The sequence below is a fragment of the Ornithinibacillus salinisoli genome, from assembly GCF_042684965.1.
GTDB classification, from domain to species: domain Bacteria; phylum Bacillota; class Bacilli; order Bacillales; family Amphibacillaceae; genus Ornithinibacillus; species Ornithinibacillus salinisoli.
In genome coordinates, this window is the sequence record NZ_JBHUMI010000014.1 from 1 (window position 1) to 57,671 (window position 57,671).

The window sequence follows — 57,671 nt, forward strand, 5'->3', positions numbered from 1 at the left end:
ACACCGAGTTGAAATAATACATTTAAACGGTGACAGTTATCGAATGAAGCATCGAAAGAACATCTTCGGGCAGGAAAGTGTAACAAATTAATCAGCAAAAACTGTAACATTTTACTTGACGGTCACATCATCATTATAATCAATATATTCAACGCAAAAAAATACGCTTGAGGGAAAACTTTTCCTAAGCCTATTTGGTTCATATCTAATTTTTTATTGTTGAAACTATAGCCCTGATAGTTGAATTCTTAATCCTTTTTAATTTTCTTCTTATAATCTAAATGAAGCCAAAAAATTAAAAAGAGTAAAAGAATAGTAAAAGAAAATGGTATCAACCATAAATTTTCTCCATTAAGATACAGCCCCAATAACATAATTACGACCGCAGATATTGGTGCCATTACATTATAGGCTTTAGCATTATAAAACCACCCGTAAGGAAAAAAGTGAGCTCCTGTTATAATCGCAAAAAATATGATAGCATCATTTGGACTTTTTATAATTCCCCAAAAAAGTATAGGAAAATAGATAATCTGAGCCAAATTTAAGTATAAACCTAGATTTCCTAATAGATTATTTTCAAGTTTCCAATCAGCCTTTACTAAAGTAGAAATTCCAACGGATAATGGGAACATTAAACCTGTTGAAACTAACATATAGATGTTTTTCTGTTGCAATTCTATTGCCTGTAAAAATACTATTGTAATCATCGACCAAATTACAATAGCTGATAATAAAAAGCCAACCCCATTTTTCCCTCTTATTGATAGGTCATCTCTAACTTTGTTTAACTCCAAAACTTTTCACCCTTCCTTTTATTTAACAATCCTGCCCTTTCGTTTAAATGTATCTTTCACAGTCAACTATTATATTACCATAAAATTCAACCGATTTAGAATATTAAATGGGATTATAACCAGTTAAAAAGACTCCGTCAATATTGTGACAAAGCTAAAGTTAATTTAGGGTTTATTTTACTTATTTTTACCTTTCAATACTTTCCTTAAACTATACGTTATTACTTCTGCTAATTAAGATTTTGTACTCCTAAACAGAACCGTTTAACCTTTTATTTATATGTTTTATTAATTATACTCTTCCCCCCTGTTGCACAAATCAGCATTTGATAGTAAGATAAAAACACATAACTTAATTAAATTAATTAATAAACTTAAATAGCTGCTATTTTATTCCCGGAGGTTATTATGAACACGATACAACGTTTAACTTCAGAATTTCAGAATTGCTTTACCACGACCAAAAACCCCTACCATTTCTTCGCTCCTGGGCGAATTAACTTAATTGGTGAACATACGGATTACAATGGCGGGCATGTATTTCCAGCATCTATATCATTCGGAACGTATGCACTTGCACATACTCGCAACGATAGTAAATTACGTTTTTATTCTCTGAACTTTCCTGAAATTGGTGTAATTGAATGTGACTTAGCAGATCTATCCTACAACAAAGATCATGATTGGGCGAATTACCCTAAAGGAATGATCCGCTATCTACAACAATCTGGTCATACTATTGATAAGGGAATGAATCTATTATTTTACGGTAATACCCCTAACGGAGCCGGCCTCTCTTCTTCTGCTTCAATTGAAATGGTGACTGGAGTTCTTCTAGAAGAATTATTCCAATTACAAATAGATCGCGTACAAATGGTAACACTCGGTCAAAAAGTAGAAAATGAATATATCGGTGTAAACAGTGGTATCATGGATCAATTTTCAATTGGTATGGGGAAAGCGGATCATGCTATTCTATTAAACTGTGAAACGTTGGACTACTACTACGCACCTATGGATTTGCAAGATAATGTTATTATGATTATAAATACCAACAAACGGCGTACACTTGCGGGTTCCAAATATAACGAACGGAGAGCACAATGTGAACAAGCGCTAATAGAACTACAAACGAAACTGGACATTGAAAGTCTCGGCCAACTTACAAGAGAGGTTTTTGATCGTCATCACCACCTCATTCAAGATGAGATCAGAAGAAAACGAGCCAAACACGCTGTCTATGAAAACGCCCGTACATTAGAGGCCTATCAAATGTTAAAGCAAGGTGATCTAAACGCATTTGGTAAGCTCATGAACGAATCCCATGAATCTCTTCGAAAAGATTATGAAGTCACTGGTCCTGAATTGGATACCGTCGTGAAAGCTGCTTGGGAGCAAGATGGTGTACTCGGTGCTAGAATGACTGGTGCTGGTTTTGGTGGCTGTGCAATTGCAATTGTAAACAAAAATAGCGTGGAGGAATTCCAGGAAAATATACATCGCATATATCGTGAGACAGTTGGTTACGATGCAACCTTTTATATGGCTACCATCGGGGATGGGGCAAAAAAACTTAACAAGGAAGTGTTATAAATGAGTGTACTAGTTTTAGGTGGAGCTGGGTACATCGGTTCCCACGCTGTATATCAACTTATTGATCAAGGAAAACAAGTCGTTGTTGTTGATAACTTAGAAAATGGGCACAAAAAAGCCATACACCCAGATGCAACCTTTTATCAGGGAGACATTCGTAATATTGACTTTCTCCGTACTGTATTTCAACAAGAAGAAATCAACGGTGTGATTCATTTTGCTGCGAACTCCCTTGTTGGAGAATCAATGGAGTTGCCATTAAAATACTTTGATAACAATGTTTATGGAACCCAAATCTTGCTACAGGTAATGATGGAATTTAATGTAAAACACATCGTTTTCTCTTCAACAGCAGCAACGTATGGGGAACCAGATACAGTGCCTATTACAGAGAATATGGCTACCATGCCTACAAACACGTATGGCGAAACCAAACTCACTATGGAAAAAATGATGAAGTGGACAGAACAAGCACATGGCATTAAATTTGTATCTTTACGTTATTTCAATGTTGCTGGTGCACGAGAATCTGGAGAGATTGGCGAAGATCACCGTCCTGAAACTCATTTAATTCCTATAATCCTTCAAGCAGCACTTGGCCAACGTTCCCATATTACTATCTTTGGTGAAGATTATGCCACACCAGATGGAACGTGTATTCGTGATTACATTCATGTCGAGGATCTTATAAATGCCCACCTATTAGCACTTGACTATTTGCAAACAGGTGGTCAAAGCAATATTTTCAACCTAGGTAGTAGCCAAGGATTTTCGGTAAAAGAAATGATTAAAACAGCTTGTGAAGTGACAGGAAATGAAATTCCAGTACAAATCGGGGAACGTCGTGCTGGGGATCCTAGTATATTAATAGCCAGTTCAGAAAAAGCCAAGAAAATTCTTGGCTGGAATCCAACAAGAACCTCCATCACGAAAATCATCCAGGATGCATGGAATTGGTATGCCTCCCATCCGAACGGTTATGGAAAGGAGTAATCAGTAATGATGGTTTTTCAAGATATTGCAGGACTTATCGGAAAAGCACTAGAAGTAAAACTAATAGAAGATACGGATCAACTTTATGTACGAAATCAGGTTATTAATCTATTGAATATAGAAACATACCCTGAGCATATCGAAAAAATTACCGATGATTCCATCCCAAATCTAGTAGAAAAAATAATTACTTATGCAATAGATCAAGGGGTTATCGAAGATGTGTTTGACGAGAAAGAAATTCTCTCGGCAAAGATTATGAACTGTTTTGTCGCAAGACCATCTGTTGTGAATCAAACATTCTACGAAAAATATAAACAATCGCCGCAGGCTGCAACAGACTATTTTTATGAATTAAGTAAAAACAGTAATTATATACAAATGAAGCGGATATCAAAAAATATACATTTTAAATCGCAAACTGATTATGGAGAGCTGGATATCACGATTAATCTTTCCAAGCCCGAAAAAGATCCCGAACAAATAAAGCGGGAACGAGAAATGAAACCGCAAGAAGTGAACTACCCCAAATGTGTATTATGTGTAGAAAATGAAGGATATACTGGAAGAACTGCTTACCCTGCAAGAGCAAACCATCGCATCATAAAAGTACCGATACAAGACGAGAACTGGCATTTACAATACTCACCATATGTATATTACAATGAACATAGTATTTTGCTTTCGGAAGAACACCGAAACATGAAAATTAATAAGAAAGCTTTTCAACGATTACTCATGTTTACAGAGAAATTCCCACATTATTTTATAGGATCAAATGCAGATTTACCCATCGTGGGAGGATCTATTTTAAGCCACGATCATTACCAGGCAGGACGTTATGAATTTGCGATGACGAATGCAGAGAGTATTTATACATTTAAACTCGACTCATTCCCAAATGTTTATGGTACAATTTTAAAATGGCCATTATCCGTTATTCGTCTTACTGGCAAAAATATCGAAGAAATCGTTAAGGCTGGCGATCATATTCTCCAAACTTGGAAGATATATAGCGATGAAGCAGCACAAATTTTAGCTTTTTCAGAGGATACTCCTCATAATACGATTACACCAATTGCACGAAATCGAAACGGGAATTTCGAACTAGACCTTGTATTACGAAATAATCGTACGACCGATGAACATCCAATGGGAGTCTTCCACCCACATGCAGATGTACACCATATTAAAAAAGAAAACATTGGCTTAATTGAAGTGATGGGATTAGCAGTACTTCCTGCTAGATTAGAACAAGAACTGCATTCCATCAATAAATTTTTACAAGGTAAAACGGATAACATTGCCGAGTATCATAAAGATTGGGCACAGGCAATACATGAAGAATATGGAACCGTTTCAAATGAAAAAGAAGCACAAAACATAATTGAAACAGAAGTAGCGAAGAAATTTGCTCAAGTACTTGAAGATGCTGGAGTATTTAAGCAAAATGAAGATGGGATAATGGCATTTAAACGATTTATTCGTGAATTAAACGCATAAGTGGAGTGATTATATGTACATCGAGACCGAAAAAACGTCCAATAACTGGAAGCAATATACACTATCAAATGATAGTGGGATGCAGGTTAGTGTCCTAGACTATGGTGGAATTATTACAAAAGTAATTGTTCCAAATAAACATGGAGAAATGGAAAATGTAGTTCTTGGCTATAAAAATATACAAGACTATGAAAACGACCCGAATTTTTTTGGCGCGATCATTGGTAGGGTTGCGGGAAGGATTCAAAGTTCCTCCTTTCAACTTGATCAGCAAACTTTTAACGTAGATCGCAACGAAGGAAAAAATCATTTGCATGGTGGTATGAAAGGATTCCATCAAGTGATTTGGAACGTTGAACCTTTCCAAGCAGCTGATATGGTCGGTTTAAAACTCCACCACGTTAGTCCAAATGGCGAAGGTGGTTATCCTGGAGAATTACATGTAAACGTAACGTATAAGTTAACCAATCAAAATCAATTCATTATCGAATACGATGCAATTAGTGACAAAAAAACTGCATTAGCACTAACAAATCATTCCTATTTTAATTTAACTGGTAATTTAAAGGATACTATCCATCATCATACGGTAACCATTGATAGTGATCAGTTTATAGAATTAAATGAAGAATTAATGCCAACAGGAAAAAAAATAGATGTAGCTGATACCCCATTCGAGTTTCAGAACGGTAGAATGCTTAAGGACGGCTTAAATGAAGAGTTTGCCCATAACCAAATTGTAGGCGGCGGTTACGATCATTATTTTATTTTTAATCAGAGAAATAAAGAAGCTGTTCGTGTACAAGAGGAAATGAGTGGACGTACAATGCATATTTCAACGAATCAACCTGGCATGGTTATGTATACGTCAAATGCATTAGAAAAAGGTTTAAAATTAATTGAAGGTGAATCTAGAAGGTATTTAGGTGTCTGCTTTGAAACACAAGGATCACCAGCTTCTTTACATCATGACGGTTTTCCAAGTATTGTGTTGCAAGCTAATCAAGTTTATAAGAAACAAACAATTTTCACATTTGATATAGATTAGAAATAAAGAGGCAGTCCTATAGGATTGCCTCTTCTCCATTATTCAAACAACTCAACCAGTAACAAAGCGACTGCACCAAGTAATGTCGCATCATCGCTAAGCTTGGTTACAACGATCCTTGTTCGCTTAGCTTCATCGGTTAAACCTCGCTTTTCAATTGTTTCCTTAATCGATGGTAAAATGAATTTTTCCGCTTTAGATACTCCTCCACCTAACACAATTATTTGGGGGTTAATGATATGAATTAAATTCGTTAAGCCAATACCAATAACGGTACCGACTTCCCTTAATACTTGAGCATATTTTTCTTTTCCTTCATTAGCTAGTTGAAAAACCTCTTCTCCAGAATCTAGCTTTGCTAGCTTAGCAATTGCCGATCCGGTGGCAAATGTTTGCAGACATCCTCGATTTCCACATGCACAAACCTCACCATTCATATCAATCGTCATATGCCCAATTTCCCCAGCAATATCTTGTGCACCATGATATAATTTTCCTTCTATAACAACACCTGCACCAACACCACTACCTAAATTAATTGCCAGCATACTTTCGAGTAGTCCATGGTCGCCAAACCAAGACTCACCTAATGCCATGGCACGCGCATCGTTTTCTACTTTAACTACCATTTGGAATTCCTTTTCTAGCGTCTCTTTAATCGGTATGTTCTGTAACTTTAAATTTGGCGCTATCACCGATGTACCTGTTTCTATATCTACCACACCATGCATGGCAACACCGATGCCAAGTACATTACTTTTGTCGTCTACTGATTTCAAGATGCTACGAACGCTCATTGTAAGAACTTTAAGAAATTCTTCATTCCTAGTAATTTCTTGTAAAGGAGATGAAACTCGTTCATATATCTTTCCAGATAAATCAGCAAGAATGCAAACTACTGAACTCGGTCCAGCATCTACCCCAATAACATAGAAGCCATTATGATTAAGCAGAAGCATCGTTGGTTTCCGACCACCTTTTGATTCTCCTAACTCACTTTCCATAACGATTCCTTCATCGATTAACTCCTTCACAATACTACTTACTGTCGGTGGCGTTAATTTTGTTTCTTTGGCAATTTGCGCTCTTGATATCGGTTCACCTGTTCGAATTTTATTTAAAATAATTGATTTATTTACTGATTTCATCAGCTGGAATGTACCACGTTTCATAGTTAGTCCTCCATATTAATCATAGTTGCATTATATCATAGTTAATTAAATTAATTTAATAATTGACATTAAAAAAGAAGCTAACCAAACTAATGATTAACTTCTTTTCCTAATAAATAATTATTTATTTTTATTCAACACATCAAACGCTACTGCACCTAATAATACAAGACCTTTAATCGCTTGCTGCCAATCAATACCTATCCCCATTAAAGACATACCATTATTTAAAACACCCATTACAAGCGCTCCAATGACAGCACCAAATATTGTTCCGACACCACCGGTAAAGGAAGCACCACCGATAACTGCTGCAGCAATGGCATCTAACTCAAACAGGTTCCCTGCTTGAGGAGTAGCTGCATTTAAACGTCCTGCAAAAATGAGACCAGATAACGCAGCAAGAGTACCCATATTAACAAATACCCAAAACTTCATTTTTTTCGTTTTAACACCAGATAATTGAGCAGCATTTATGTTTCCACCTAAAGCGTAAATATGGCGCCCAATAACCGTTTTGTTCATAACGAACGTATATCCCAAAATTAATGCGAGTAATACTAATAATACATAAGGAATACCTTCATATTGAGCAAGCACAAATGTAAATACATTAATTACGACGATAAATATAAATAATTTTAAAACAAATAATGGAAAGGATGTAGTTTTAAAATTATATGTTAAATCTGTCTTTCTTACTTTTAATTCATATAGCACATAAATTAACGATAATAAAACACCTATGATTATCGTTAACAAATGAATTTCTGCTCCAAATACATCTGGCATAAAGGAGGAGCTTAATGCTCTAAATCCATCTGGAAAAGGGGCAAGTGTACGACCATCTAACACAACTAATGTTAATCCTCGGAAAATAAGCATTCCTGCTAAAGTTACAATAAACGAGGGGATATTGACATAAGCAACCCAAAATCCTTGCCATGCACCAATAATTGCCCCAAGTAGTAGACATAGTAATATGCCAACAATTACAGGTAAGTCTAACGTAACTAGTAACACTCCCGAGACAGCTCCAACAAATGCTGCAACAGAACCTACGGAAAGGTCAATTTCTCCAGTTATAATTATGAGCATCATTCCTATTGCTAATACAATAATATAACTGTTTTGCATAATAATATTTGTAACATTTAATGGTGTTAATAATATTCCATTTGTTAAAATTTGGAACAATATAACAATACCAACTAACGCAAATACCATTCCAAATTTTCTCATATTTTTCGTGATTAAACTTTTAATACCATCCACAGCTTACGACCTCCAACTCTGTGTCATATATGTCATTAATGTTTCTTGATCTGCATCTTTTCTATCAATGTTACCAGTGATTTTCCCTTCACATAATGTATAAATACGATCACACATACCTAGTAATTCAGGCAATTCTGAGGAAATCATAATAATACTTTTTCCTTGTTCGGCAAGCTCGTTAATCAGTTTATATATTTCAAACTTTGCCCCTACATCAATTCCCCTAGTTGGTTCATCCAAGATTAATACATCAGGATCTGTAAACATCCATTTTCCTAATACTACTTTTTGTTGGTTTCCACCACTGAGGTTAACCGTCCTTTGTTGAATAGTAGGCGCTTTAATATTAATTTTTGATTTCAATGTTTCCGCTTCTACAACTTCCTTGCTCGTATCTAAAATATTGTTATTCGATATTTTATTTAAATTAGCCAATGTAAGATTGTTTTTCACACTATCCATTAAAATTAATCCATATTCTTTTCGGTTTTCAGAAACATAGGCCAAACCATGTTTTACAGCATCGGTTACTTCGTTAAAGGTAATCTCATTTCCATCTTTAAATAGTTGTCCAGAAATTTTTTTACCGTATGATTTTCCAAATACACTCATTGCTAATTCCGTTCGACCGGCACCCATCAGTCCAGCAATACCAATAATTTCACCCTGTTTAACATGTAAATTCACATCATGTAAAATTTGCTTATCGGTATCCAGTGGATGATAAGCTGACCAATTCTTAATCTCAAAGACAATATTTTCTTTAATATTATAGGTTCGATCAGGAAATAAGTTAGAAAGATCCCGACCAACCATATCCTTAATAATTATGTTTTCTGTTATCTGATTTTCCTCTACACCATAAGTTTGAATAGTTTGACCATCTCGTAACACAGTGATCGTATCAGATACTTTTAAAAGTTCTTTTAACTTATGGGAAATCATAATAGAGGTCATACCCTGTTTCTTAAAGTCTAGTAAAAGATTAAGTAGGTTTTCACTATCCTCTTCATTTAATGCTGCAGTTGGTTCATCCAAGATTAGTAGTTTAACTCGTTTTGATAGCGCCTTTGCTATTTCTACTAGCTGCTGTTGTCCAACACCAATATTCTTAATTTTTTCTTGAGGATCAAGTTTCAGTCCTACTTTATCTAATAGTTTCCTTGTTTCAACGATGGTTTCATTCCAGTTAATGATTCCATTTCTTGCTTGCTCATTTCCGAGGAATATATTTTCAGCAATAGACAATTCCGGGATAAGAGCAAGCTCTTGGTGGATAATTACGATCCCTAGTTCTTCACTTTCATTGATATTTTTAAATTGACATTCTTTATCTTGGAAAAAAATACTTCCATCATATGTACCGTATGGGTGAACGCCACTTAATACTTTCATTAATGTGGACTTTCCTGCCCCATTCTCACCAATAAGGGCATGTATTTCACCCGTCTTCACTTTAAAATTCACATCGTCTAACGCTTTTACCCCTGGAAATGTTTTCGTTATACCTTTCATTTCCAATATCGTTTCAGTCATTACCATCACACCTTTGAATTGGAAATAAGTAAGATGATTTAGCAATGTATCATAACACCGCTAAATCATCTACTAGTCTGTTAAAGTTAATTTATTCTAATTCATCTTCAGTAAAATATTCTGTTTCGATCAATGCTTCTTTATAATTCTCTATATCTACTGAAATTGGCTCTAATAGATATGAAGGAACAACTTTATTCCCATTGTCGTATGTTTCTGTGTCATTAATTTCAGGCTCCTCATCGTTTAACACAGAATCTGCCATATCAACTGCTTTTTTCGCTAATTCTCTTGTATCTTTGAAGATTGTTTGCGTTTGTTCTCCAGCAATAATAGATTTCACAGAAGCTAATTCAGCATCCTGACCTGTAACGATCGGCATTGGATTATCAGCTGATCCATACCCTACTGCCTTTAAGGATGAAATAACCCCACGACTTATACCATCAAACGGAGATAATACTACGTCAACACGTTCACTTGAATAATGTGCACTTAATAGGTTATCCATACGTTCTTGAGCCTTAGCTCCATCCCAACGCAACGTTGCTCCTTGTTCAAAGTCAGTTTGACCACTTTGAACAACTAATTGTCCATTATCAATATATGGTTGTAATACAGAAATAGCTCCATCCCAGAAGAAATAGGCATTATTATCATCTGGAGAACCAGCAAATAATTCAATATTGAATGGACCTTCTCCATCAGCTAGACCTAATTTTTCTTCAATATATTGTGCTTGTAATACACCAACCTGGAAATTATCAAAGGTTGCATAATAACTTACATGGTCACTGTTCATGATTAAGCGATCATATGCAATAACTGGAATGTCTTGGCTTTCCGCCTGTTCCAATACATCAGTCAGTGCTTCCCCATCAATTGAAGCGATTACAAGAATATCTACACCTTTTGTAATCATATTTTCGATTTGTGATAATTGGTTTTCCACAACATCTTCGGCATATTGTAAATCTACGTCATAACCTAGTTCTTCGAATTCTGCCTTCATATTATCTCCGTCATAAACCCATCTTTCAGAAGATTTCGTAGGCATAGCAATCCCAACTGTTTTTGAATCGCCATCCCCACTCGAACTATTGCTACAACCAACCATCGCAATAGCCAAGATCAAAATTCCTAGGATCCAACTAATTTTCTTCATTATTTTTCCCCCTATTCATTATTAGTTGAGTTATTGATACGAGGTAAATTTAGATAACGCTTTCAGATAGCGCTTTCATAATGCTGTAAAAAAATATGTATCTACTACGTAAAAATAACCACTAATAAATTGTTCGTACAATATTAAAATATCACCCTTATCTTGTACGTACATTTATTATAAAATATTAAATTATCCTTTGCAATAGAAATTTCAAAATTTTTAAGATAAAACTTTTTCTCATTAGTTTGTAACTGTTTATATAGATTGCGCATTAACTTAATATGAAAAACGTGGTGAAATTTGAGATTAAAAAGAACCACCTTAGTAAGATGGTCCTATGTTGTAACCCGAGAAGATAGTAACTCTCTAGTAGATGCACGAATAACGATTTCTGGTGCATAAACAACTGTCTTAACTTGTTGATCACCATTCGTCATTCTTTTGTTTTTTCCTTTAATTAAATCAATAATCGTATGAGCAGCTTTTTCGCCAAGCTTACTTTTGGGATGTTTAATGGATGTTAGTTTTACTTCGGAAACTTCCGCAAAAAATGAATCATCATATCCAACCAAGGATAGATCCTCTGGTACACGCAAATTCTTTGCACGTAATATATCTAGAAACTTCATAGCCAGTTCATCGTTATAGCAAACAATACCTGTGATGCCGTGGTGTTGATTCTCTAGTAATTTCGCTAATTCGTCCGTAGGCTTTGAGTTAATATCTTCCGTTGTATACGTAATAATGTTCTTTGGATTGATTGCAATGTTGTTTTTACGATGTGCTTTTAAGAATCCCTTCATTCTTTTAGTCCCTTGGGCATCATCTGTCTTAAAGCATCCAGCAATGTTTTGATGTCCTAAATGAATTAAATGTTCCGCTTGCAAATACCCACCTTTTTCATCGTCCATCACTATACTAATTGGCTCAAGTTCATCATAATCGGCATTAATCATAATATAGGGAATAGATTGGCGCTCAAGCTCTAAATAAAGGGCAATATTAGGATTAGAATAAGCACTTTTTGTCGGTTCAACAATAACGCCATCAAAATTTTGAGAAAGTATTTTTTCCAATATATTTCGTTCATTGTCTTGGTTATTATTAGTACTAAAAATACTGACTTGATACCCTGCATCACTAAGCTTCGCCTCAGCACCTCTTATGATTGACGGGAAAATATAATCAGAAATATACGTGGTAACTATAGCAATATTTTTTTGTGATTCTTGTTGAAGTTTTACATTCATTTCACTTCGATCGGCACAAAATGTTCCGGAACCTTGCTCTCTATATAACCACCCCGTCGTTACTAAATCCCCAATAGCTAGTCGAACCGTATGTCTACTTACACCAAATTCTCTCATTAATTCACTTTCCGAACTTATTTTCTGATGCGGGATATAAATCCCATCTGCAATCTTTTCTTGGATCGCATTTTTTACCATATTGTATTTTGTTGTCATTTAACCAGCCTCATCTCCATACATCATTGTGTCTGATGACTTATTCGTATAAGTACAGAATATCATATTCATTTAGTAAATTACATATGTAAATAAATGCAGAGATCTACACTCGTAAATCTCCGCATTTGTACATTCTTATCATATTATCTCCAAATGGCTTCCGATACAGTTAATTCATTTCTCAACTGTCTTACATTCGTGTTGTTATCGATAACAACACACTCCATTCCAACCATATCAGCATAATCAAATAACTGATCCGCAGTCACATGTAGTGAAAATACAGTATGATGAGCTCCACCTGCATAAATCCATGACTCTGTGGCTTCGCTTAGGCTAGGTTCTGGTTTCCATAATACCTTTGCAACTGGTAAATTCGGTGTTTCTTCTTTCGGTTGAACCGCTTCAACCTCATTTACAACAAGTCTATATCTTCCACCTAGTTCAATGAGAGATGCTACTACTGCTTCTCCACCACGGCCATCAAATACTAGTCGAGCTGGATCTTCCTTTCCACCGATTCCAAGTGGATTCACAACAACTTTTGGCTTAGTTGCCGTAACTGTAGGACAAATCTCTAACATGTGTGACCCTAAAATCATTTCATTTGCAGGGTCCAAATGGTACGTATAATCTTCCATAAAGGAGGTTCCTTGATTGCCAGAAATGACTTTCATCATTCGAAGTAGTGCTGCAGTCCTCCAATCACCTTCTCCTGCAAAACCGTAACCTTGAGCCATTAATCGTTGTGCTGCTAAGCCTGGTAACTGCTTCATGCCATGAAGATCTTCAAAATTAGTAGTAAAGGCATTGTAATTACGTTCTGATAAAAAGGCTTTTAACCCTAATTCAATTTTTGCCTGTTCCATGATGGAATCTCTTACAGGTCCTGGTTCACTTGCCTCATGTGGTAGCTCATACAATTCTTTATATTCCTTATATAGTTTTTCTACTTCGGAATCAGGTATTTTTGCCATCTCCTCAACCAGATCACCAATACCATAATAATCAACCGTCCAGCCAAATTTTATTTGAGCTTCCACTTTATCCCCATCTGTAACGGCAACATTACGCATGTTATCTCCAAAACGAGCAACCCGTATATTTGTTCCTTCCGTTACGGCAACAGCTGTTTGCATCCAGCCTGCTATTTTGTTTAAGACAGCATCACTTTGCCAATATCCAACAACAACTTTACGGGCAATATGTAAACGTGTTCCAATGAATCCATACTCCCGATCACCATGAGCAGATTGGTTTAAATTCATAAAATCCATATCAATTTTCTGCCATGGAATATCACGATTATATTGAGTATGTAAATGTAATAATGGTTTCTGCAGAGCTTTTAACCCAGCAATCCACATTTTTGCTGGAGAGAAGGTATGCATCCAAGTTATTAAACCAGCACAATTTTTATCACTATTTGCATCTAACATTAACTGATGGATATCATTTGCATTTGTCAGTACATCTTTAAAAACTATTCTAAAAGGTAGATTACCAGTTTCATTGATTACTGTTGTCATCTCTTTTGCATGATCTGCGACTTCTTGTAGTGCTTCCTCTCCATATAAGTGCTGACTTCCCGTAACAAACCAAAATTCATAAGGCTTGATTGTTAACATATCTATTCCCCCAATATATATTAGTTTTTCGACCTAAGTGATTTTAATCGTTTCATGACGTTATTTTCACCTCGACCAAAATAATCATGAAGTGTCGTATATTCCTGAAATAGCTTTTCATAAATAGATACGTTTTCAGGAATTGGTTGGATTACCTCGTCTTTTATACGAGCCATATTTTTCGTTGCATCTAAGATCGTATCAAAGCCCCCATTTGCTTTCCCAGCAGCAACTGCTCCAAACATAGCCGCTCCTAATGCTGGGGTTTGGAAGGAATCCGCAATTTTAATTGGACGATTCGTAACATCCGCATAAATTTGCATTAATAATTTGTTCTTATGTGGTAACCCACCACATGCATATAACTCATTTACTTCTACACCATTTTGATGGAAAGCATCTACAATTTTTCGGGTGCCAAATGCTGTAGCCTCTAACAATGCACGGTATATCTCTTCGGGCTTCGTCTGTAATGTCATCCCAACTAACATGCCACTTAACTCCGTATCAACTAGTACTGAACGATTACCATTCCACCAATCTAGCGCTAATAATCCGCTTTCGCCAGGTTTATACGTAGCAGCTTTTTGTTCTAACCATTGATGAACATCAATACCTTCTTCATTAGCAGCAATTTTGACATAGTCTGGAACAGCTTGATCAACATACCACGCAAAAATATCTCCTACTGCAGACTGTCCAGCTTCATAACCATAAAATCCTGGAATAATACCATCTTCTACTACTCCGCACATTCCTTCTACATGTTTCTCTTCATCACCTAAAAGCAAGTGACATATAGACGTTCCCATTACCATGACCATTTTACCTGGTTCGGCAACTCCCATAGCAGGAACGGATACATGTGCATCCACATTTCCAACTGCAACAGAGATTCCCGATTGTAAACCAGTAAGTGCAGCCATTTCTTCTGTCAGCTCACCAGCTTTGGTACCTAATGGAACAACTTCGCCACGTAATTTCGTTTCCGTTACATCCTCTAAGCGTGGATCAAGTGCTTGAAAGAATTCCTTACTCGGATAGCCCTCTTGCTTATGCCAAATGGACTTATATCCAGCAGTACAGCTGTTTCTTATAAGGTTGTTCGTTAATTTGGATATGACCCAATCTGTTGCTTCTACAAACTTGTCTGTCTGTTCATAGATTTCTGGTGCTTCATTGAGTATTTGCCAAATCTTCGCAATCATCCATTCAGATGATAGTTTTCCGCCATATCTAGGTAAAAATTGTTCCCCCATCGTTTCCGCAATTTCATTTAAACGATTCGCTTCATCTTGTGCAGCATGATGCTTCCATAACTTTAACCAGCTATGTGGATTATTCTTTAAGTCTTGATGAAAGCATAACGGTTCACCGTATTTGTCAACCGGTAACATGGTACAAGCTGTAAAATCAATTCCTAGTCCAATAATGTCATCAGGATGTACACCAGATTCCTGTAATACTTCTGGAATCGATTGCTGTAAAACTTCGATATAATCCTGGGGATGTTGTAAAGCCCACTCATAATCCAATTTTAAATTCGATTCAGGTAAATACTCATCGATAACACCATGTTTATAGGGCGTAACATGATCGGCAATTTCCTTTCCATCCTCAAGTGAAACCAAAACCGCCCTACCTGATTCTGTTCCATAATCGACTCCAATGGTATATTTTTTTGTCATCACCTTATCCCCCTTATTTCTTTTGTCCATAATATGCGTTCGAACCATGTTTTCGTAAAAAATGCTTATCTAGTAATGCTTGATCCATAGGCAATATCGTCGGATTCAATTGATACGTATGTAAAGCCATTTTGGCAACTTCTTCTAATACTACCGAATTGTGAACCGCTTCATGCGGATCTTTTCCCCAAGTAAATGGTGCATGACTATGTACTAGAACACCTGGCATTTGATTAGGATCCACCTCTTTAAATGTCTCTACAATGACATTACCTGTTTCCTTCTCATATGCTTTATTAATCTCTACATGGGTCATAGGTCGTGTACATGGTACTGTCCCATAAAAATAGTCACCATGAGTTGTGCCTAATGCTGGTATACCTTTACCAGCTTGTGCCCAGCTTGTTGACCAAGGAGCATGTGTATGGACAACTCCACCAATATCCGGAAAATTTTTATATAAGACGATATGTGTAGGCGTATCTGAAGATGGGTTTAACTCTCCTTCTACTACTTTTCCATCAAAATCAACAACGACCATATCATCTACAGTTAATTTTTCATACGGAACACCGCTGGGCTTAATAACGATGAGTTCCGATTCCCTACTGACACCGCTTACATTTCCCCAAGTAAAAGTTACGAGATTATATTCTGGTAATGCTAGATTTGCTTCAAGTACCTTCTGTTTTAAATCCTCTAACATTTTTCCACACACCTTTCCTGAAAAATATGTACGTATGAGAATGTATGTATACGTTTATATTAATATAATTTGTACGTACATGCAAGATGATAATTTGAAATGATTATGCATTTGTTATAGATAGGTAGCTTTACAGGGTGGTTGCTTCTAAGTAATGGATTCTTAATGTGTAAATGATAGAAAATGTGACGTAATTGTAACGTGATCTCCGCTCCAGAAATACACTTCACTTTCCTCGGGAGTCTTCGTGTATTTCCTATGCTAGTTAAGTAGTAACACTTTTCTTTAAACAAGAAATCACCATTAGCGGAGGAAGAATATGAAGACTCCTCGAAAATATAAACCAATTTTCTTCGTGCGATGCAATGCTGCTGTAGCTTTCCATGTCCTGTGGGAACAGCACGTGTCCGAAGACCCCGGATAGATGCGCCTGCGTCTACAAGTAACGCTTCGAAGAATATTTCCTCGGCGCAAGGGAACAAAGAAGCATATTCAAGTAGTACCCTGGCTGAGGCCGGACCCACGGCAAAGTAGACACTGTAAAAGCGACCTAAAGGAGCTTGAACAGATGTCGTACTTGTGCTGGAAGTGAAAGCGAAGTATTCTTACGGAGCGGTTTTGTAGCACACTATTGAAATAGACTGTGAAAGTAAATCTACGCAAAATTACTGCACAAACTATTAAATAATAACAACAATCGATTTTAATAGAGCCTATAGTAAAAAAAAGTTAGAACCATTTGAGGTTCTAACTTTTTCATCTAGGCATCAAGGTTATTTAATTTTTACTACTTCTCCAGATTCAATAGATTGGTAACAAGCATCAATGACACGCATATTGTTAATCGTATTAGCGATACTATGTTTTAGGTTACGATCGTCCATTAAAATAGCCTGAGATATGTGTTCCACTTCTTCCCGGTATTGGTCTGCAGTTATCGCTTCCGTAAGTGTAACACCGTCTTTTTCAACAATGATTAAACCTTCCCCACCATTCTTATCAGGGCGGTATGCTCTTGGAACAGTTATCCTTCCTTTCGTTCCAAACACCTCATACTCCGTTCGGTTATACAAATTAAAGCTTGAATCAAAGGTCGCTCGCACACCATTAGAAAATGTCATGAATCCGATAGCATCTGTATCAACATCATAGTCAGGATCTTTAGTAGCTCTTACAAGAACCGTTTCAGGCTCTTGACCAAGAATATTTCGAATGGCATGAATCCCATAACAACCAATATCATAAATGCTTCCGCCACCCTTTTGTTCACTCATTCGGATATTACAATCCTTTTGCCCCAGATAAAATGTAAAGCCAGCCCGCATAAAAGTTACTTCTCCTATTTCCCCAGCTGCGATTATTGCTTTTACACGATCATGCTGCGGATGAAAGTGGTACATAAATGCTTCCATAAAGATAACGTTACTTTCTTCACATATGCTTTTCAATTCCTCAACATCTTCTGCAGTTAGAGCTGCAGGTTTCTCACATAATATGTGCTTACCTTTTTTAGCTGCTTGAATGACCCAATTTTTATGCAGATGGTTTGGTAACGGAATATAAACGGCATCAATAGTCTGATCATCTAACAATCTATCATAGCTGTCATACGTTTTTTCAATTTGAAATCTCTTCGCAACAGCTTCTGCTTTTTCAATTCCACCTCCACTAGCAATTGCAACAACCTCTGCATTATCTGCTCGACTAAAAGCTGGAAGTAAAGCCTTTTGGGCAATACCAGCCGTACTCAATACTCCCCAACGTACCTTCGTCATTATGATTCCTCCTTCATTATCTTTAATATGGCCCACGAATATGCTCGTGAACGTGTTCTTGATAGAATGCTTTTAAACGCTCTAACTCGGCGTGCGTATAATCCTTTACTTTGGTTGCATGTAAATTATCCTCTACCTGGTTTACATTCCTAAATCCAGGAATGACACTTGTAACTGCCTCTTGTTCCATGATCCATTTAAGAGCAGCACGTGTCATATTTCCTCTTCCCTCTGCTATCCAACCAAGTTCCTTACTCAATTCTACTCCTTTTTGGAATTCAAGTCCTGCAAACGTTTCGCCAATATTAAATTCTTGTCCATCACGATTAAAATGACGGTGATCGTCGTTCTCAAATTGGGCGTTCGCCTGGAATTTACCTGTTAATAAACCACTAGCTAACGGTACTCTCGCCAGGATACCAACTCCTTTTTCCATTGCTTTTGGAAAGAGTTCTTCCAATGGCTTTTGCCGGAAAAGATTACATATCACCTGCAAGGAGCTTGCATTGGAATTTTCTAGTACATACATGCCTTCCTCGACGGTTTCAACACTAACACCGTAATAACGTATTTTACCCTGATCTTTTAATTTTTCTAATACCTCAAATACTTGTCCATTCTTTAGTATTTCTAGTGGTGGGCAATGAATTTGATACAAATCAATTTGCTCCCGTTGTAATCGTCTTAGACTGTTCTCGCAATATGTCTGGACTTGCTCCATCGTATACGTTTTTGGGTCATAAATATCACCAGCACGACAAAACTTAGTAGCAATATGTATCTCCGTTTCTTTCCCCTTTGTTGCTTTTGCTATGAGTTCTTCACTATGGCCATCTCCATATACATCTGCTGTATCAAAGAAATTAACCCCCTCAGCCATCGCCTTTTCTAACCCTTTTAGCGCTTCTGCATCATTTGTCTTACCCCAGGCACCACCAATTGCCCACGTGCCAAAGCTTAATTCACTAATCCTCAAATCCGTCTTACCAAATTGATTATATTTCATTTCGTTTCACCCCTACCTAAAATTTATCAAAAGTAGCTTTCCATAATCAAGGTGCCTGTCACCGACAAGATCCGACAATAATCGACGGGTGACAGGCACCTTAATACATTAATTTTTCTACAAGAATTTGTGATTGTAGTCCTTCTTCTCCGTTTACGATTGGTTGCGTATCATGTTGAATACATTTGATAAAGTGATGAATTGCATCTTCGAATCCTCTTTGCTTTAAAACAGTTTCCCATGAGGAGGGATTTTTAGTAATAATCGAATTGTTTTGTTCGATCTCCATGATATTCATGTTTTTCACACGTATAACTGCATCTTCACCAACAAGTTCTAATTGTTCTAAATTCGTACCAGCTTTTCGATGCATTGTAGTATGGAAGGTAACCTGATCACTTGATTCATACATATGATTCGCATAGAGTAACTGACTTCTTTCATTCACCTTCAGTTGATGGTGCACCACATGAATATTACCATCTGCCAACCACCTTACCGTGTCAACTAAATGTATGTAGTCATCCAGCATCTTGTATTGATAAGAATCTGGTCCAACCTTATTAGCACGGTGCTTATCAAATCGAACCCAGGCTAAATTTTTCACATTCTCCTTTGCCTCCATATACATCGGAGCAAAGCGACGGTTGAACCCTACCATAAGTTTTCTATTATAATTATTAGCAAGTTCAACTAATTTCTCCGCTTCTGTAACTGTGGCTGCAAGTGGTTTATCAACATATACCTCCACTCCAGCTCGTAAAGCTTGTGATACAATTTCAAAATGGGAGTCAGTCGAGCTATGTACAAATATTGCATCACAATTTTCTAGAAGTCTAGGTAGGCTGTTGTAATCTTGCATTCGATACTGCTTACAAATACGCTTTCTTTTCTCTTTGGTAGGGGAATAAGCACCCACCAATGACCAATCCGTTTCCTTTGTTAAAATGGGAAGATAGGCTTTTTGTGCAATATTACCAAGTCCAACAATTCCAATCCGAACATTTCTCATATCATCACTACCTTCAACAATAGTTAATAGCTATAAAGTGCCTGTCACTTGTCGAATTTTGACAGTGACAGGCACCCCTTATCCTCCAATGTAGGACATTTCGATTTTTTGTTTGTGTTTGGCTGTTTCTTCTGTTCGTTCGTCGGAGTACCTATCAGTACGCTTATTCCAAATGGATGTAATGGTCGATCGAACTTCTTCGTCATCTGCTCCAGATCGTAATAGATCCCTGAAACTAAATCCGCCACCAGCGAATAAACACGTATATAGCTTTCCGTCCGCTGCAATTCTTGCACGTGTACACGTAGAGCAAAATGATTCCGAAACGGAAGTAATAAAGCCTACCTCTGTATCTGTACCTGTATAACGATATCTTTTCGCTACTTCACCAACATAAGCTGGTTCCACGGGTTCCAGTTCAAAATGAGAAGAAAGCTGTTGGAATAGCTCTTTTTTCGTTACAACCTTACTGAAATCCCAGCCATTCGTTTTTCCAACATCCATAAACTCAATAAAACGTAATGTGACTCCTTTTTCCTTAAAGTAACTAGCCATTGGAATAACCTCGTGTTCATTCATTCCTTTTTTTACGACCATATTTATCTTGACCTCAAGGCCGACTTCGATTGCTTTTTCTATACCTTTTAATACCCGATCCGTACTCACTCCACTATCATTTATAGTTTGAAAAACTTTATTATCTAATGCATCCAAACTAACATTAATTCGATTTACTCCCGAACGCTTCAGTTCAGCTGCCATCTTTTCCAGCAGACTAGCATTTGTCGTTAACCCAATGTCTTCTAATCCGTCAATCACAGCTAGTTTTTCTACTAACTTAGGTAAATCTCTCCGTAACAATGGTTCTCCACCGGTTAAGCGAATCTTTTTAACACCTAACTGAACAAATAAATTAGCTAGTCGTTCGATTTCTTCAAAACGTAATAAGTGATTTTTAGGCAAAAATTGGTAGTCCTTGCCAAAAATCTCCTTGGGCATACAATACGTACACCTGAAATTACATCGATCTGTAACAGAAATACGCAGATCCCGTAGTGGTCGACCAAATTTATCAGTAATTACTGCCAAGGGATCCCCTCCTAAAAAGATTTCTAATCTTCATTCTACCAAACAAACGTAAATTTCGTTAGCTATCATTTAAATGTGTGCTTCCAGAATTCGTTCAGGGTGCGTATATACATTCATTTTATTTCCTCTAGCAAACCCGATCACGGTAATACCTAAGTCATCAGCTAATTTGAGCGCTAAATCAGTAGGAGCAGATTTGGATAGTAAAATCCCAGCTCCTATTTTAGAGATTTTTAATAAAACTTCTGATGAAATCCTACCACTAAAAACGATGAATTTATCCTTTACTGGAATTTGATTTTGCAACAAATGCCCATATATTTTATCAAGTGCATTATGTCTCCCAATATCTGTTCGAATAGTTAGTAGCTCATCTTTACGTGCAAGTGCTGCATTGTGAACGCCACCGGTTCGCTTAAATTGTTCCGAGCTTGCCTGTAACTTCTTCATTAAATGATAACATTGTGTTACAGATAGTGATATCGTACTAGTTATTGTTTTAGCAGTTTTTACATCACTTTTAAAATAAAACTGTCTACTTTTACCACAGCAAGAACCAATAACACGCTTGGAATGATCCTGTTGCATGAAATCAATTTGTTTATAAATCTCTACATATGCAAATCCCATAGCTTCATCAAGCGAAATAGTTTTTACCTCTGCAAACGTACGAATAATACCTTCCGAAGCAAGAAAACCAATGACAAGCTCCTGTAAATCATTTGGTGAACATACCATTGTTGCAAACTCTTCCCCATTTAGAACAATTGTTAAGGCAAATTCAGATGCTATTTCCTCATCTATAACTGTTTTTGACACTCCATCAAAACGAATTGTCTCCCAGCCATCTTGTTTGGTGTCGCTCATACCATCCACCCTCTAACTTGTTTCCATTTCAAGCTCATCAATCCGTTTTTCTACATATTTTGTATCTTTATGGGCGAAGTAGGTTTCTGCTTTCTCAATAATAACTGCTGCATTATATTCCGGTATACCTGCTAAATGTTCATAAACGCCTTTTGGAATCAGTACATTACCTTCAGGCCAATGGACTTCGATATTTCCAGATTTTAATGGAACAAATTTAGCCCGACCATTAAACGTACCGTGTTGATTATATACAACAACCGCCTCACCTTCATGAATGTCTAATTCCTGCCCATCCTTTTCATTCATTAAAACATCATATCGATCCGCAGCATTAAAAGGATCCTTGTCACTATAAATCATGGAATTAAATTGCTTACCCCTTCTGGTTGTCACATAAAAGTGTCCTTCCGGCTTGCGAAGCTCCGGCAATTCCATTGAAATTAAGTTTCCTTTGCCATCAGGTGTTGGACAAACACCATCCTCACATAACCAAGCTCCTCCCCATTGAAACACATCACCACGATCTTTCAAATGCTGAACACCCTCATAATTAGGAGCAGCCTCGGCAATTTCTTTACGTATCTCAAATGTATCCTTAAAATCTATTACATGCTGACCATCAGGCTTTACCCGTTTTGCTAAATCTACGTATATTTCCCATTCTGATCTTGCTTCTTCAATTCTCGGACCTTTAATTTCAGGTGAATAATACACCATCCGTTCTGTAGAAGTAGATGTTCCACCACCAGGTTGCTCATAACGGGTCATAGCTGGTAATACAATGGTCGCTTCCTTAGCATCTACTAATGTAGATGTATTTAAGATAATATCTTGATGAACGCGAATGTCGACATTTTCTAAACATTGCTTCACAAAATCTGGGTCTGGCATTGTCTCTAGGAAATTACCACCGGACATATAAAATAACTTTAGCTTTCTTTCATGGTCCTCAGGTAAAATAGCATTCTCTAATGATACACCAACAATGTCTCCTTGCCATTTAGGAATATCAAATCCCCAAATCTCCTCAACTCTTTTTCTATTTTTCTCATCCATTCCACCACCTGGTAGTACAAATGGATCGGCACCCATTTCTCCGGAACCTTGCACACCGGAATGCCCGCGGATTGGCATTAAGCCACAATGCTCCCTACCAATAAATCCACGTAACAAGGCTAGATTTGCAATTTGTGATACATTATCTGTACCGAATCGATGCTGTGTTAGCCCCATTGACCAAACAAATACAGCAGATTTTGACTTAGCAAGTAATTCCGCTAACTCTATCATTCTAGCTTTTTCAAGACCAGACGATTTCTCTAATTGTTCCCAACGAAACGATTGAACTTTATTCTTCAATGAAGCAAAACCATTTACATGATCTTTAATAAAATCATGATTTATAGCTGAACCGGGTTTATTTTCTTCCATATCAAACCAATGCTTCATCACTCCATGCATAAAGGCAATATCTCCACCAATATTTACCTGATACACGTCATCGGCAATTTTTGTTCCAAATAAAGCAGATTCAGGAATCGACGGTACCCAGTAATGATCCATCGATGGCTCGTGGTATGGATTAATGACAATTATCTTTGTGCCTTTTCGTTTAGCAGCATACATATATTTCGTCGAAACGGGCTGATTATTTGCCGCAACAGACCCCCAAAACACAAGAACATCGGTACCGATCCAATCTTTATAATTACATGTCGAAGCACCAACACCAATGGAACGACTCAGAGCTGTTTTGGATGGGGAGTGGCATATCCTAGATGCGTTATCAATATTATTCGTACCTAGATAACGAGCAACTTTACCTAATGTATAATACACTTCATTGGTAATTCCACGAGAAGTCGTATAAAAAGCATATTGTTTCGGGTCAAGCGCTTTCATTTTATCGGAAATTTTATCTAACGCATCATCCCAAGAAATACGACGAAACCTTCTTTCTCCTGGTTCCCTTATAATTGGATATGGAATTCTTCCAAGTTGACGTAATTCTGTACTGCTCATTTTACGAAGCTCATCTATATCTGCATGTAGAATATTTTCTTTTATTGCTGACATGGTGTTTAATCGAAGTACATTTAGACGAGTTGTACAAACATGCGGTCCCTTTAATGTTTGATCCTGAAGCCCTGAAACACCTAGAGCACACCCATCACAAACACCTTGGGTAAGGATACGGGTTGCATAAGGAAGATTATCTTTATTTTCCCACACGACCTTCATTGTATCGCGAATATGATGCGGTTTAATTTTTCCTAAGCCAAATGGAACTTTACTAGCCCAAAGACTTGGATCTGGCTTCTTAGATAATTTAATTGGGCCAGTGTGTTTTGTATTTCCCAACAGTTACCCCTCCTTAAAAATTTCTTACATATTCTATAAGGGTCAACTCCCAAATCATTGGGGAGACTGACCCTAACCATTATGCTTCTTTTGCTACTCCACTTACCTTTTTCACGTTAGCTTGTTGCTTCCCTCGTAATCTATTAATATCGACACGAATTAAAAGCGAGATTGCAAAAGCGATAACGAACATGACACCAAAGATCATCATAGTTATATTATAACTATTCGTAGAATCATAAATCAATGATAAGAGAATCGGTCCGACAACTCCTGCCATTGCCCAAGCTGTTAAAATATATCCGTGAATTGCTCCTAGCTGTTTGGTACCAAATAAATCTCCAATATACGCTGGTACAGAAGCAAAACCACCACCATAGCAAGTTAAAATAGCAAATAGGAGAACTTGGAACACTATCGGGTTTGATGCAAATGGAAGCATGAAAAATGCAACTACCTGAATTACGAAGAATGCTGTATATACGTTCGGACGACCAATATAGTCAGATAGTGAAGCCCATGCAAGTCTTCCTCCGCCATTAAACAATCCTAATACCCCAACCATCGCTGCAGCTGCTATCACTGTCATGCCTGTAATCTCCTGTGCCATTGGTGAAGCAACAGCTAAAATAGCAATACCACAGGTTACGTTAATAAATAACATTAACCATAGCATCCAGAAGCGACGAGTTTTAATTGCTTCATTTGCTGTGAGCTGTGACAAGTCTTCTTTTATTTTTCCTTTTGCTGTTTCTGATTCCTGTTTTTCTGTGAATCCTTTTGGCGCCCATCCTTCTGGAGGTGGCGCTAAATACTGTGCAGAAGCTGTCATTACAATAAAGTAGATAGCCCCTAAAATGAAGAATGTATTAGAGATTCCTGCCGAATCAATTAGTGATGCTGCAGCAGGACCACTAATCATCGCTGCAAATCCAAATCCCATAATAGCAAGCCCTGTAGCAAGACCACGACGATCTGGGAACCATTTTACTAGCGTGGATACAGGGGAAATATAACCAATACCTAATCCAATACCACCGATAACACCATAAAATAGGTAGAGCAATAACAATGATTCCGTTGCAGTAGCAAGTCCAGATCCAGCAACACCTACACCAAAAAATAGTGCTGCCAGCATCCCCGACTTTCTTGGACCACTCTTTTCAACGAATCTCCCCATAAATGCTGCCGAAAAACCTAAGAAGAAAATAGCAATGCTAAAAGCCGTGGAAACCTGTGTTTGTTCCCATCCAAATTGATCGACCATTGGATTTGTAAATACACTCCATGCATATGCAGACCCAATAGAGAGATGAATTCCTACCGCAGATGCAGCAATAAGCCATCGATTTTTTACCTTGTCCATAATAATCCTCCCTTAAATCATATATTTATAGAAATCCCTCCACTACAAGTGAACGTGGAATGGCTTTTCTCTAATTTGGATTGCTCAAGTAGTAACACAGCTGTTTTATGTAAAGAATCGTAGTTATACATGATGCTATCTGGGGTTGTATTATACGCGAGGAAGTTACCTAATATTATAAAAATTTAAAATTTTTGAAGATATCATACCATGTGAACTGAGGTGTAACAACAAATTAGCATCTTCATAGCAAAAAAGCACCTAAAATCAGCGCTTTAACATTTATGAATAGAACGGATTGCGGACTGCTCATGGTAGTTTGCTTTCGTTTGCAGCCGGGATCTCATATCTTTATCCAGGCAATCTGGAATCACTGTTAATAATTCTTTTCCTTTTAACACATGCCAAAAGTGTTTTGAACGATAAAATAATTTTTTCATCATTTCCTCCACAGTTCACAAATCGTAGGAGTCGGATTCACTAGCTGGCTAACAACACCTAAATTGTATCCTTATATAATAGGACATTAGGCCCGAAGAATCGTATTGTAATTTCAAGATGATTCCGTCTATTTATACGATTTATGATTTTGTAATTATATTACCGTATGTTTATATCGTTGATAAATAGCCGAAATCTATTATTTTTGGAAAATGATACCATGACGAAATACCCATCTTCTTATCGTATTATTTTTTTCACAATAGATGCAATCTAGAATGTCAAACGTAATACGTTGACATGAAAAGCCTTTCATACATTAGAATGGATGAGAAAAAACAGTTCAGGAAATTGTACATAATAAAGGAGACAGGATAGCCATGACAAATAAAAACGTGATCTTTTTTGATATTGACGGAACATTATTAAATGGAGAGAAAAAATTACCTACATCTACGAAGGAATCGATATTTAAATTAAAAGAATTAGGACATGAGGTTGCCATCGCCACTGGACGTGCACCTTTTATGTTTGAAGATCTCCGGAAAGAGTTAGAAATCGATACATTCGTGAGCTACAACGGACAGTATGTAGTAGTTAAAGGGGAATTGGTCTATGCTAATCCACTCCACATTCCATCGCTACAAAAACTAGCGGAAAAGGCTCTAGAAAACAATCATCCAGTAGTGTTTATGGATCATGAGGACATGAGAGCAACGGTTCCAGAACACAATTATATTAATGAAAGTCTTGCTTCATTGAAATTAGATCACTTTCCAACACATGACCCGCATTATTATAAAGGGCGTGATTTATATCAATCCTTGCTATTTTGTGAAGAAGGAAATGAAGTACAGTATGAACAGGAATTTACGGACTTTGACTTTATTAGATGGCACCCATATTCTGTTGATATCCTACCAAAAGGTGGCTCTAAAGCAATCGGAATTGAAAAAGCCGCTGAAATTCTAGGATACCCAGAAGAAAAACGATACGCATTCGGAGATGGGCTTAACGACATCGAAATGTTATCTACCGTTAAAAACAGCGTCGCAATGGGGAATGCAGAAGATATCGTAAAATCCGCAGCACAACACATAACCAAATCCGTCGAATCAAACGGCATCCACCACGGCCTAAAAATGCTCGGCTTGCTATAAAGGTGCCTGTCACCACCCGAATTTTGTCGAAACATGTCGGTGCCAGGCACCCGAACGATTAGTTCTTGGTTAATATCTTCCAATAAAATTACGGCGTATTCTTCGTCTTCTATGCGATCGAGTACGCCGTATAATATGTTGGGATTATAACCTTGACTACCTTCATGCAGTAGGTACTGTTCCTTTCCATTCATTACTGTAATCTTATTGCCTAGTGAAAAACTACAGAATAGAATCGTCAATCCTAACCAACAGATGGGTACTATGTGGTTTTTTCGTAGGAAATAGTTGTACATTTTGATCACCTCTCACTCCCTCATTATGCCAGCATTTGTATAGTCAAGCATGTTAGGAAAAACATAAAACGATCAACAACACCTAACTTAAATTCAATTTTTTTCTACAACAAAATAGATCTTTTAAAAGCAACTACTACCAAATAATACAATTTTTAATCTCCAGGAAATCGCACAAATATACAGCTGGCAAGCTTAATACCAATCGAGTCCGTATAGATTTTCCATGTTATTTTTGATACGCTAAACAAGTAAATACAAACAATGAATCAACATCAATGGGGGAATTTACTTGAAAAAGAACATATTGTTTTCCATGTTTCTCGCGGTTTTCTTAGTTGCTTGTGGGCAGGGAACTATTACCGAAGACATAGATGATCCATCAGCTGAAGAACAATCACCCAAAGAGAATAGCTCTAGTTCATCTGAAGATACTGCTTCAAATACTACTGCGACAAATGAACAATCGGATTCCACGGAGGTCAGGGAAACTTCAGGTGGTACACTTTCCGAGCTATCGGCTCACTATATCGACGTTGGGCAAGCCGATGCCACTTTACTGCAATTTGAAAACTACAATATACTGTTCGATACTGGGGATTGGCGAGGCAATGAAGTAGTTACATATTTACAATCCCAAAACATCACCTCCCTGGATTTGGTAATTGTTAGCCATCCAGATGCTGATCATGTCGGGCAATTAGAGGATGTAATCAGGGCATTTGAAGTTGGTGAGGTTTGGATGTCAGGGAATGAAAGCTCCTCAAAAACGTTTCAATCCGCCGTAGATGCTGTTTTAAATAGTAGTGCAGACTATTATGAACCACGTACAGGTGAGACTTTTGAGATAGGAAACATGGACATAGAAGTTGTTTATCCAAATAAAATAACAGGTAAGTCAAATGAAGAGTCCATTTCTGCATTGTTCACATATGGGGATATAACCTTTTTATTCACGGGTGATGCTGATACACATGCGGAACAAAACATGATCGATTCTGGAATAAATCTAGATGCAGATGTTTTACAACTCGGACATCACGGCTCCACTACATCTAGTGATCCTGCTTTTCTCGAAGCTGTTTCACCAGACATTGCCATTTATAGCGCAGGGACAGATAACAGCTATGGTCATCCTCATGCCGAAGTCGTTTCTTATATCCAAGATGCGGGAATCTCCCTCTATGGGACAGATGTGCATGGCACAATAATCGTTCAAACAGATGGCAAAAAATATGACATTCTAACCAAAAATGATGGCACTATTAGCCCTAAAACTAGCGAGTCTAATCTGGATATAGAGGTTACTAGTAAAAGCACGAAAAATTCTAGTAGCTGTGTCAATGTCAATACTGCCTCTGTTGATGAAGTACAAAAAGTCAAACATATTGGGCCAGCTCGTGCAGAAGTGTTAATCAATAATCGTCCATATAGCTCTATAGATGGACTCCAAGCGATAAATGGAATTGGGCCAGCGAGAATAAAGGATATAATAGATGAAGGTGTAGCATGTGTTCAAAATGAATCATGAGGAGGAACCTACATGATAGGTGTAATAGATAGATTTGAAGATAATAACAAAGTCGTCATACTCATCGAAGAAATAAATGAGGAATTAATTGTAGATAAAAGCACTTTACCCCAAGGTAGTGAGATAGACACTTACCTCAACCTAAAGAAGCAAGCCAATGGAGAAATCACTGTCATTTCCATTGACAAAAAAGCAACCAAAAAAGCAGCCCAAACAACATCAAACCTAATGGCCAAACTAAAAGCCAAAAGCACCCAAAGTAAATTTAAAAAATAACCAGGCAGGTGCCAACCAGGCAGGTGCCTGTCACCACCCGAATTATGTCGAACGATGTCGGTGACAGGCACCTATACTTACAAAAACTTTTTCAAAAACGCTACGATTTTCGTGTTCATTGCTATATGGTTTTCCACTTTTTCTGTTTGGTGACCTTCATCTTCAAACACGACTAGTTCTACTTGTTTTCTTTGTTTTTTCAAATCTGCTGTTATTTGTTCTGCTTCGCTAACCGGAACACGCACATCATTTCGACCGTGGAAAACAAGAAGTGGTGCGGTTATTTTATCTGTATGGTTCAATGGTGCAATTTCCTCAAAGAAATCAACATCCTCTGCCAATGATCCATACTCATACTCTCTAATTTTCCTACGCCACGAACCTGTATTTTCTAAGAATGTCTTAAAGTGGGAAATTCCGACAATGTCAACCCCTGCAGCCCATATATCCGGGTAGTGAGTAAGTGCTGCAAGAACCATAAAACCACCATAGCTTCTTCCCATTACTCCAACTTTTTTGGCGTCTACTTTATGGTTTTCCACCAAATCATCCACGAGCCATTTTAAATCTGCAACAGCATCCATTCTTTTTCGGACATCATCTAATTTTACATACTTTCTACCATATCCCATACTGCCACGAACATTAGGTGCTGCTACAGCAAAACCTTTTGCTGCCAAATACTGAATGACCGGATTAAATGTCGAACGAATTTGGCTCTCTGGACCACCGTGAACATAAATAACAACTGGTTGTGATTCATTCTTTTTTCCATATAAAAAGTAAGGAACCTCAAGACCATCAAAAGAAGTAAAGCTACATAATTCCGGTTCCATCCATAAATCACTAATAGACTTTTCTTCCCCAATAAACGTTAGCCTTTCAGCATTATCATGATGTAGATCTACTTTCCAAATATCACCTGGTAACACGGAACTTTTCACACCTACAACGAGTTCGTCCTCACTTAACCATGAAAGGGAATTATATACTCCTCTAGGGAGCCCCTCAACAAATTCATATGTTTGCCTATCAAAATAGTAGATTCCTAGTTTCGAAATTCCGCCTTCATTTAAGGTAAATAAAAGCTTAGACTTATCAGAGGATAATTTAATCTCCTCTATGTCCCATTTTTCAATGGATAACACTTCATGTAATATAGAAGGATCCTGAAACGAGAATTGGAATACAGCCAATGTATCTTTTCCAGCATCCGTTAGTAAAAATCCACCTTCCCCATCATCCTTCAATTCAATGGCTGGGTATCTACCATTCAACTGCTCTTGCCCTATCCGAATTAACTGCTTCGACTTTATATGAAAAAGATATAATGAATGATCAATATTCGTATCTATCAATCGTAGAATGATGCTCTCCCCATCTTTAGTCCAACACACAGGCGTGCAACTTCCGTCAAATTCATACATTAACTCTTCTGTCCTACTTTCTAAGTCAAAAACATATACATCAAAAAATCCGGGATGACGGCGATTACTAGCGAATGAAATTTTATCCTCTTTTGGTGACCAACCACCAAACCGATGGAAATGGTCTTTTGATTTAACAAGTTCTTCCACACTTGTACCACTTTCAGTCAATAGAAACAGTTGCTGTTTCTCATTGCCATTATGGTCCATACCGACAATCGTTTTTCCTCCAGAAGATGAATGGTGGACAGACATTATTCGGTCTTCTAAATTACTATATTGCTGGACACCAGATGTGTCATCTTGTCTCCACTTCCATACTTGTGGAATACCTGTCGATTTAGATAAGAACGTAACCTCTTTCTTTCCTGGAATAACCTTTGGCTCAACTGCACCGTGGGCCTTAAGATAAGCAAGTAATTGTTGCTCTTCTTTCATTGTATCCATATGTATCCCCTCCGTAAGTTCATCCCATTACCAAAATTAAAAGGATGATAAAAAAAGAATAAAGTATATTATGCATAAAATCAATGATTTTAGAAAATTCCACTATTTTTTACCTATACCACCATAAACACCACCCCCAATATGATATAATGACAGAAATAGCCAGGTGCCTGTCACCTGTCGAATTTTGTCGGTGACAGGCACCTGGAAAAAATTAGGAGGATTTGATGTTAGCGATTACGAATGCAACTATATATGATGGGCTTGGAGTTCAACATGTTGATAAAGTACTGCTGGTGAAGGATGGGAAGTTTGAGGCAATTACTAGTGAATCTAGTATTCCTGAAAACTACCAAGTAGTTGATGCATCTGGCAAGATTGTTACACCAGGATTAATTGATGTACATACACATCTAGGTGTTTCCGAGGAAGGTGTTGGCCAAGAAGGAAAAGATTTTAATGAGACAAGCAGTCCAGAAACCCCACAGGTTCGAGCAATTGATGGAATTAATCCAATGGAAAAAGGCTTTGAAGATGCTCGTAAATCTGGGATCACAACGGTTCAAGTTATGCCAGGAAGTGCCAATGTAATTGGTGGAGAAATGGTTGTCTTAAAAACGGTTGGCCATATAGTTGATGAGATGGTAATTAAAGAGCCATCTGGTATGAAAGCAGCATTAGGTGAAAACCCAAAACGAGTTCATGGGCCGAAAGGAAAAATGCCTGTTACTCGAATGGGTGTTGCTGCTAGACTTCGTGAAAAATTAATTGAAACACAAAATTACTTAAACGGGCAGCAAAAGGAAAGAAAACTTGATTTAGAGAATCTAGCAAAAGTTATAAAGAAGGAAATTCCGTTGCGTGTCCACGCCCATCGTGCAGATGATATATTAACCGTACTTCGCATTAAACGAGAATTTGATATTGACTTAACTATTGAACATTGTACAGAAGGTCATCACATTGCAGAATATATCGCTAAGCATGACGATGTCCGTGTTTCTGTTGGACCTACTTTATCAACTCGTTCTAAAGTAGAACTAAAAGATAAAGGATGGACAACAATAAAAACGTTACTCGATGCTGGAATCTCCTGTTCAATCACAACAGATCATCCAGTTGTTGGAATCGAATATTTAGTAACTAGTGCTGTCCATGCTATTAGAGGTGGAATTACGGAAAAACAAGCCCTTAAAGCACTAACACTAGATGCAGCAAAACATATCGGTGTGGCAGACCGTGTCGGATCTATCGAAACAGGAAAGGATGCTGACTTCGTAATTTGGAGTGGAAATCCATTCGACTTAAGAAACAATGTCGAGAAAGTATTTATAGATGGGAAATTAATCTAAAGGGTGCCTGTCACTTGTAATTTTTTTACAAGTGACAGGCACCTTATTTGTATACACTTTCTGCCTCCAGTCTCAATTCTTCACTTTCGACAAACTTACGGTAGCCTTCTCTTTTTTCTACTAAGCTTCCTTGAAAACTATCTAATATCGTATTCATAGTTAATAATCTATTATTTTTCGAATGTAAATAATATCGATAACTACTCCAGCGATAGTTCTCCGCATTTTTGACTATTCCTGCTTCGACTGGATTCAAATGGATATACTGACTGATTCTCAAAATTCCATAATTGTCACCAATCGGCTTATCAAAATAGCGCTTTTCAAAAACATGACCTGTAAGATCATATTTTTTATTAAAATAATCAGCATAACGCTTATTTATGAGCGACATTACTTTGGAGATTGGCAAATACTTCGATCGCATTAGAAGATGAAAATGATTAGTCATGAGGCAATAAGATGCAAGTTCAATTGGAGAAGCTTTGTTGACATGGTGAAGAATGTAAAGGAAGGTCTCATAATCACTTACCTCACGAAATAGCGCATCTCGCCTATTTCCTCTTGAACCAATATGGTAAAAGTACTCTGGCATCCAAATACGTTTTTTTCTTGCCATACTTAACTCACCTCCTTCCAACTAAGAATGTAATACCATCCTAATCCAGGTTGGTTAAGTTGTCCAAAAGTGAAAAGTAGAAATTCCAAGTATAATATGCAGCAAATTACCACTTAACAAGAAGAAAAATCCAAATTAGAATAAAAAAACGTACAATAACACCAAATTCAAACCTATAAAAACAAAAATGGTGCCTGTCACCGTCAAATTTCGACAGGTGACAGGCACCACCTAAAAAACCTTCGACATATTATTCCCTGGGAAATAATATATACTTTATCAATAACCTTTCTATTCTACTTACAAAAAAAAGAATAATAACAGAGCTCGGACAACCTCTCATTATTATTCCCTCCTACATGCTATAAACTTCATACTACATGAAGTAATCCTTTAGTAAATAGATAACAACACCAGCAGCTGCAAGAAAAACTATCAAACGAATAGCCTTCTTAGCAATTTTCCAACCTATCACTAGTAATATTAACGCAAGCACTACCAAGATGATTGTATTTGTCTCCATGGTTCCCCTCCTACTATCCTATTTACTCCTATCCTTATGCTACGATCTACGCAATTAATGCACATTTTATTTTAATAGGTGCCTGTCACCGACAGGATTCGACAGGTGACAGGCACCTAGCTATTTCCTTCTTAAAACGCGTACTTCCTTATTAAGTGATTTTATTAATGATATGACCATTAAGATCATAACGAATGAAAATGGAAAGGCTGCTGCGATGATCGTATTTTGTAATGCGGTTAATCCACCTACGTACAATAAAACCAAAGCAACCGCTGACTGTGCTAATCCCCATATAATTTTCACGTTATTGGGTGGGGTTAGTGATCCATGTGTCGATTGAATCCCTAAAACAAATGTTGCAGAATCCGCTGATGTAATGAAAAACGAAAAGATTAGCAAGATCGCAATCATGGAAAGAATAAATGATATTGGTAGCTGATCAAACATATTAAACAATACCATTTCTGTTACATATTGCGTTAAATCAACACCACTTCGCTGTACAAATCCAGCCGTTGTACCAAATGTTGCAAACCAAACACCAATAATAAGCGTTGGCACAATCATGACACCAATCATAAATTGACGGATTGTTCTTCCTCGTGACACACGTGCTATAAACATACCAACGAATGGAGCCCATGCAATCCACCATGCCCAATAGAAAATCGTCCAACTATCAAGCCAAGCGCGATTATCCCCTTCCAAAGAAGCAGTACGGAAACTCCACTTCATGATATTTTGAATATACATTCCAAATGTTTCTGTAAACATATTAAGGATCAACAATGTTGGACCAACAATAATTACAGCTAAAAACAGAACAGTTGCAAGGACCATATTCACATTCGATAAGTATTTAATCCCTTTACTGATTCCAGACCATGCAGAAATAAGGAACAATACCGTAACGATCAAAATAATAATAAATTGTGCGGTAAAGTTAACTTCAATCCCAAAAAGATGAGACAAACCTCCATTAATTTGCGCAGCACCAAAACCAAGTGATGTTGCAACACCAAAAATAGTTGCGAACGCTGCAAGAATATCAATTAGTTTTCCCCAAGGACCTTTCATCTTATCGCCGAACAACGGCTTTAATGTTGCGGAAATCAATCCAGGTTCATCTTTACGAAATTGGAAATAAGCTAGGGTGAGCGCGACAATGCCATACATTGCCCAACCGTGGATTCCCCAGTGAAAGTACGTAACAGAAAGTGCTTCCTTAAATGCCTGATCCGTACCTGGTTCTGATAATGGAGCATCATAAAATGCGTGGAATAATGGCTCAGCTGAACCATAAAATACGAGACCGATTCCTAATCCAGCCGAGAATAACATAGCAATCCAAGATGGCGTGGAAAAATCCGGCCTTTCATGATTTTTACCCAATCGTATTTTTCCATACGGGCTAAAAATAATAAAAATTGAGATGACAATGAGAAAAGTCATCACCCACATGTAGTACCAACCAAACGATGTTGATAAAAATGCATTTACATTGGTCGTTACTTGCTCTGACAACTCGGGAAATAACGCACCGATAAATACTGCTACGATGACTAATGATACTGTTATATAAAATACACTTGAAACCTTTTTCATGTTTACCCCCAGTAAGATTTTAATTATTCAGTTTTTTTACAGTGTAACAATATAATCTTTACCCCATCACAATCACCTCCTATAACAAGTCTATACCCTAATTAAATAATTTTCAAACTACTTTTTGTAGGTGTCTGGCACTTTACAATTTTTTACAAACTAAACACTCTCTCACATGCTGAGCTTTAACTGCCGATAAATTCAAAAAAAAAAAAAAAACGTTAAAGAAAAAGGGATTTCTTCATCTTTACCCTTATCTTTAACAGATTTTATGAGTGACAGGCATCGATAAAAAATCGACATCTGAATTAATTTCATTCCTTATTCAACTATAAAGCTTACAAATGTGTCTAAGGTTTCTTTTGGGTCAATCATAACTAGTTCTTTTTTACGGTTTAACTCTCCAGCCTGCGCCATCCAAGGTTCAACACAAACGAATTCCTTATCACGCTCAGTCCAGATAACTGTGTATTTATATTCTGACCCAGTTTCCATTTGGACTTCCTGACCTGTACCTAACTCAATAGATACTTTTCTTTCTTCCGCACCCAAAAGCACGACAGATTCATCTCTATCCGACATATCAACACTGCCATGAAATTCCTTTACTTCATTATCTTTGAAATCTAAAAATTTCTTTGCATCTGTTTTGAGCATAACTTTTTTATGCTCGGTCTTAAAATACGGATGTAATCCTACATAGATTGGCATCTCTGAGTCTGAAAGGTTAGAAAAGCTTTGTTCAATTAATAATTTATTCGATCCAAATGTATATGTAAATAAAACATCAAAATCAAACGGGTAAACCTCTTTCGTACTAATACTACTTACAAAGCGAATCGTTATAGAAGCCTGGTCTTCCTCCTGCTTCTTTTCCACCACTTCCCAAGGGTGGATCCTCGCCAAGCCATGATTAGGTAACTCATATGTTTCTCCATCCCATTCATATTTTCCCTGTTTCAGCTCTCCAGCAATAGGAAATAATATTGGAATTCCGCCCCGAATATTTTTACTTCGGTCGTACAATGTTTCTTTATTTAAGTAAAGCTGTTCATTTCCATCTACACCAAACGATGTTATAATACCACCACGTTCAGGACAAATCGTTAGCCAAGCGCTAAAATCTGCGTTACTTAGTTGATACATCGTGAAAGATTGCTCTTCAAACGTTTCAATCTTATACATAAAAAGTCTCCCATCTAAATAGCCTATAGCCAAAAAAATGCCCCTCATAACAAAGCACACAATACATCCTACCATATTAATACGGTGCCTGTCACCTCCCGAATATTGTCGGAATTTGTCGGTGACAGGCACCTATTGGAACATATTTAATAGGCTTTAATATATTGGTATATAGGTGTTTATTTTACTTTTATTGTTAGGGGTGGGGATGATGCCTGCAATAACAGGTATAGATTTCATTAATAGGATAAACAATTTGAAGAACGAAATATGGTTAAACGGTGAAAGAATTTCAGGGAAAATTTCCGAACATCCTGCATATAAAGGAGCTATCCAGAGCCAAGCTAAACTATATGATTTACAACAGGATCCAGAACGAGTAGATTTTATGACTTACGACTCTCCAATTACCGGTGAAAAAATCGGAACTTCCTATCAGCCGCCAAAAACGAAAAATGATCTCGCAAACAGAAGTAAGATGATTCAAGAATGGGCCAAAAGTTGTCATGGGATGCTTGGAAGAAGTCCAGATTATATGAATACAGTACTTATGTCATTAGCCTCATCTGCTAGTTTACTAGAAGGAAAAGACAACTGTTTTCCAGACCATCTCGTTACATTTTATGAACAGGCAAGGGAAAATGACTTATCATTCACCCATACTTTCATTAATCCTCAGGTTAATCGATCACCGTTCTACTTAGAAGATTCAGATGAACCAATTGCTGCTAAAATTGTAGGTGAATCAGACAATGGAATTATAATAAAAGGAGCAAGACTTTTAGCTACACAGGGCGGCATGACAGATGAAATTCTTGTTTTTTCTCCTGGTGGTCTTAACGATTCTGACAATGCATTCGCTTTTTCTATTCCTAGTGATACAAAAGGATTAAAATTTATATGTCGAGAAACCTTTGTATTAGGGAACAATGCCTATGATTATCCATTAAGCTCCCGCTTCGAAGAAATGGACACCATTGTTGTTTTTGATAATGTTCTTGTCCCTTGGGAAAGATTGTTTTTTTACAAAAATCTCCACGTTGCTAATAATTTTCAACGCCAGAGTGCGTTTCGGCCATTTGCATTGCATCAAGTGATAAACAGACAAATTGTAAAACTAGAATTTATTGCAGATGTTACGGAAGAAATAGTACAGACAATTGATATCGGAGGATATTCCCATGTTCATGAAAAAATGGCTGAGATAATTTGTACACTTGAAACAATGAAAGCATTGCTCCTAAAGGCCGAAACAAATGCAAGTATCGATGAGTTTGGATTAATGCGACCAGAGCTAACACCATTGCAAACTGCGAGTTGTATTTTTCCAAAGATATATCCGAGTATAATAGAGGCAATTCAACTACTTGGTGCCAGTGGAATGATTATGATACCAACTGAGGCGGATTTTGAGTCGGCTATTAGACCAGATCTGGATCAATATTTACAAAGCGCAAAACACAATGCTAAGGACCGTGTTAAACTATTTCGCCTAGCTTGGGATGTCACGATGAGTCCATTTGCTACCCGTCAAACACAATACGAACGTTTCTTTTTTGGAAACCCAAGCACGCTAGCAAGCGACCTTTACAACAGCTACAAACAAAATAATTAGGGTGCCTGTCACCCGTCGGTTTTTGTCGTTATTTGTCAATGCGTCATTTCACTTGATAGAATTATCCTTTTTGCTTTCCACTATTCGTGAATCACTTCATATAGTACACTGTGAATAGCAATTTCTATTAAGGATTTTTCACGAGCAGGAGGGTCAAAATTGGAAAAGGTATATGGGCAGCTAGTGGACCGTGAAACCCGGTGTATACACTATCATTCACAGACTGATATTATAGCTATTAAATTTAAATGTTGTAATAAATACTACCCATGCTACATGTGTCACCAGGAGTGTGAACAGCATCCCATAACTCCCTGGCCAAAACAGGATTTTGATATACAGGCTATATTATGTGGAGTGTGTCGCTACGAACATACGATTAATGAATACATGCAAACAAGTAAATGCGTCAACTGCAATTCCCTATTTAACGAAGGCTGCCAAACGCATTATCACCTTTATTTTGAAGTTAATTAGGTGCCTGTCACCTGTCGATTTATGTCGTTTTCATCTATCCAGTGTAATTCTATCAATCTTATTATTTACACTTTAACGTAAAAAACAACCTTTCATGTGACTAGTTCATGAAAGGTTGTTCATCATATGATTAGACATTAACAAATTGATCTGTTTTGATTTTCTTCCATTCTTTCGTCATACCATCTATTACAAGTGTTTCGGTCACAAGCTCATCATTATCATCACGTATGCCTTTTAAGAACAATGTATCCGTAATTGCTGTTGCAACAAAAATTCCTTGGTTTGATGCTACTAATTGATGATGCTTCAATGCAGCTTTTGGATTTTTTATTCCCATTTTCAAACAACGATCATACTCTTCTTCGTTTCTAAACGATAATTTCGCTTGCATCTCACCACCGAGACATTTTATTGCAACTGCTGATAGTACTCCCTCTGGTGCACCGCCAATATTATAAAACATATCCATGTCCATATCCTTCATACTTGGTGTGATCGCACGCAAAACATCTCCATCACGAAATAAATGAACAGTTGCACCCGCTTCTCTCATAATGCGAACGGCTTCTTCATGTCTTGGCCTATCCTGAACAAATACATTCATCTCTGAAATTTTTTTACCTTTCGCCTTTGCAACTTGATGTAAGTTTTCTATAAGTGGTGCATCAATATCAATTTTCCCTACAGCTTCCGGTCCTACAGCAAGTTTTTCCATGTACATGTCCGGTGCATGTAAAAGTGTACCTTTTGGCGCCGCCGCTATAACCGCAATCCCATTATCGTTTCCTTCTGATACTGGAGTCGTTCCATCAATCGGATCTACTGCGATGTCAACTGCTTCCCCATTTCCGTTACCAACTTTTTCACCTATAAATAGCATTGGTGCCTCATCAATTTCACCTTCACCAATAACAATGACACCTTGCATTTCGATTTGCTTTAAGTTCTCTCGCATAGAAGTAGTTGCCGCTTGGTCTGCTTCGATTTTATTACCTTTTCCTATCCAAGGTAACGTTGCAACCGCAGCTCGTTCCGTTACTTGAAGAAAATCTTTTAGTAAATGTTCCACCTATAAAACTCCCTTATGTTAGTCTTGATTGTTATTTCTTATTTACTTGTAAACTATTAAAAAACGAATAATATAGTATAACGTAAATAACAGATATTATGATACATTAATACCGTAATTCAACAACCATTAATTTATCTAACGAATAAATAACTTAATATAGTATATAACAAATAACCAATAGTATACAACAATAGAATCTATCAAATTTAATAGGGAATTTATTCCATGTGCCTGTCACCACCCGGTTTTTGTCGAAAAATGCCGGTGACAGGCACCTTTTATTCTGCTTTTATACCTCCAAGTGGAAATACGGATAGTACTATTTCCCCTTTAATTTGCTCTTCCGCTATCGTACCGACTTCACTGTCTCTACTATCCAAGCTTGCTCCAGGCTGTCTATTATCACCAATTAAAAAATATGTATTTTCACTAACCTCCGTTACTTCCAAATCATTGGGTGTTCCCATTACAAAGCTCTCATCCATTGGAATACCATTCACAAACACGATCCCATCTCTAATCTCAATTGTTTCATTGGGCATTCCAATTACTCGTTTAATCACATCAAATCCGTTTTCATCGCGATAAACAATAACATCATTACGTTCAATGTCATAAAAAAAACCACTCATTAGTAATACGTCATTTTCCTCCAATGTCGGATTCATGGAATTCCCAGCAATCACAGTAAAACCTATAATATTACGAAATAGCAAAAATACACTTAGCAATATCAATCCAAAGATAACCCAGCTCATCACGCTAGACTTCTTCCCTTGCTGTTGATTAGCTTTCTTACTTTTTCCACTGCCTTCTTCCTCTAATTCCTCTTCAACCTCAGATACCGATACGCTTTCTTTTGTATTTCTACTCATTATTCCTCACCACCATGCTCCTCGTATTCATTTTCTAGTAGTAGCTCCATCTCATCCTTCGCCTCATTCAAAATGCGGTCTAATTCTGCTTGTATCTCACTCTCCAATGCAGAGTTATCAATATCCATCTCATTCACTAATTCATCTGAATACCTTTCCAATTCTTCCACTCGCTGTTTTTTTTCTGCTTCTACAAATTCATCCAACTGTTGTTCAGCAGCATCAATTGCCAATCGCAACTCTTCTTTTAAACGATTTGTTTGATTCTCTTGTTCATTCCATACAACTTCTTCTATCTCGCCAATAGATTCCTCCGTTTTCCGATCAAACCACCCTGTTAACATTGCTCCAATATCTTGATCAGCAAAAACAATTGTAAAGCTGCTACCAAGGACAACTATTAAAAAAAGAGCTCCAACTACAATTTTTGTTAGTTTACGATGCATCATCAATTAACCTCCTTTATAGTGATGCCCCACCACATAAGTGGTGGGGCTCACCCATATTTTTATTCGTTAATACCAGAAACTACTTCATCTAATGCTTCTAAAGCGTCAGCTTCCAATTCCTCTGCAGCAGCTACAATAATTGCTTGTTGCTCCTCTACTAGGCCATTTAAAAGCTCCGTAACAGTCGTACGTAAATCATTAATATGCCAATCTACTTGTTGAATTAAATTACGAGTGATAATCTCTTCTTGGTTTTCTAATTCAGCTGTCAATGCTTCTTGTGCTTCACGTATCGCATCCTCTAAATCAGTTACAGCTTCGTCTCTTGCTGTGTTTAAATCAGTAGTCATTTGATCTACAGATGCTTGTCCAACTTCATCCGTAAACGCTGTTAAATCGTTCGTCGCATACTCTAGACCTTCTCCTTGTAAACGCTGAATTTCAAAAAATCCATCCAAGTAAACGTTATAAAACTCCAATCCAATATTCTCTAAGATCTCTTGTTGCTCTGCATCCAATGATTGAATATGACTCATCTTCGCAGCCAATATTTCTTCCAATGACTCATTCGTTTCCATATCTCTTGTCAAATCGATTTCCAGCTCTGCCTCTGACTTTAATCCTTCATACTCCTCCATCAATTCAGGCATTCGACTCTCACCATACTCAGTCACTTCACCCTCAATATTATCTACAGTTTGATTAAACATGCCATTATACCATTGCCTTAGGTTTTCCCCCGCATCTGTATTTGCAAAAGCAACTCCAGTACCTGAAATAACTCCTGCAACCAATACACCGGCAACAATTTTCCCTTTCATTGTTCCTAAGCCTAATTTCATTTTCATAAACTCCCTCTCATTTTTATTATTTTTCATTAAGTAACTCTTCCAAATAATCCTCCACATCTTGTCCAATTTCTGTACGAAGTTCTTCTTCTTTCTTTTTTTCAAAATCCTCGAGGTTTCTTTCCATCAAGGTGTTTTTCGCTTTCGTTAAACGAGAAAGGTACCCCTGCTGATAATTTTCCAGATTACTATTTTTTTCCGAACTAACTTTTTTCAAAAAATCTCTTAAATCTTCTTCCCTCCCTTTTAATGAAAGTTCATTCTGATCTAGAAATACATCCTGGATCACAATCCTTTGAACCGCTAATACCTCTTCAACTTCCTTCAAAAAATCTTCTAATAGGCTGCTATCTCTATTAGTCGCATGAGTATTGATCGCAGTAAAAAGTAAAACAAACCAGGTTACTAAAATACATACTATTACTTTTTTCACTACCACCGATCCTTTCGTCTTGTGAAATATCGACCATTTCTACGTTCTCTATCTCTCTGTACCTACATTAACAAAAAATTCTAAATTTAAAATCAGAACAAATCACCAATTATTCAATAGTTAAAAAGTTGGATAAAAGTCAAATTATTACAAATTACCCTAAATAATTTACAAACTAAAACACGAAACAAGTAGAACAACCAAACAAAATGTAACAATACCACAAAAACACACTAGTACTATTTCGCCATAGACTAGGTAATGGTGCCTGTCACCTCCCGCATTCTGTCGGAAAATGTCGGGGACAGGCACCCTCCCCTCTCCCCTCCCCAACCAAAAAAGGTGCCTGCCACTTGTCAAAAATTGACAAGTAACAGGCACCTAAATAAATTTAAGCTGCTTTTGTTTCTTTTTCTACTTTTCTCATTTTCTTCCATCCAAGTGCATATAGCACGATTAGGATAGCAAACACTACGACGATATATAGTAGATTGGATTGGATAAGGTTAATGAGATTACCGAGAACAATCCCAACAACGCCAAAGTCTGCATCTCCGAATGTAGTTCCTTCGAATCCTAATGTTCCAAGTACAGGTAATAGCAATGCAGGTAGGAAGCTAATTAAAAACCCATTGGCCATTGAACCGATAACTGCACCTCTTCGTCCGCCTGTAGCATTTCCAAACACACCAGCTGCAGCACCAGTGAAGAAATGAGGTACTAATCCTGGGACAATAACTTTCAAGCCAAATAGTGGCAATAAAAACATACTAATTAATCCAGCAATGAAACTAAATAAGAATCCAATTATTACAGCGTTCCCAGCAAAAGGGAAAATAGCCGGACAGTCCAATGCAGGTTTTGCATTTGGAACAATTTTATCTGCAACCCCTTTAAATGCAGGAACAATTTCACCTAGTAGCATACGAACCCCGGATAGGATAATGTATACACCAGCAGCAAAAGTTAAACCTTGTAAGAAAGCAAAAACAAGGAAGTTTTGCCCACCACTTAATTCTGATTCAATAAATGCCGGTCCAGCAAAACCAGCTACAACAAAGAACAGAATTGCCATTGTTAACGAAACAGATACAGAAGTATCACGAAGGAATCCAAGTGATTTTGGTACTTTTAATTCCTCTGTTGATTTTGAATTTTTTCCTACTGCTTTACCAACTAAAGCTGAAACAAAGTAACCCACAGAACCAAAATGACCAATTGCAAAATCATCAGATCCTGTAATTTTACGAGTGAAAGGTTGTAACATTGCTGGAGAGAGTACCATCAATGAACCTAAAATGATTGATCCAACAACAATCAATGTCACGCCAGTAATTCCGCCTGTCGTCAAGATAACGCCAATCATACAAGCCATAAACATGGTATGGTGACCTGTTAAAAAGATATATTTATAAGGCGTAAATCTAGCAAGTAATATATTTACAATCATACCAAATAACATTATCATAGCTGTTTCTGTACCAAAGCTTTGTTGCGCTACTGCCACAATCGCCTCATTGTTGGGAATAACTCCATCAACATTAAATGCTTCATTAAACATACTTGAAAATTGACCAAGTGCAAGAACAATAACATTTGCCCCTGCATTTAAAATAACAAATCCCATAATTGTTTTTAATGTCCCTGAAACAACATCAGCGATATTCTTTCGTTGTGCCACTAAACCAACGAGGGCGAACAATCCAACGAGTATGGCTGGAGTTCCTAAGATATCATTCATTATTAAATCTACCATCTTTAATTCTCTCCCTTCTTCAGTTTTTTACACATTGCTTTCTATAGCTTCACGTAATTCATTTTTATCCATTAAATTTTTCAATTTAACAACATTTTTCGTCCCATCTTCCAAGCTTTGCACAATATCTTCAGATCCCAAATACAAGTCAGCTTGTTCTGTTTTGGCAGATGCTAGGTCCGTATGAGAAACGGCTGCTTCTTTTCCTAAATCCTTTAAAATGGCATTAACATTCATCTCCACAATCATGCTACTTCCTAATCCGTTTCCACAAACTACTAATATTTTCTTCATTGTAATTCCCCCTTAATTTATTTGGTGTATGATTTCTAGAACTTCTTCGGTTTTGTTCGAATCTATCAATCTTTTAACATTAGTCTCATTGGATAATAGCTCGGTTAACTGAGATAAGGCTTTTAAATGTGTCTCGTTATCAATTGCAGCTAATACGATAATTAACTGTACCCTGTGCTTTTCTTTATCGGAAAAATATACCGGCTCATCCAACTTGAGAAAACTCATCCCTAGTCGTTCTACACCTGATTCCGGTCGAGCATGTGGAAGAGCAATATTTGGAGCGATTACAATATACGGCCCCAATTCATGTACATTATCAATCATTGCTTGCACATATTCCGGTCGAATTACCTTTTCTGAAAGTAATGGTGCTGCTGCTTCTCGAATAGCTTCTTCCCAGTCGGACACACTTGTTTTTACCTGGATCGTCTTTTCTGTCAATAATTCATGAAGCAATGGTTTTCGTACCTCCTTCGCTTGATGTATTCGTTCTTTTAATAGTTTAGTTAGTGCCGCTTTTAACCCTAATTCGTCGTGTATGGATGCATATTGTTCGATCATATCAATGAAATTTTTCGACTCATCATATTCCGCGGACTCTAGCCCAAACAAATCATTCACCTGTTGGAGAATACGTTCTTTATCCATATTAGATAAAATGGCAGGAACATGGATAACCGGAACTTCTTTTTCCATTATGAAATTGGTTGAAAATATGACGTCTACTTCTTGACGATTTACATTAAACTCTCGAATAGATTGAATCGTTACAACGTCTAAACCAGCAATTAAACTTTCCAATTGTGTTTTAAGCATATTCGATGTGCCAATTCCATTTTCACAAACAATGATCGCCCTATAGTTGACATTTACTTGTTTCTTTTCTTTCGTTAACCAACCACCAAAATGCAGTGCGATATAGGCAATTTCATCCTCGGGAATCGATTTTCCAACATAATACTCCAGATGCATAATAACTTGTCTCGTAAAATGAAAGATATCAATGTAATTAGTTTTGATGCTTTCTGTCAGCTGATTCGAATAGTTAACCCCGTACTTTAGTCGATAATACGTTGGTTTAATATGGGAAATTAAATTTTTTTCAAGTCCCTTTCGATCATCAAATATGACACAAGCATTATTTTGAAAATCAGTAACCATTCTCTCCACAACTTTTTGCAATCCCGAAAGCTCTCTTTCGGAATACGTACTAAAATCATCGTGATGCACTTTCGAACCAAGCAAATGCATTGTAATAAAACATTTTTCATCATCTGGTATTTCAACGTGAAACCGTGACAATAATTTTTCCGCAATAAACTGGGATGCTTGAAAATACGCTGACTCCCTTAAGACATTCTTCTCTTCTGGATCGATGATAATCAATTGCTGTGCATTCACACGCTTCATAACAACAATTAACTGGATCGATAAAATTTCAACCATTTCATCCGTTAACGAGAGACCAAGCTCCCTTTCCGCTTCACCAATAATGGCCAAAATTTCTTCCCGTTCATGAATCGTGTCATTCCTTTGTTCAGCATAAGGATAAAGCAGATCATAAACTTTAGAGCGAAATACCTCCGACTCCTTGTTTAAAAAAGTATAGGAGAGTACATCAGAAAGAAGCTTTCGTTTATTTTCTTCTACCCCTTTAATTTGATAACCTTTAGGGCGGGAATAAATTAAGTCTAATCCATGCTTAAGCATTTTTTGTTTTACCTTTTGCAAATCCTTCACTACTGTTCCACGACTCATTTGGGTTAATTCCATAAATTGTTTCATCGTGGATGGCGCATTTTCTGACAATAGCTTAACAATAAGTAAAAAGTTTCTTTCTATCTCAGAAAATTGATAATCATACTCCTCAGTAACCTGAATACCTTGTGTTTTCAAATTAGACCGTGAAGTCTCCGGTAAATCATATCCCTTACCATAAATATTTTGAATCGGCTCGAGCTGCTGTTCTATTAACCAATCATTAAGATGTTGCAAGTCGTAATAAATAGTACGTTGCGAAACACCTATACTCTCAGATAAAACTTTGGCCTGAACTGGTTCGGATTCTTGCATGATGACAGATAACAAGTACGCGCGTCTTTTATCTAATACCACATCAAAGATCCTTTCTTAACTTCAAATTTGCAATGCATTACAATTAATACAATAATAATCGAATCTACAACAACATTATATAACTAAAATAACCATATTGTAAGGGATTCCAACGTACATAAAATGTAAACCACCAAATTTGCAAAAATGAACAGAAATGGTGCCTGTCACCTCCCGAATTTTGTCGAATGACTTCATAGTATTCGACAAAATAAAAACTGCTGGATTATTATCAAAAATTAATCCAGCAGTTTAAATACACTTTTATGTCTCGGAACCAGCATTCCACGGTGATTTATGTATGGATATATACCTGTTCAAGCTAATATCTTTTAAGCTCCGCAACGGTTCTTTCTATATCTATAAAACCATCTTCATCTAACCGTAAATAATCTTTACGCTCAGCGATCGTCATTGTTTTCCCGTTTCCCAGTCTAGTTGGCCTCTGTAATTGAAGTCCATGTTTTTTCGAATTACTTAATATGCGTTTCACAGCTACTTCCCGTACTTCTCGCTTATTTTCGTCTTCCTCGACACGTATTTTTACACATAACCTATCCTGTTCTAGCTGCAAGTAACATTTATCCAGATGTTCACCACTCCACCAAAAACCCCAAAATCCACCAGAACGATTGGATACATAACCCCAATCTCCATCAATTTCCTTTTGAATTTCTTGATAAAATCCCTGCCATGCAAAATCATCCCATTTTTCCACAGGCTCCGTCCTAAACGCATTTACGCGATCCTCTAATTGCTGTAGATGATGATAATAATCTTGAAAAATAGCATTTTGAACGCCATCATCTATTCCTTTTTTCAAAACGGCTAGCATTTGTTGACGTTTAAACGGTACATAATCAGCACTTTCAATGGAACGATAATTACTCTGATCAGCAATTTTATAGTATATTGGCAACTGAATTAATTCCGGAAACTCCTCACTCACTGCTTCCTTATACCGTTCCAGCTGATTAGAATGATTTTTCGTAAACGTCTTATCTTCAATTAAAATAGCATATGTACCATTAATCACAGCTAAAATATCAAGTGACTTAAATTGGCGCTCAATATGAACAGTTTCTATTCGAGGTGCTGGGGTGTTATGTAGGAAAAAGATCTCTTCAAGAAAGGCAACCGCCACTTCATGAATAGATCGATCCACATCACTATAGGCTTCCTCACCCCAGGACATTAACCAGCATAAAAATGCATCCTGTGACAGTTCACTCGTTGCAAACTGAAAGATATTCGGTGGCTCAAGAAAAGCAGACCGGCTATCACGTACTTGCTTCAGTAACTCCTCCACATCATGATTTCCTATGTAATCCTCCCAGTAGCCACGGCCAAGTAATGCATCCACATGCATCGGTGGCCAGATAACGGAATCATGTACATCAAGAATTCTTCCTTGCATATTAGGGTATAGCAACAAAAGACGATCCTTATCCTGTTGAGCAATCGCCCTCGGTAAAGCCTCCTCTCTTAATAGAAATCCACAATGATTTCCACAAATGTAAGCAGGAAAAGCATCCATGATTACTCCTCCATCATTTGTATCAATCAAACACTCCCCAACATCCTCCATCAACTCAGCCCCACACTCCGGGCAAACCAAACTACCCATCACAACTCCCCCTTTTGTCGGTGCCAGGCACCACCCGATTAATGTCGAATTTTGTCGGTGCCAGGCACCAAATAGAACCACCATTTTAATGCTGGTGGTACGCATAATACGATTAGCAATATCCTGACTAATTGCAGGGCGCTTACTACGGCAGGATCTCCTCCAACGTTATATGCAGTTAAAACCATTTCAAAAAATCCACCTGGAGAAATGGACAAAATAGCCGTTGCATAATTTAGCGTTGTTATATTCGCAAGCAATGCCCCAAGACCAAATGATACGCAAATAATCGTTACCGATAGTCCGAAGTACAGGAAAATATATTTCCCACCTACTTTTAGATCCTCAAAAATCATTTTCTTTCCAAGACTCGCTCCAACGGCAACCTGTGCTGCATTCATAACTATAGAAGGGATTGAAGCCATTTCAATTGGACTTACATTCATGACGGCTGTAATTCCAAGCGCACCAATAATAATACCTGCAGGGATTTTGTCACGAATGAACAAAGCCGCTATGATCGGAACAACAAACCAACTATACCTCCACAAACTTCCATCAGTAGCTTCCGTAACAACGATATTACCAACACCTGCATCACTTCCACTGAATAGGAACGTCATAAAAGGAGGAATCATAAATAGCACCGTAATCAACCGGATCGTTTGAAAAATAACTACTAAGGAAGAATTACCTTTCATTGATTCACTAGCAATGGCCATTTCGGACAATCCGCCTGGAATACATGAAAACACACTCGTTGTTCGATCTACCGAAATCCACCGTGAGACGATCGCCCCTAAAAATACACACACAATAATTAACAAAAATGTCATGCCGATATATGGCATTACATAAGGAATCACTGTCTCAAATGTTTCTTTTGTAAAATACAATCCAAAATAAATGCCCAAGACGATAAATCCACCATTGCGAACCGAATCTGGCACAACTAATTTCCGCTTCGTAAACCCTTGCCAAAGCATAACAAATGCTAAAGCACCAAGTACCCATGGCAACGGAAAATCTAGCAAATAAAAAATATAACCTCCGAGACATGCAATTATAAAAGTTTCCAATAAATTTAACATCCGCACGAAAAAGACTCCTTTGATGTCACTAACATTCTAGTAATTATTTCTTTCTATTATTATAGCCCTAGAATGTAAATGGACAAAACAAAGTAGATTATAAAACTCTTAGTGCCTGGCACCGACACAAATCGACAGGTGACAGGCACCTTATCATAAAAAAATTCCTTTCTCATGTTTAAAATCTATTAACCTTGGACATCCTTCTATTAAACTACTAATCTACGAGAAAGGTTTGAAGAAAATGATGAAAAAAATAATCAGTCGTTCACTTGTTACTGGATTTTTATTAACGATATTCTTTTTTGTACCAACGATAATTGCTAATGCAGAGGAATCAGGGCAACTATTTGAGGTAGATATAACCTTATTAAACATGAGAACAGATCCAAGTCATGAATCACAAATAATTGGTCAGCTTGAAGATGGAGACAGATTAAGAGTTTTTGAGGAAGAAAATGGCTGGGTAAAAACATTTTTTGATGGCAAACCTGTATGGGTTGCTGCAAGCTATTTAATTTTCATTGAAGAAAAACCAAAAAATGAAGAAAGTCCACCAGAAGAGAATACGAATGAAGATGATACAAATTCATCCAAAAACACCGACAATGAAGACGGTAACAATAATGAAAATAATAATAATGAAAGCGAAAATGAAGATAATGAAAAGGAAGAAACAGACACTTCATCTGAGCAAAAATCTATGGAAGATTATTTTCGAATATCAGATTTTATAGGAAGTAAACCGCTTTTCGCAGATACTCCAGATGAACAAACAGACGATCAACCAGATGAGCAATTCAAAACAATGGAACCGAAAGAAGAAAAAATCTCGAAGAATGCCATTGAAATAACCGATGAATTATTGCAAGACTATCACATTGTTATTGACCCTGGTCATGGCGGAAATGACTCCGGCGCTACAAGTAAAGGGCTTCTGGAAAAGACATTAACCTTAGCTACTGCAGAAAAAGTAGCAGAACACTTGGAGCATGCAGGTGCTAATGTTCAGCTTACGAGAGAAGAAGATAAATATATTTCACTCGATGAACGAATTTACACGAGCAATAGTCAGGATACAGATGCATACATCAGTCTCCACTTTGATTCCTATAATGATACCAGTGTAAATGGCGTTAATACGTATTATTATCATGAAAATACGAGCTTAGATCTTGCAAAAGTTATTCACTCGAAACTAATAAAGAGCACAGACATGAACGATCGAGGCATACGAAAAACTGGATTTCTCGTCTTAAGAGAAAATGATAATCCTGCAGTTCTACTTGAATTAGGATTCATGACTAATCCAGAAAATCTAGAAATAATCCAAACCGAAAACTACCAAAACAAAGTAGCCGAAGCAATTACAGACGGTTTAATCGAATATTTTGATGAGGAATAAAAAAAGAGGTGCCTGTCACTTGTCAATTTTTGACAAGTGACAGGCACCTAAAATACAGCAACTTAAGTTAATTTCTCTATGTCTGTTACGGTAAAGTTATGTTTGTCTAAATCCATTTCAATTTCTTTTGCTAGTTTCTCGTCTACTTCTTTCGGTAAGACGATACAAACTCTCCTTACATATTGAGAGTTATTATTTAATGAAATTACACTCTGTACATTACAGTATTTATTTATAACTTTTAGCATTTTTCGTAGGACACCAGCATACTCAATTGTTCCTATCGTAAAGGAATAGCTACCATTGTGAACACCCCAAGCATTTTCTAGCACTTGAATAACGTTTCCATTCGTCAATATTCCTAGAAATTCTTTAGAATCATCAACTACAGCCAGGTACGGTAACTTTTTAATGGAAGAAAATACTTTAAAGAATGCATCGTCTTCTTTGACAAAACTATCTTCACGGTCAGAAATTAGATCTGATAATGACCCTGTCAACGAATGATCTATCTCATATTCCAATAGATCGACCTTATAAATATTTCCGACATACTTCTTTCCTTCCGCATCTAAAACAGGGATACATCTATAACCGGAATCCTCCAGTTTTTTCATTGTTTGCTCTATGCTGTCATTTTCATGCACAAACACAACGTCTTTTTTATTGACATAATCGTTTTTGACTAGCATGGTTATCCCCCCTAAATTTTAACTTGACGAGCATCCACTACCTTACAATTCTATTATCCTATATTTTCTATCCGATAGCAAGAACTACCAATTATACATATGAAGAAAAACAACAAACTATACATAAAGCTTCATTAAGTACGTTTTCCCCTCACAAAAGGCTGTGCCCTCGCTATAAATTTCAGTAATCACTTGAGTTTTTTCTGATCATCACGCTTTCACAACCGGTAGTTTTACATGTGTTGGATAATCTTTATTATGAAACACTTTTTGTGTGGCAACGACAAACTCGGTATCCTCGCCTGGTTTATTCCCTGTATTTTGATTTGGGAATGCTAAATTTACAGCTCCCGAAGTGATGGCAACTCGTATTCGATGCCCTTTTTTAAAGGTATTTGCTATTTTGGTCATTCGAATATCATATTTTTCTACTCTACTAGGTTCAAGTAATTCAGGTGATTCAAATGAATGGCGATATCTTGCCCGAATAATCCCATCGGATAAACGAACGGAATTTCCATTTTCATCCACATCTGTTAAACGAACTACCCAATCCGTGTCACGAGCTGAACTGGATGCGTATAAAACGGCATACACATCTCCAGCTATTTCTACATCTTCTTCAAGGGGAGCTGACGTGTAAACAAGCACATCATCCCGAAGTTCAACCTCGTTATAAATTTCTGGAACACTACACTCATTTTCAGAAACATCAATCAAATATGGCGCTGCATTCTGTGGATTAAACTGATAGCTGTCTACCTTTTCTTGATTCACCATCTCAAATGACAAAACTCCTTGACCCGTTCCTTCGTTGGCGTTTCCTTCACTTGATACATAGAACTCCCGATAGTCTATATCAGCTGGTGGCCATTGATTACTCTGTTTCCACTCATTTGAGCCTACCACATAATATTGGACAGTTCCTTCCTTCTCGACACCGTTGTGAATACCCTTTAAAAATCGATCAAACCACTTTTGATATAAAATATCTAAGTCATATCGAATAGCATTTTTACCAAACTGAACATCATGTATTTGTCTTGTCGAGTTGGCATTATGATACCACGGACCCAGCACTAATCGTTGATTTTCCCTCTGATTCTTCTGATTCAATTCCCAAGCTTGTGTCGTTCCCATTCCATCGTCATCATACCAACCAGAAACATATAAGGAAGGGACATTAATTTTATCACCGTGTAGCGTGAAATCCGACTGTGACCAAAATGAATCATTATCCTCATGTTCAAACCACTTCGTTAAAAAAGGAACATCCTCACCTAACGCTTTTTGCGGAATATCTTTTATCGGACGATGGGCTAATAGTTCATCCCAATCATATCGATTCATTGCTTCGATATTCATTCTTCTATCTGCCATCATAAAAGCCCAAGCTAATGTACCAGACATAAGTGTCCCGCCTTTTCGTGGAATATCCACGAATGCAGTTCCAGCAGTCACTAAACTAATGATAGCTTTTAAATGAGGATTCCCACTCGCTGCTGCAGCCCATTGGACAAATCCACCATAGGAACCACCAATCATACCAACCTTCCCATCTGACCAAGCTTGGCTAGCAATCCAATTTAACGTATCATCCCCATCCTGGATCTCTGAAGCCATCGGAATCCACTCACCTTCAGAATCCTCGCGTCCTCTTGTATCTTGAACAACGAGAGCAAATCCACGTTTTACATATCGATACATATGAGGTCCACCAAACACCTCACTTAATCGTCCATAAGGAGTACGGATTAGTATCGTAGGAACTTTTTCTCCTGTCGATAGATTGTTAGGAAGCCAAATATCCGTTGCAAGGTGAATCCCGTCCCGCATTGGTACATCATGACGACCGAGATGATTGACTCCATGCTCTACTTCTGACAACAAGGAATCTTCCCATAGCATTAATGGGGTGAACGTCTCGAATCCACTTTTCACCAGTATCATACTATCTTCCCTGCCATGAAATAGGAAGGCCACAATTTCCTTATTTACAGTTACAATATCAACAGGCAGCTTTTGATTCATTAAAGTCCAGACAATACCTTCTTGCTCTTTGCCCGCAACATTAGTTGCAAGCACTTGATATTTTTCATAGCGTTCCTCAGTAGTCAAGGTCACTGTATCCCCACTAAAATTTACTTTTTCGAATGAACCTATATTCAGTTGTTCAAAATAAACTGGAAATGGCTCTAACCCTTTCGAATCAAATCGTACTCCATCTTTTTCAAACTGTACGACACCTTCAAGTATGCCAGATTTATAGAAATCAAAACTAGATCCATAGATGCTCATTTTTCCCATCCTCCTTGAAAATAAACTCAAATGCATTTCTAAAACGGCTAGATTAAGCACCAATCAAACTTCGAATGACATATGCAATACCTATTCCGATATAGTTACCGAGTGCCATACCAATTGATCCGAGAATTATTGCAGTACCAATTATCGATTTCCATTTTGCAGATCCCGCAACAACAGCAGCGCTAGTGCCATCTGCAACAGCTGCAACAACTGATATTAAGACATACTGATACTCAATTTTGAAAAGTCGACATAACAAAATGTGTAATAAGAATGAACCTAAAATAATCACAAAACAGAATACGGCAATGATTGGTGCAGAGTTTGCAAATTCTTTTAGATCAATGGTTAACCCAATAATAACTAAGAAAAACATTGCTACAAAAATACCTAAGTCCGTGTTTCCAGGTATGGAACGGATGTGTTTAAACTGTGCTAAAATAATAGCAATTGTTGTTATAAAGATAATTTTCAACGCACTAGCATATAATTCAGGAAATAATCCTGCAAGCCCTTGAGAAATAGCTGTGACACCAAAACCTATAGCAAATAAAATGGCTACATCTGTGATTGACCATTTCTTCTTCGCAAATAGATCATTCTCATCATTTGCTAAAGCATTATCCTCTTTCAACGAGTATGGCCACCATTTTTTAAACCAAGTTGATTTTGCGATCAAACCAGGAAGTGCGAAGAATAAAACTAAAGCAGGAATACCAACAACATAATCTGCTGCATTTGCACTTGCAAACAGCTCTGGTGATGCATCTAATCCGGTACCAATTGCCGTTAAGTTCGAACTACCACCAGTGTATGTACCAATAAACATTCCAGCTAACTTCCATCCATCAGCTATTTTCGATGCAAAAAACAAGCTAGCAATTAATGTTACAATTGACACACTTAGAACAGCAAACCCCATCGCAAGAAGTGGTCTTTTCGCCAAAGCTAGCCACTCTTTCAAATTAACATTTAATAACATCATCGTTAATGATACAGGAATCGCATATTCGAAAAACGTCCCATAAACATCATGCCAATGTGGCAAAATACCAACATTGCCTAATATAATTCCGATAATAACACTGAACAGTGCGGGACCAGCCCAACTTGCCCACTTATATCGAAGAACAAAAAACGAAAACGCTACGGATGTCGTAAGAATCGCTAAAACAACTACATTACTATTAATTAATGACTCCATTATTTTCCCCCCTTAAAAATTCGTAAAAAATTTCCACCTAGTAATGCTTTAACAGCTTCATCGTCATATCCTCTTCTAGATAATTTGTCAATAAATTCAGGTAGTGATTGATGACCAGGAATTACATCGAAAGGCTTCCGTGGCATGCTTGCCAAATCTTCCGAAGACACATATTTCATCACGTCATCACATAAATCTAACCCAATACCAACATGATTGATCCCAGCAACATCCACAAGATAATCGAGATGATTAATAAGTTGATCCATATCACTCTTTTCGTCCGTATTACCAACAAGCATACTCGCTGCATTGACACCAATCACACCGTTTGTTTTAGCAATTGCTACTATCTGATCATCTGCTAAATTGCGCATCGTTGAACATAAAGTGCGAGCATTGGAATGGGAAGCAATTACCGGTTTAGTAGCTAACGCGATGACATCCCAAAAGCCTTCATCATTTAGATGAGAAACATCAATGGTTATACCTAATTTTTCCGCCTCTTCAATAACTCTCACTCCAAATTCAGTTATACCACTAATTCTACCTTCTTTTACAGGTTGAAAATGACTCCCATCGCCAATCGCATTCCTACGGCTCCATACTAAACCTAGATTACGAACACCTAATTCATAAAAAACCCGTAATAAACTCAGATCATTTCCGAGTGGCTCAGCACCTTCAATAGATAGTAGAAACCCAATCTTCCCCCATGCTTTTGCCATCTCCATATCCTCGGCGTTATAGCAAATCATCAATTTGTCAGACGAATCAGCTACTTCTTCATACAAAGCACTAATTTGACCTAATGCTTTTCGAAGTGCCATTTCCGGTACAAAGGTGCTATCAACAAATATGGATGCAACAACTACATCGACACCACCTTTTACAAACCGAGGATAATAATCGGTTTCGATTACATTTGATCTACCACGTTCTCGTTGGATTTGAACATCCATCAATAAATCAAAATGTCCGTCTATAACTAATGGACTATTCTGAATTTTTTTCTTATCTCGTTTTCCATTCAATGACTTTTCCCTCCCTCATATTTTTTAATAAAATAGATGAGGTATATAACCCCATCTATTTCGTTAGCACATGCTAGTTAAAACACATATTCTCGCTTCTCTACTGTAAATTCTTCTAATGCTTCATCATCTATGTCATAGCCAATCCCAGATTTAGTCGGTACTTTAATCACTCCATTTTCCACGAAAACTTCTGGTTTAATAATGTCCTTTTTCCAATAGCGTGAGGACCCTGCCGTATCTCCAGGCAATGTAAATTGTGGCAATGTCGTTAGAGCAACATTATGCGCACGACCAACGCCAGCTTCTAGCATTCCACCACACCATACTGCAACCCCTTTTTCCAAACAATAATCATGAATTCGTTTCGCCTCACGAAGACCACCTACACGTCCGATTTTAATATTAATTATTTTACAACTGCCTAGTTCTACTGCTTTTCTAGCATCTGCCAAAGAATGAATACTTTCATCTAAGCAAATCGGAGTATGGATTTCTGCTTGTAGTTTGGCATGATCGACAATATCATCGTGCTCCAGCGGTTGTTCAATCATCATCAAATCAAATTCATCTAGTTTCTTTAAATGTTCAAGATCATCCAATGTGTAAGCAGAATTAGCATCAGCCATGATTAATGTATCCGGAAACGACTCGCGTACTTTTCGCAACACATCGATATCCCAACCTGGTTTAATTTTTAATTTAATACGCTTATATCCTTCGCGCACATAATGCCCAATCGTTAGTAATAGATCATTTACGGATGGTTGAATACCAATACTAATGCCAACATCAATTTCTGTTTTATCCCCACCTAGTAATTGTGATAAAGGAACCCCCTGCCGTTTTGCATATAAGTCCCATATCGCTCCTTCTAGGGTAGACTTCGCCATATTATTTCCTCTAATTGATGAAAATAGATCATGTACTTCCTCTGGATGATTGATCTTATTTTCTTTCAAGATGTTAATTAAAAAATCTTCTATGACATGTAGATTCGTTTTAACCGTTTCTTCACTGTACCATGGAATCGTAAATGCAACAGATTCGCCAAAGCCACGATTACCTTCCGAATCAACAACCTCTGCGATAAAAAACTCTTTATCTTCCATCGTGCCAAAACTAGTCGTAAAAGGATCGTTTAATTGCATCATTAATCTACGTAAAATAATTTTCTTTATAGGAATAGTCATGCCGTTAATCTCCTTATTTGTTTTATGAAAAACAGTAATAACTGACGCCATCTCTTCTAATCAGATCCGTTGCTTGATACCCGTTTGAAAATAGTTCTAGAAATACTTTCCGTGTTTCATACCGCCATGTTATCGCAAGCTCTAAATTATTTTGCTTTAGTTCCTGAAAATTTGTAGGAATTGCCACTAGCCAGGAGTTCTGTTTGCTATCAAATGATCCCTCCGAAAATTTTTTCGTTAGAACTGGTTCACCTC

General features: G+C 37.2%; 49 protein-coding genes and 1 pseudogene (1 of these 50 running past the window's edge). 12 read left to right on the forward strand and 38 right to left on the reverse strand.

Annotated elements, in window-relative coordinates:
* A pseudogene (locus ACFSTA_RS20840) lies at positions 1 to 91 on the forward strand (ATP-binding protein); the annotation flags it as partial.
* A 157-nt stretch (positions 92 to 248) separates the two neighbouring features.
* Here ACFSTA_RS20840 and ACFSTA_RS07415 read toward each other — a convergent pair.
* Entirely contained in the window at positions 249 to 797 is a 549-nt protein-coding gene (locus ACFSTA_RS07415; protein ID WP_377555967.1) for a DUF7010 family protein, read from the reverse strand.
* Positions 798 to 1,205: 408 nt separating this feature from the next.
* On the opposite strand from ACFSTA_RS07415, the gene ACFSTA_RS07420 reads away from it, so the two are divergent.
* The 4 genes from ACFSTA_RS07420 to ACFSTA_RS07435 are packed head-to-tail and all read left to right on the forward strand — an operon-like array spanning position 1,206 to position 5,934.
* Positions 1,206 to 2,390 (forward strand): galactokinase, encoded by a 1,185-nt coding sequence (locus ACFSTA_RS07420; RefSeq protein ID WP_377555968.1) that lies wholly within the window; start codon positions 1,206 to 1,208, stop codon positions 2,388 to 2,390.
* On the forward strand, positions 2,391 to 3,383 hold the full coding sequence (gene galE, locus ACFSTA_RS07425) for a UDP-glucose 4-epimerase GalE (protein WP_377555969.1): 993 nt from the start codon (positions 2,391 to 2,393) through the stop codon (positions 3,381 to 3,383).
* Between the two features lie 9 nt (positions 3,384 to 3,392).
* Complete coding sequence (galT, locus tag ACFSTA_RS07430) at positions 3,393 to 4,886, forward strand: UDP-glucose--hexose-1-phosphate uridylyltransferase (protein WP_377556443.1); 1,494 nt, start codon at positions 3,393 to 3,395, stop codon at positions 4,884 to 4,886.
* A 13-nt stretch (positions 4,887 to 4,899) separates the two neighbouring features.
* The gene (locus tag ACFSTA_RS07435; protein ID WP_377555970.1) at positions 4,900 to 5,934 is read left to right on the forward strand and encodes an aldose epimerase family protein; all 1,035 of its coding nucleotides are present in this window, start codon (positions 4,900 to 4,902) and stop codon (positions 5,932 to 5,934) included.
* Positions 5,935 to 5,972: 38 nt separating this feature from the next.
* Here ACFSTA_RS07435 and ACFSTA_RS07440 read toward each other — a convergent pair whose 3' ends face one another.
* From ACFSTA_RS07440 to ACFSTA_RS07515, 16 genes are all read right to left on the reverse strand, one after another.
* Positions 5,973 to 7,106 carry an ROK family transcriptional regulator gene (locus tag ACFSTA_RS07440; protein WP_377555971.1) on the reverse strand — a complete coding sequence of 378 codons (1,134 nt, stop codon included), beginning with the start codon at positions 7,104 to 7,106 and terminating at the stop codon, positions 5,973 to 5,975.
* A gap of 120 nt (positions 7,107 to 7,226) precedes the next feature.
* Positions 7,227 to 8,381 (reverse strand): multiple monosaccharide ABC transporter permease, encoded by a 1,155-nt coding sequence (gene mmsB, locus ACFSTA_RS07445; RefSeq protein ID WP_377555972.1) that lies wholly within the window; start codon positions 8,379 to 8,381, stop codon positions 7,227 to 7,229.
* Positions 8,382 to 8,384: 3 nt separating this feature from the next.
* Positions 8,385 to 9,920, reverse strand: coding sequence for a multiple monosaccharide ABC transporter ATP-binding protein (gene mmsA / locus ACFSTA_RS07450; protein WP_377555973.1), 1,536 nt, complete (start codon positions 9,918 to 9,920; stop codon positions 8,385 to 8,387).
* Between the two features lie 91 nt (positions 9,921 to 10,011).
* A complete protein-coding gene (gene chvE, locus ACFSTA_RS07455; RefSeq protein ID WP_377555974.1) occupies positions 10,012 to 11,085 on the reverse strand; it encodes a multiple monosaccharide ABC transporter substrate-binding protein in 1,074 nt (357 codons plus the stop codon).
* 338 nt (positions 11,086 to 11,423) lie between these two features.
* A complete protein-coding gene (locus tag ACFSTA_RS07460) occupies positions 11,424 to 12,554 on the reverse strand; it encodes a GntR family transcriptional regulator (protein WP_377555975.1) in 1,131 nt (376 codons plus the stop codon).
* A gap of 146 nt (positions 12,555 to 12,700) precedes the next feature.
* Positions 12,701 to 14,185 carry an L-arabinose isomerase gene (araA, locus tag ACFSTA_RS07465; protein WP_377555976.1) on the reverse strand — a complete coding sequence of 495 codons (1,485 nt, stop codon included), beginning with the start codon at positions 14,183 to 14,185 and terminating at the stop codon, positions 12,701 to 12,703.
* A 20-nt stretch (positions 14,186 to 14,205) separates the two neighbouring features.
* Positions 14,206 to 15,873, reverse strand: coding sequence for a ribulokinase (locus ACFSTA_RS07470; RefSeq protein WP_377555977.1), 1,668 nt, complete (start codon positions 15,871 to 15,873; stop codon positions 14,206 to 14,208).
* Between the two features lie 13 nt (positions 15,874 to 15,886).
* Positions 15,887 to 16,579: an L-ribulose-5-phosphate 4-epimerase gene (gene araD, locus ACFSTA_RS07475; RefSeq protein ID WP_377555978.1), complete on the reverse strand. Its 693-nt coding sequence runs from the start codon at positions 16,577 to 16,579 to the stop codon at positions 15,887 to 15,889.
* 773 nt (positions 16,580 to 17,352) lie between these two features.
* A complete protein-coding gene (locus ACFSTA_RS07480) occupies positions 17,353 to 18,354 on the reverse strand; it encodes a Gfo/Idh/MocA family protein (protein ID WP_377555979.1) in 1,002 nt (333 codons plus the stop codon).
* Between the two features lie 22 nt (positions 18,355 to 18,376).
* Positions 18,377 to 19,360 carry an aldo/keto reductase gene (locus tag ACFSTA_RS07485; protein ID WP_377555980.1) on the reverse strand — a complete coding sequence of 328 codons (984 nt, stop codon included), beginning with the start codon at positions 19,358 to 19,360 and terminating at the stop codon, positions 18,377 to 18,379.
* 100 nt (positions 19,361 to 19,460) lie between these two features.
* Positions 19,461 to 20,372, reverse strand: coding sequence for a Gfo/Idh/MocA family protein (locus tag ACFSTA_RS07490; protein WP_377555981.1), 912 nt, complete (start codon positions 20,370 to 20,372; stop codon positions 19,461 to 19,463).
* 78 nt (positions 20,373 to 20,450) lie between these two features.
* Positions 20,451 to 21,461 (reverse strand): GTP 3',8-cyclase MoaA, encoded by a 1,011-nt coding sequence (gene moaA / locus ACFSTA_RS07495; RefSeq protein WP_377555983.1) that lies wholly within the window; start codon positions 21,459 to 21,461, stop codon positions 20,451 to 20,453.
* 69 nt (positions 21,462 to 21,530) lie between these two features.
* Positions 21,531 to 22,328, reverse strand: coding sequence for a formate dehydrogenase accessory sulfurtransferase FdhD (gene fdhD, locus ACFSTA_RS07500; RefSeq protein WP_377555984.1), 798 nt, complete (start codon positions 22,326 to 22,328; stop codon positions 21,531 to 21,533).
* A 12-nt stretch (positions 22,329 to 22,340) separates the two neighbouring features.
* Complete coding sequence (locus ACFSTA_RS07505; RefSeq protein WP_377555985.1) at positions 22,341 to 24,692, reverse strand: FdhF/YdeP family oxidoreductase; 2,352 nt, start codon at positions 24,690 to 24,692, stop codon at positions 22,341 to 22,343.
* Between the two features lie 79 nt (positions 24,693 to 24,771).
* A complete protein-coding gene (locus ACFSTA_RS07510) occupies positions 24,772 to 26,058 on the reverse strand; it encodes an L-lactate MFS transporter (protein ID WP_377555986.1) in 1,287 nt (428 codons plus the stop codon).
* A gap of 275 nt (positions 26,059 to 26,333) precedes the next feature.
* Positions 26,334 to 26,498 (reverse strand): hypothetical protein, encoded by a 165-nt coding sequence (locus ACFSTA_RS07515; RefSeq protein WP_377555987.1) that lies wholly within the window; start codon positions 26,496 to 26,498, stop codon positions 26,334 to 26,336.
* Between the two features lie 381 nt (positions 26,499 to 26,879).
* Here ACFSTA_RS07515 and ACFSTA_RS07520 point away from each other — a divergent pair, with 381 nt between their 5' ends.
* The 3 genes from ACFSTA_RS07520 to ACFSTA_RS07530 all read left to right on the forward strand — a co-directional run bounded on the left by ACFSTA_RS07520 (position 26,880) and on the right by ACFSTA_RS07530 (position 29,762).
* Positions 26,880 to 27,659, forward strand: coding sequence for a Cof-type HAD-IIB family hydrolase (locus ACFSTA_RS07520; protein ID WP_377555988.1), 780 nt, complete (start codon positions 26,880 to 26,882; stop codon positions 27,657 to 27,659).
* Between the two features lie 588 nt (positions 27,660 to 28,247).
* On the forward strand, positions 28,248 to 29,486 hold the full coding sequence (locus tag ACFSTA_RS07525; RefSeq protein ID WP_377555989.1) for an MBL fold metallo-hydrolase: 1,239 nt from the start codon (positions 28,248 to 28,250) through the stop codon (positions 29,484 to 29,486).
* A 12-nt stretch (positions 29,487 to 29,498) separates the two neighbouring features.
* A complete protein-coding gene (locus tag ACFSTA_RS07530; protein WP_377555990.1) occupies positions 29,499 to 29,762 on the forward strand; it encodes a DUF3006 domain-containing protein in 264 nt (87 codons plus the stop codon).
* A 77-nt stretch (positions 29,763 to 29,839) separates the two neighbouring features.
* Here the strand turns inward: ACFSTA_RS07530 and ACFSTA_RS07535 are convergent, their stop codons facing one another.
* Positions 29,840 to 31,636, reverse strand: coding sequence for a S9 family peptidase (locus ACFSTA_RS07535; RefSeq protein ID WP_377555991.1), 1,797 nt, complete (start codon positions 31,634 to 31,636; stop codon positions 29,840 to 29,842).
* Between the two features lie 227 nt (positions 31,637 to 31,863).
* Here ACFSTA_RS07535 and ACFSTA_RS07540 point away from each other — a divergent pair, with 227 nt between their 5' ends.
* On the forward strand, positions 31,864 to 32,988 hold the full coding sequence (locus ACFSTA_RS07540; RefSeq protein WP_377555992.1) for an amidohydrolase: 1,125 nt from the start codon (positions 31,864 to 31,866) through the stop codon (positions 32,986 to 32,988).
* A 43-nt stretch (positions 32,989 to 33,031) separates the two neighbouring features.
* On the opposite strand, the gene ACFSTA_RS07545 is transcribed toward ACFSTA_RS07540, so the two are convergent.
* The 4 genes from ACFSTA_RS07545 to ACFSTA_RS07560 form a co-directional block, all read right to left on the reverse strand.
* Positions 33,032 to 33,607 (reverse strand): transposase, encoded by a 576-nt coding sequence (locus ACFSTA_RS07545; protein WP_377555993.1) that lies wholly within the window; start codon positions 33,605 to 33,607, stop codon positions 33,032 to 33,034.
* A gap of 376 nt (positions 33,608 to 33,983) precedes the next feature.
* Complete coding sequence (locus tag ACFSTA_RS07550; RefSeq protein WP_377555994.1) at positions 33,984 to 34,130, reverse strand: hypothetical protein; 147 nt, start codon at positions 34,128 to 34,130, stop codon at positions 33,984 to 33,986.
* Positions 34,131 to 34,250: 120 nt separating this feature from the next.
* A complete protein-coding gene (locus tag ACFSTA_RS07555; protein WP_377555995.1) occupies positions 34,251 to 35,738 on the reverse strand; it encodes a BCCT family transporter in 1,488 nt (495 codons plus the stop codon).
* 321 nt (positions 35,739 to 36,059) lie between these two features.
* Entirely contained in the window at positions 36,060 to 36,923 is an 864-nt protein-coding gene (locus tag ACFSTA_RS07560) for an aldose epimerase family protein (RefSeq protein WP_377555996.1), read from the reverse strand.
* A 211-nt stretch (positions 36,924 to 37,134) separates the two neighbouring features.
* On the opposite strand from ACFSTA_RS07560, the gene hpaB reads away from it, so the two are divergent.
* Both hpaB and ACFSTA_RS07570 read left to right on the forward strand, forming a co-directional pair.
* Complete coding sequence (hpaB, locus tag ACFSTA_RS07565; protein ID WP_377555997.1) at positions 37,135 to 38,538, forward strand: 4-hydroxyphenylacetate 3-monooxygenase, oxygenase component; 1,404 nt, start codon at positions 37,135 to 37,137, stop codon at positions 38,536 to 38,538.
* 159 nt (positions 38,539 to 38,697) lie between these two features.
* Complete coding sequence (locus tag ACFSTA_RS07570; RefSeq protein WP_377555998.1) at positions 38,698 to 39,015, forward strand: CHY zinc finger protein; 318 nt, start codon at positions 38,698 to 38,700, stop codon at positions 39,013 to 39,015.
* 130 nt (positions 39,016 to 39,145) lie between these two features.
* Here the strand turns inward: ACFSTA_RS07570 and glpX are convergent, their stop codons facing one another.
* The 10 genes from glpX to ACFSTA_RS07620 all read right to left on the reverse strand — a co-directional run bounded on the left by glpX (position 39,146) and on the right by ACFSTA_RS07620 (position 49,581).
* Positions 39,146 to 40,087, reverse strand: a complete 942-nt coding sequence (gene glpX / locus ACFSTA_RS07575; protein ID WP_377555999.1) for a class II fructose-bisphosphatase — start codon at positions 40,085 to 40,087, stop codon at positions 39,146 to 39,148.
* A 281-nt stretch (positions 40,088 to 40,368) separates the two neighbouring features.
* The gene (gene lepB / locus ACFSTA_RS07580) at positions 40,369 to 40,965 is read right to left on the reverse strand and encodes a signal peptidase I (protein ID WP_377556000.1); all 597 of its coding nucleotides are present in this window, start codon (positions 40,963 to 40,965) and stop codon (positions 40,369 to 40,371) included.
* A complete protein-coding gene (locus tag ACFSTA_RS07585) occupies positions 40,965 to 41,414 on the reverse strand; it encodes a hypothetical protein (protein WP_377556001.1) in 450 nt (149 codons plus the stop codon). Before ACFSTA_RS07585 ends, lepB begins: the two co-directional genes overlap by 1 nt.
* Positions 41,415 to 41,473: 59 nt before the next feature.
* Positions 41,474 to 42,256, reverse strand: coding sequence for a hypothetical protein (locus tag ACFSTA_RS07590; RefSeq protein WP_377556002.1), 783 nt, complete (start codon positions 42,254 to 42,256; stop codon positions 41,474 to 41,476).
* Between the two features lie 25 nt (positions 42,257 to 42,281).
* A complete protein-coding gene (locus ACFSTA_RS07595; RefSeq protein ID WP_377556003.1) occupies positions 42,282 to 42,695 on the reverse strand; it encodes a hypothetical protein in 414 nt (137 codons plus the stop codon).
* A gap of 391 nt (positions 42,696 to 43,086) precedes the next feature.
* The gene (locus tag ACFSTA_RS07600; protein ID WP_377556004.1) at positions 43,087 to 44,451 is read right to left on the reverse strand and encodes a PTS ascorbate transporter subunit IIC; all 1,365 of its coding nucleotides are present in this window, start codon (positions 44,449 to 44,451) and stop codon (positions 43,087 to 43,089) included.
* A 27-nt stretch (positions 44,452 to 44,478) separates the two neighbouring features.
* Complete coding sequence (locus tag ACFSTA_RS07605) at positions 44,479 to 44,745, reverse strand: PTS sugar transporter subunit IIB (RefSeq protein ID WP_377556005.1); 267 nt, start codon at positions 44,743 to 44,745, stop codon at positions 44,479 to 44,481.
* A gap of 12 nt (positions 44,746 to 44,757) precedes the next feature.
* Positions 44,758 to 46,863 (reverse strand): BglG family transcription antiterminator, encoded by a 2,106-nt coding sequence (locus ACFSTA_RS07610; protein ID WP_377556006.1) that lies wholly within the window; start codon positions 46,861 to 46,863, stop codon positions 44,758 to 44,760.
* Positions 46,864 to 47,185: 322 nt separating this feature from the next.
* Entirely contained in the window at positions 47,186 to 48,490 is a 1,305-nt protein-coding gene (locus tag ACFSTA_RS07615) for a PD-(D/E)XK nuclease family protein (RefSeq protein WP_377556007.1), read from the reverse strand.
* Between the two features lie 38 nt (positions 48,491 to 48,528).
* Positions 48,529 to 49,581 carry an AbrB family transcriptional regulator gene (locus ACFSTA_RS07620; RefSeq protein WP_377556445.1) on the reverse strand — a complete coding sequence of 351 codons (1,053 nt, stop codon included), beginning with the start codon at positions 49,579 to 49,581 and terminating at the stop codon, positions 48,529 to 48,531.
* Between the two features lie 244 nt (positions 49,582 to 49,825).
* Here ACFSTA_RS07620 and ACFSTA_RS07625 point away from each other — a divergent pair, with 244 nt between their 5' ends.
* Positions 49,826 to 50,986, forward strand: a complete 1,161-nt coding sequence (locus ACFSTA_RS07625) for an N-acetylmuramoyl-L-alanine amidase (RefSeq protein WP_377556008.1) — start codon at positions 49,826 to 49,828, stop codon at positions 50,984 to 50,986.
* A gap of 62 nt (positions 50,987 to 51,048) precedes the next feature.
* Here ACFSTA_RS07625 and cbpA read toward each other — a convergent pair whose 3' ends face one another.
* The 6 genes from cbpA to ACFSTA_RS07655 form a co-directional block, all read right to left on the reverse strand.
* Positions 51,049 to 51,678 (reverse strand): cyclic di-AMP binding protein CbpA, encoded by a 630-nt coding sequence (gene cbpA / locus ACFSTA_RS07630; protein ID WP_377556009.1) that lies wholly within the window; start codon positions 51,676 to 51,678, stop codon positions 51,049 to 51,051.
* Between the two features lie 210 nt (positions 51,679 to 51,888).
* Positions 51,889 to 53,976: a CocE/NonD family hydrolase gene (locus tag ACFSTA_RS07635; RefSeq protein ID WP_377556010.1), complete on the reverse strand. Its 2,088-nt coding sequence runs from the start codon at positions 53,974 to 53,976 to the stop codon at positions 51,889 to 51,891.
* Positions 53,977 to 54,028: 52 nt separating this feature from the next.
* Positions 54,029 to 55,189, reverse strand: a complete 1,161-nt coding sequence (locus ACFSTA_RS07640) for a DUF819 family protein (protein WP_377556011.1) — start codon at positions 55,187 to 55,189, stop codon at positions 54,029 to 54,031.
* On the reverse strand, positions 55,189 to 56,223 hold the full coding sequence (locus ACFSTA_RS07645) for a dipeptidase (RefSeq protein ID WP_377556012.1): 1,035 nt from the start codon (positions 56,221 to 56,223) through the stop codon (positions 55,189 to 55,191). Before ACFSTA_RS07645 ends, ACFSTA_RS07640 begins: the two co-directional genes overlap by 1 nt.
* Before the next feature lie 77 nt (positions 56,224 to 56,300).
* Positions 56,301 to 57,416: an o-succinylbenzoate synthase gene (gene menC, locus ACFSTA_RS07650; RefSeq protein WP_377556013.1), complete on the reverse strand. Its 1,116-nt coding sequence runs from the start codon at positions 57,414 to 57,416 to the stop codon at positions 56,301 to 56,303.
* Between the two features lie 22 nt (positions 57,417 to 57,438).
* Positions 57,439 to 57,671: the 3' portion of a GNAT family N-acetyltransferase gene (locus ACFSTA_RS07655; RefSeq protein ID WP_377556014.1), read on the reverse strand. 553 nt of this gene lie beyond the right edge of the window; the window shows 233 of its 786 coding nt (coding positions 554–786); its start codon lies beyond the right edge, outside the window; it ends in the stop codon at positions 57,439 to 57,441.

Coding starts and splice junctions, on each gene's coding strand:
- ACFSTA_RS07515 (WP_377555987.1), bottom strand. CDS start 26,498: ATGAAAAAATTATTTTATCGTTCAAAACACTTTTGGCATGTGTTAAAA.
- ACFSTA_RS07480 (WP_377555979.1), bottom strand. CDS start 18,354: ATGACGAAGGTACGTTGGGGAGTATTGAGTACGGCTGGTATTGCCCAA.
- ACFSTA_RS07550 (WP_377555994.1), bottom strand. CDS start 34,130: ATGGAGACAAATACAATCATCTTGGTAGTGCTTGCGTTAATATTACTA.
- ACFSTA_RS07590 (WP_377556002.1), bottom strand. CDS start 42,256: ATGAAATTAGGCTTAGGAACAATGAAAGGGAAAATTGTTGCCGGTGTA.
- ACFSTA_RS07555 (WP_377555995.1), bottom strand. CDS start 35,738: ATGAAAAAGGTTTCAAGTGTATTTTATATAACAGTATCATTAGTCATC.
- ACFSTA_RS07600 (WP_377556004.1), bottom strand. CDS start 44,451: ATGGTAGATTTAATAATGAATGATATCTTAGGAACTCCAGCCATACTC.
- galE (WP_377555969.1), top strand. CDS start 2,391: ATGAGTGTACTAGTTTTAGGTGGAGCTGGGTACATCGGTTCCCACGCT.
- ACFSTA_RS07485 (WP_377555980.1), bottom strand. CDS start 19,360: ATGAAATATAATCAATTTGGTAAGACGGATTTGAGGATTAGTGAATTA.
- ACFSTA_RS07490 (WP_377555981.1), bottom strand. CDS start 20,372: ATGAGAAATGTTCGGATTGGAATTGTTGGACTTGGTAATATTGCACAA.
- fdhD (WP_377555984.1), bottom strand. CDS start 22,328: ATGAGCGACACCAAACAAGATGGCTGGGAGACAATTCGTTTTGATGGA.
- mmsA (WP_377555973.1), bottom strand. CDS start 9,920: ATGACTGAAACGATATTGGAAATGAAAGGTATAACGAAAACATTTCCA.
- ACFSTA_RS07420 (WP_377555968.1), top strand. CDS start 1,206: ATGAACACGATACAACGTTTAACTTCAGAATTTCAGAATTGCTTTACC.
- ACFSTA_RS07440 (WP_377555971.1), bottom strand. CDS start 7,106: ATGAAACGTGGTACATTCCAGCTGATGAAATCAGTAAATAAATCAATT.
- lepB (WP_377556000.1), bottom strand. CDS start 40,965: ATGAGTAGAAATACAAAAGAAAGCGTATCGGTATCTGAGGTTGAAGAG.
- ACFSTA_RS07620 (WP_377556445.1), bottom strand. CDS start 49,581: ATGTTAAATTTATTGGAAACTTTTATAATTGCATGTCTCGGAGGTTAT.
- galT (WP_377556443.1), top strand. CDS start 3,393: ATGGTTTTTCAAGATATTGCAGGACTTATCGGAAAAGCACTAGAAGTA.
- ACFSTA_RS07460 (WP_377555975.1), bottom strand. CDS start 12,554: ATGACAACAAAATACAATATGGTAAAAAATGCGATCCAAGAAAAGATT.
- menC (WP_377556013.1), bottom strand. CDS start 57,416: ATGACTATTCCTATAAAGAAAATTATTTTACGTAGATTAATGATGCAA.
- cbpA (WP_377556009.1), bottom strand. CDS start 51,678: ATGCTAGTCAAAAACGATTATGTCAATAAAAAAGACGTTGTGTTTGTG.
- ACFSTA_RS07520 (WP_377555988.1), top strand. CDS start 26,880: ATGACAAATAAAAACGTGATCTTTTTTGATATTGACGGAACATTATTA.
- ACFSTA_RS07605 (WP_377556005.1), bottom strand. CDS start 44,745: ATGAAGAAAATATTAGTAGTTTGTGGAAACGGATTAGGAAGTAGCATG.
- araD (WP_377555978.1), bottom strand. CDS start 16,579: ATGTTAGAGGATTTAAAACAGAAGGTACTTGAAGCAAATCTAGCATTA.
- araA (WP_377555976.1), bottom strand. CDS start 14,185: ATGTTAACAATCAAGCCTTATGAATTTTGGTTTGTTACGGGAAGTCAG.
- ACFSTA_RS07585 (WP_377556001.1), bottom strand. CDS start 41,414: ATGATGCATCGTAAACTAACAAAAATTGTAGTTGGAGCTCTTTTTTTA.
- ACFSTA_RS07625 (WP_377556008.1), top strand. CDS start 49,826: ATGATGAAAAAAATAATCAGTCGTTCACTTGTTACTGGATTTTTATTA.
- hpaB (WP_377555997.1), top strand. CDS start 37,135: ATGCCTGCAATAACAGGTATAGATTTCATTAATAGGATAAACAATTTG.
- ACFSTA_RS07540 (WP_377555992.1), top strand. CDS start 31,864: ATGTTAGCGATTACGAATGCAACTATATATGATGGGCTTGGAGTTCAA.
- ACFSTA_RS07615 (WP_377556007.1), bottom strand. CDS start 48,490: ATGGGTAGTTTGGTTTGCCCGGAGTGTGGGGCTGAGTTGATGGAGGAT.
- ACFSTA_RS07530 (WP_377555990.1), top strand. CDS start 29,499: ATGATAGGTGTAATAGATAGATTTGAAGATAATAACAAAGTCGTCATA.
- ACFSTA_RS07640 (WP_377556011.1), bottom strand. CDS start 55,189: ATGGAGTCATTAATTAATAGTAATGTAGTTGTTTTAGCGATTCTTACG.
- chvE (WP_377555974.1), bottom strand. CDS start 11,085: ATGAAGAAAATTAGTTGGATCCTAGGAATTTTGATCTTGGCTATTGCG.
- ACFSTA_RS07635 (WP_377556010.1), bottom strand. CDS start 53,976: ATGAGCATCTATGGATCTAGTTTTGATTTCTATAAATCTGGCATACTT.
- ACFSTA_RS07435 (WP_377555970.1), top strand. CDS start 4,900: ATGTACATCGAGACCGAAAAAACGTCCAATAACTGGAAGCAATATACA.
- ACFSTA_RS07470 (WP_377555977.1), bottom strand. CDS start 15,873: ATGACAAAAAAATATACCATTGGAGTCGATTATGGAACAGAATCAGGT.
- ACFSTA_RS07545 (WP_377555993.1), bottom strand. CDS start 33,607: ATGGCAAGAAAAAAACGTATTTGGATGCCAGAGTACTTTTACCATATT.
- ACFSTA_RS07510 (WP_377555986.1), bottom strand. CDS start 26,058: ATGGACAAGGTAAAAAATCGATGGCTTATTGCTGCATCTGCGGTAGGA.
- ACFSTA_RS07560 (WP_377555996.1), bottom strand. CDS start 36,923: ATGTATAAGATTGAAACGTTTGAAGAGCAATCTTTCACGATGTATCAA.
- ACFSTA_RS07535 (WP_377555991.1), bottom strand. CDS start 31,636: ATGGATACAATGAAAGAAGAGCAACAATTACTTGCTTATCTTAAGGCC.